Consider the following 57,399-nt stretch of genomic DNA (forward strand, 5'->3'; position numbering starts at 1 on the left):
CATGCTGGAGGCCAAGATCAAGTACATCGAGTCCCGGATGGGCCGGTTCAACGTCATTGACCCCAAGACCCTGGGCGGTTCGCGAGTGGCCTTTGGGGCCACGGTGGAACTGGAGGATCTGGATACCGAGGAGATCAAGAAGTACACCCTCCTCGGTCCGGACGAGGCCGATCCCAATGAAGGAAGCATCTCCATCGCCTCCCCCGTGGGCCGGGCCCTGCTGGGCAAGGAAGAGGGCGACGAAGTGGTGGTGGACGCGCCTCGCGGCAAAATCCGCTATGAAATTATTTCATTGAACTACGATCTTTGATCCGAGCTGCATGAGGGCGGGAGACGGCACATGGCTGTTCACGACGGACAAGAACTGACCTTGGATGTGGTCAAGCCCGTGCTGGGCGGGGACGGGTTGGCCCGGCACGAAGGGATGGCCGTATTCATGCCCGGCGCTCTGCCGGGACAGCGGGTGCTTGCCCGGATTGTTTCGGTCAAACCCCGGCACGCCAGGGCGGAATTGGTCCAGGTTCAGGAGCAGTCCCCGGAATACACACCGCCGCTCTGCCCGCATTTCGGTTTTTGCGGCGGATGCGACTGGCTGCACATGGAGTACGGTCGACAGCTGCACTGGAAACGGGAACTGGTCCGGGAAACGCTGCGCCATCTCGCCGCCGAGGACGTCCAGGTGATGCCGACCATTGCCTCGTCGCTGCTCCACGGCTACCGCAACAAGATGGAGTTCGCAGCGGCTTCCAGGATCGTGACCGGCCCAAGCGACACGCCCTACACGACCGGCCCGAGCGACACGACCGCCGGCTTGGCCGCGGTCAAGGCCGGCGTGGCCGTGGGGTTGCGTCCACGAGGGCTGGCCAACGCGGTGGTTCCCATTCGATCCTGTGCACTTTGTCCTCAGACTATGGTCGACGCGGCAAATCTGGTCGGCAAATGGGCCGGGGAAGCCGGACTGTCGGCGTACGATCCGGACACGGGGCGAGGTTTCTTGCGGCATGTGGTTGCGCGTCATGGAGCCGATCCCGGCCATTTGATGCTTTCCGTGATCACCGGCAGCGACCCTCAAGGCAGGGAGGTCGGGCCGCGTCTCGAGGAATACCTGTCGCACAATCTGGCGCATCATTCCTTGACGGCTCTCTCCGTGGTTCACGAGACGCGCATGGACCGCGCCCTGGTGGCCCAGGGCGAACGGACCGTGTCCGTCACCGGACCGAAAGAATTGATCCATGAATTGGGTGGTCTGAAGCTGGCTATTTCCAGCCGGGCCTTTTTTCAGGTCAACTCCGGGGCTGCGGAAAAGCTTCGGGACATTGTCGCGGATTTCGCGGAACTGAAGGGGCGGGAGACCGTATGGGACCTGTATTCCGGAGTGGGTGCCATGGCGCTGAGCTTGGCCGCAAAGGCGGCCCGGGTGGTCGGCTTTGAAACCGAACCGCAAGCTGTGCGGGACGCCCAGGCCAATGCCCGACGGAACGGGATAACCAATTGCCGCTTTGAGGCCGGAGACGTAAGCCGGACCATTCCCCAGGTTCTCGGTGGTGCTTCCTCGGAGCGTCCGGACGTGATCGTCGCCGATCCGCCCCGGGCCGGAATGCGGGCCGACGTCGTTGACCGGCTGCTGGAAATCGGCGCGCCAAAACTGATCCTGGTCTCCTGCGACCCGGCCACCCTGGCCCGGGACGTCAAGCGGCTGGCCTTAGGCTATCATCTGTGCCGCGTCCAACCGGTTGACATGTTCCCCCACACCTCGCATATCGAGTGCGTCGCGGAGCTGCGCCCGCGTTGAAATTCGGTTTATCCTGAGGCGGGGCGGTCAACAGCATGAACCATCCGCTTCGCGCAAGGCTCCAGGGACGCCAAGCAAGAATTTTCGCACCCCCCCCATCCATGACAACCCCCCGCACCTTTCGTTGGATCTCGGCATTCTGGGCGCTCTTTTTCGTCGGCTCCCTGCTGGTCGCGTTCCATCACCAGGTTTCGACCAGAGGCTTTGCGGATGCGCCCTTCGCGATACACTTCGAGTCTGAAGCCGCACCCGTGACCGAAGAACCGATTTACCAGGTCCGCTTCATTTCAGACGGCCTGACCCGGTTGGTGCATGCGGCTACAGCCGTGCAGCGCCCGGACGGCGCGATCCAGGCGTTCTGGTTCGGGGGCAGCCGGGAGGGGCATGCAGACGTGCGGATTTTCACGGCGGCCTTTGATCCCGATCTCCAGCAATGGACCGAGGAGACTCCGCTGCTTACCAGGCAGGAAACCGCCGGAGCGGAGCGCCGCCATGTCCGCAAGCTCGGCAATCCCGTGGCGACCGTGGACCCGCAAGGCCGCATCCTGCTCTTCTACGTCAGCGTGTCCTTCGGCGGCTGGAGCGGCAGTTCCATCAATCTGGTCGTTTCCGAAGACAACGGCCAAACCTGGAGCAAGCCGCGCCAACTGATCACCTCTCCGTTTCTGAACGTGAGCACCCTGGTCAAGGGGCCGGTGGTGCACCACGCCGACGGAACCATGGGCCTGCCCGTTTACCATGAATTTCTGGGCAAATTCTCCGAGTATCTTCGCCTGGACGATCAGGGCCGGGTGCTGGGCAAAAGCCGGATCACCCACGGACGGTTCGCGATCCAGCCCGTGATTTTTCCTCTCGATGCGCACAGGGCCGTGGCTCTGATGCGCAACACCGATTCGGACAAGCCGCGACGGGCCTGGGCCAGCCGGACCAAGGACGGCGGGCGGACGTGGTCAGCGCCGGAGCGCACCAAGATTATGAATCGCAATTCCGCCCTGGGAGGCACCTTGGGCGACGTCACTATTCTGCTGACCGCGGCCAACGTCACGGAGTACAATCGGTCCTCGCTTGCTCTTCTGCGGTCCACGGATCAGGGGCGGGGCTGGGCCGTTGTTCATGACGTGGAACCGCATCAGCCGCCGCTTTCGCCCGAAGAATTTCCCGAGGCCGTGACTCGGGACACGCCCGTCTTGGAAGAGGACATGCCGCTCAGCCCTGAAACGGTGTCCGCGGCGGCCACGGAAATCCAGTGCGAGCCCGGGCGTCCCATCTGCGACTTCCGGTTCGACTACCCGTGGCTGCTCAGAGACGCCAAGGGGCGCTATCATCTTTTTTACACCTGGAACCGGGCCTTCATTCGCCATGTAACCTTCAGTTCAGCCTGGCTGAAATCCCGGCCTGACCTGCCCCTGGAAGACCGGGCGTACCAGAAGGGCGGGTCATGAACGCGTTCGCTCCGGAAATCGGCCTTGCGACCAGCGCCGTGGTCGCGGCCTGCTGCGTGACCCTGGTCGCCTCCGGCCCCGCACTTCCTTCCCGTTTTTCATGGGGAGTGCATTGGTCGCCGATCAAGCTTGGGTTGCTGTTTCTTGCGACTCTGGCCGCGTTGTTCCTTCCTCTTGGCGAAGCTCCGCCGGTTTATAGGCTGCGAGGGCTGCTGGGCGAATTCAGCGTGACCACTCTGGTTCTGGCCTGCGCGGCCCTGACAGGACGGTTTCGTGGTCGGGCCGTGATTGATCCGTCTCAGAGTCTGATTTTGCTGGCGGGCATCGGCGCGGTCGGCCTGGTGCTCTATCCCACGGCCCTGGGGCTGACCCGCTTCGATCTCTACGCCTGGGGCTACTTTTCCACGCCCATGCTCGCGGGGATCAGCCTGCTCGGGTTCGTCGCCCTGGCCTTGCGTCTGCACTGGATCGTTTTTATCCTGGGCGCGGCGCTTCTGACGGCCGGCCTGGAACTGCTGTCCTCCAGCAATCTGTGGGACCATCTGACGGATTTGCCCCTGACCCTTTTCGCCTTCGGAGCCCTCTGTGTTCTCGCCGTTCGACGGGTGACCGGACGTGGTCAAGGATAGGACCGAACCTCTTTCAATACCGCCTCGCGCTTCCACCATAGAAGATCGCCGTTTTTGAACCTTATACCCAGAACTGTTTTCGAGTCGGACCATGCTCCACCGCATTCCACCCTTGATCCGTTTTTATCTGGCCGTCATACTGTTTTATCTGGCGGTCTTCAGCGCTGCTCGGCTGGCTTTCTGGCTGGTCTTCGACAATCCCCACGACCCCCTCGGAGTAGGCGAACTCTTTCCGGCCCTGTACGTCGGCCTGAAGTTCGATCTGCGGCTGACCCTGCTCATGCTCGCGCCGATGTTTCTGCTGGGCTGGGTCAAGTGGATCCACCCCCTGTTTACTCGGGCCGGGCGGAGGTTCTGGGGGGGGTATCTGGGGGTGGTCACCCTGGGGGCGGCCGGATTCTACGTCACGGATTTCGGCCACTACGCCTACCTGCTCACCCGCCTGGACTCCACGGCCCTGCGGTTTCTCTCCAACCCGCTGATCTCCGCGCAAATGGTCTGGCAGAGCTATCCGGTCCTGCTCTGGCTGGTGGGGCTGCTGGTTTTGTTCGCTTTGCTGGGCCTGCTTTACGCCTGGCTGGCCAGGCGTTGCGCCGGGGCCGAGTACGCTCCTCCGCGCCTTTGGCAGCGGGTCCTGATCATCGTGGCCTGCCTGGGGCTGTTCGCCGGCGGAATCTACGGCAAGCTCTCCTGGTATCCGCTGCGCTGGAGCGACGCCTTTTTCTCCACCCATGTCTTCGCCCCTGCCGTGGCGTCCAACCCGGTTCTCTACTTTTTCGACACCTTCAAGACCGGGGCCCTGGAGTACGACGAGGACGCCGTGCGCGCCGCCTATCCACTGATAGCCGGGTATTTGGGCGTGGACCATCCCGATCCGGACCATATGGACTTTGTCCGCCGCGTCGAGCCCATGTTTCAGCCGGACCGTCCGCTGAACGTGGTCATCGTCCTGCTGGAGTCCTTTACCACGTACAAGACCGGCTGGTCCGGCAATCCGCTGGACCCGACGCCGAATTTCGACCGATTGGCCTCGGAAAGCCTGTTGTTTCCGAACTTCTTCACCCCCACCGCCGGAACGGCCCGGTCCGTGTTCACCGCGACCACCGGCCTGCCCGACGTCCAGCTGCGCAGCACCGCCTCCCGCAATCCCACGATCATCAACCAACATATGATCAGCAACGCTCTGGAAGGTTACGAGAAATTCTTTTTTCTGGGCGGCAGCGCCAGTTGGGGGAATATTCGGGGGCTGCTGCAGGGCAACATTCAGGGCCTGCAAATTTATGAAGAAGGCGACTACGCCTCTCCCCGCGGTGATGTCTGGGGCATCTCGGACCTGGACTTGTTTCGGGAGGCCCACGGTGTTCTCCAGGAGCAGACCAGCCCCTTCCTGGCCATCCTCCTGACCTCGGGCAATCATCGGCCCTATACCATTCCGGAGAATAACGACGGTTTTGAGATTCGCGACGACGTGTCCCAGGAAATGCTGGTCAGCCATGGCTTCCATTCCCTGGCCGAATTGAATTCCTTCCGTTTCATGGACCATGCCGTGGGCCGGTTCATGGACATGGCCAGGTCCGCGGACTATTACCAGGACACGGTGTTCTTCTTTTTCGGGGATCACGGCCATCTCACCGAAGCGGCGGTGCATTCTTACCCTTCGGAGATTCAACTGGGCTTGGCCCAATTCCGCGTCCCCCTGGTAATCCACGCCCCGGCTCTGTTTCCCGAGGGTCGGGTCCTGGACGCCGTGGCCAGCGAGATGGACGTGATGACGACAATGGCCAGCCTGACCGGGCATGCTCACGTGAACACCACCCTGGGCCGGGATCTGTTCAATCCGCGCTTTGACCAGGATCGCCACGCCTTTGTGATGACCCACGGCGCGGTCCCGAACATCGGCCTGATCAACGACCGGTTCTACTTCCGGATGCATCTGGACGGGGCAGGACAGTCCCTGCACCTGATCCATGCCGAGGATTCCCGGCCCAACCTGATGGACCAGCACCCGGAAACCACCGCCGGGATGCGGGATTTGACCCGCGGCCTGTACGAGACCACGCGCTATATGATGAACCACAACCCCCATCGCGATCACGGCTCGGGTTCTGTCGACAAGTAAGTCGACCCCGTTCTCCCCCGCTTTCCGGACGCACCTTCCAGTCGCACCATGCAGCACCACGTCGCCTCCCTGACCCATGCCCTGGATTCCTTGCGCCGGATTCTTGCCTCGGACCGGGCCAGGATGCTCTGGGCCGGAATATTCTGTCTGTTCCTGTGCTCCCTGTTCGTCACGGACAAGGTCCGGCTGCACCGCAATATCTACTACGTCCTGGTCCTGGCGCCCTTCCTGATCCAGGTTGGACGGAGGTACTGGGCCGATCTGCCCGGTTCGCCGGTCTTCCTCGCGGCCCTGGCGTTTCTCGGCTACCTCTGGATCACTCTGTTCTGGTCCTCGGCGTCCGGGGGATACGTCTTCTACAACGAGGCCCGGACCCTGGTCATCCTGTTCAGCTTTCTGGCCATCACCGCTTTTTACGCCCTGAACGTGGACGACTTCCCGCGCCTGCTGGCCAAATGGCTGGCCTGCGTGGCCGGGGTCGCGGCCCTGGTGTCCGTGTACGTGTTCTACTCCGGCAAACACATCTCCATGCTGGGCGGCCTGGAGAGTCGGGCCGTGGACATCGGCCTGGCCGGGCATCCCATTGATTCCGCCGGGCTGTATGGTTTTGTGGCCGTTTTTTTGGTTTTCGGATTGATTGCCCGAGGGGGGACAAAAGCCAGGAGTCAGGAGTCAGGAGTCAGGAGTCAGGAGTCAGGAGGCGGAACCAACGCTCTCTGGAGTTGGATCGGTGGGGCGGCTTTGGTGGCTGTTTTGGTTTTCGTGGTTCTGACGCAGACACGGGGGGCCTTGGTGGGCATTGCCCTGGTGGTGGGGTTGGGGTTGCTGGTCCAGGGCGATCGGAGGCTTCTGCTTGTGCTGGCCGTGCTGATTGCGGCCATTCTGACCGTGATTCTGTTCTCCCTGCACCATCCCGAGGGGATGATCGGGGTGGAACGGAGGCTGGGCGTGCGCGGCGAGATTTGGTCCCTGGCTCTGGAACGGGCCTGGGAGCGGCCCTGGTTCGGGTTCGGGTTGAACGAGCACCAGAATTTGATTTCCGCCAGCGGAGAGCTGCACGGCGTGGCCCACAACCTGTACCTGGAAAATCTGCATTTCGGAGGCCTGGTCGGGACCTTCCTGCTCCTGGCCCTGGCCGCTCTGGCCCTGCGCGGGGCGTGGCGGGAATATCGCCGCACCGGCGGCTTCCTGCTTCCGGCCATCGTGCTCTACCCTCTGGTCTTCGGCATCTCCGCCGGGTACCTGACCCTGTCCAAGATATCCCCCATGTGGATCCAGTTCTGGCTGCCCGTGGGACTGGTCATTGCCGCGGAAATCCGCGCCCGGCGGGACGCTGATCATGCTGGAAAAATCTGAACCGCGCCAATCATCTTCCCAGCCGCCTTCGGCAAATCGGGACCAGCCCGAGCCGTGCCGGGTTTGCGAGGAACGAACCGTGCCGATCTTCCAGGCCCGCATCCTGGACAAGCACGACGCGACCTATTTCCGCTGTTCCGGGTGCGGCCTGATCCAGACCGAACCGCCATATTGGCTGGACGAGGCCTACGATCAGGCCATCGCCGTCCAGGACGTGGGCCTGGTGCGGCGCAACCTGGAACTCGCGGCCAAACTGCGGAACATCCTGCCGGCCCATTTCGATCCGGCCGGACGATTTCTGGACTACGCCGGAGGATACGGGCTGATGGTCCGGCTGATGCGGGACGAGGGATTTGATTTTCATCGCCATGACCCGCTGTGCGCGAACATCTTCGCCCAGGGCTTCGATCTCACAGACCTGCCATATACCCCGGACATCCCATGCCTCCCATACCTGGCGGGCCACCGTTTCGAGGCCATCACGGCCTTCGAGCTGCTGGAGCATCTGGAAAAGCCGGCGGCAACGGTGCGCCGTCTGCTGGAGCATACCGATGCCCTGCTTTTTTCCACCCGCCTGCAACCCGATCCCCCGCCCCGCGACGTGGACGATTGGTGGTACTTTTGCCCTCAGACCGGGCAGCACGTCACCTTCTACACCCTGCCCGCCCTGCGCGTGCTGGCCGAGAAAACAGGCACGACCCTCTATTCCGACGGCACGGCCCTGCATCTGCTGACCAGGCGAACGTTTTCCGCTGATCCCCTGGCCCGGCCCAGGGGCGTCCTCGCCTCCCTGGAACGGCTCCTGGAACGCTGGCGACGGTCCCTGAACAAGCGAATGTTCCCGGTCAAGCCTCCGCGAAGCCTGCTTCCCGAGGACGCCCGGCGCACGGCCTGCCCACGTCCCGACAGGCCGGAGGCATTTGAAACGGATCGGCCCAAATGACCCCGATTCCCGCGTTCTGCATGCCCTGGCATACCGCCGTGAGCAATGCCTTCCAGGAAATCCTGACAGCGCCGTTGCGCGGCATGCTGGACATCGCCTTGACCCCCTGGGACCAGAAACCCCAAGCCCCCCTGGACGTCTTGGACCGTGATCCCGGACGGCCCCTGATCTTTTGCCAACTGCCCCCGCCTCCGGAACTGCTACGCCGGGACACGGCCCGGATCGTCTGGCTACCCATGTGGGACAACGTGGCCCGGTGGCCCGAGTCCTTCTGGGCCGGGCTGGCCCGGTCGCCGGCCTGCCCGCGCATCGTGGCCTTTTCCCGGCCCGTGGAGCAGCTTGCGCGGCGCTTCGGTCTGCCCACGCTGCGAGTGCGATTCTATTTCGCACCAGAACGGTTTGAGCCTGTCCGGCGAGATTCCGAGCGGACCATGATCTACTGGAACCGGGTCGGCCTGTACAGCGAAGCGGCCATCCGCCGCATTTGCGCCGATCTGGCCGTGGAGAAATTGATCCACGTCCATCGCCCTGACCCGGGATACGACCATCCTGGCCTGGCTCTGCCGGAGAGCCTGGGAAAAACCCAAGTCCGGACCATCCGCGACTTTCTCCCGGACGCCGAGCATCAACGGCTCCTGGGGCAAAGCTCCCTCTGCCTGGCCCCCCGGGCCCGCGAAGGCGTGGGCCTGACCGTGCTCCAATCCATGGCCCGCGGCGCCTGCGTTTTGGCCTACGACGGTCCGGCAACCAACGAATACGTGGTCCACGGCCACAGCGGCCATCTGTTCCGCTCCTACTCTCGCGCCGTGCATAAATGGCGCAAGTCCCTGGGCAAGCGCTGGCACCGCCTTACGGTGAAGCCACAGCCATACCTCTACCACATGGTCGGCGTCGGTCAGGTCGGGTCGGCGCTGCGCCGGATCGACCCGGACCACCTCGGCGCGACGGCCCGGCGGGAGCATGAGCAAGGGTATGTCAACTGGAAAAGCGGGTTGGAAGGGTACGCTGAATTCCTGAGTGGATGGGGGGAGTAAGGCAAGGGGTATCTACTCAGCACTTCTTACGCCCGCTCTTACTCCGGCAATCGGGGTCGGGGTCGCTATCGGTATCGGCATCGGAACGGAAAATAATTGAACGAACCCCACCCTTTTCGATCCCGATTCCGATTCCGATTCCGACCCCGACAACAGCATTACTTTGTGCTGAATAGTTACGTAAATTGTTGAATTTGGCTGGATGGTAGAGGGAGCCGACAGGACTACAAATCGATCCACGCCAAAGGGTCGGGGAGCAGTGTTCCGTTTTTTTCGCGCAGGGTTCGGACGTCCAGGCGCAGGGGCACAAAGAGATTCAGGGCCGCCGCACCGAAGGGCAGCTTGCGCGCCAGACGGCGAAATATCTGGGCCGCCCGAATTTCGCGGGGGGAAAAATACTTTCGGGTGACCTCTTCCCGCTCCCGACGGTGGGCCGCCTCGGATGCCGGGTCGTTGGACACGCCGCCGATGCGGAACACGGCCACCGGGCGTTTCAGGTAGATACCCCGGATACCGTGCTTGAGAAACGCCCGGAGCAGCCATTCGTGATCCGCGGTGATGCGCAGCCGGGTGTCGAACGTCCCGCACCGGTCAAAGACGTCCCGAAGATAGAAGATGGCCTGCTGGGTGATGGTCCGCTCCACCAGGGTCAGCCGATTCATCTGACGGTGGCGGCGATAACTCTGGACCTGCTTATGCCCTTCGTCCAGCAGAACCACGTCCCCGAAAACGATGTCCGCGTCCGTAAGCTTCAGACACCGACTCATGGAGGTCAGCACATCCGGCCCGAAGAGCATGTCGTCGTCGTTGAGAAAATGCAGGACTTCGCCCGTGGTCAGGGCGAGGCCCTTGTTCATGGCTTGATAGATGCCTCCGTCCGCTTCCCGGAGGTGGCGCACCGGGTAGGGAGCCGTGCGGGCGTATTCGGCAACCAGCTCCGCGGTGCCGTCCGTGGACAGGTTATCCACCACGACGTGCTCCCAGGGCGGGGTCCGCTGGTTGGCGACGCTTTCCAGGGATGAACGCAGCCGTTCGGCCCGGTTCCACGTGGGGGTGATGATGGAGATTTTCATGGCCTCGCGGCTTGCCACCAGGCTGTTGAACGGTTTTCCCAGGTGAACTCCTCCCGGCGGGCCCGGCAATTGGCCGTCAGGGTTCGGACAAGGTCCGCGTCGCGCACGATCCGGGCAAGGGCATCGGCCACTCCAGCGGCGTCCTCCGGGGCGAACAGCACCGCCTCCCGCCCCGGTCGCAACACCTCCGCGATGCTGGGCAGGTTCGCGGCCAGAATCGGGCGATTCAATCCCGGATAGTCATAGGCCTTGGTGATGGCCACGTAAGGCATGCGACCCCGGTTCAGGGCCGGGATGATCAGGGCGTCCACGTCCTGCAAGAACCGGGGCAGTTTCCCAGGAGCCACCGGCCCGTGGACCTGGACCGTCTCCTCGCGCCCGACGGTCTGTCCGCGCAAGGCTTCCACCTCCCGAGGACTCCCTCCGGCGATCTTCAGCCGCAAGGGCGCATGGACCCGCTCCATGATCTCGCTCCAAGCCCCCATGAGCCACTGGACGCCCTGCTCCGGGTAGAGGGAGCCGATATAGGCCAGGGTGAAGGGGCGGGAAGCGTCCGGCTCGGGTGGAGGGACGGTTTCAGGGTCAAAGCCGCAGGCCAGCCCCAGGCTGGTCACTGGCTTGCCGGGAACAAGCTTCTGAAGCTGGTCGCGAAGAACCTCAGTGGTGGTCAGCAGAACGTCCGCATCGGAAAACACGGCCTGTTCGACTCTGGCCGCCTTGGATTCCGGACCCTGCTCCAGATGCGTCAACTGATGCACTTCATAAACCCGTCGCACGTTCCGCTCCAGCTCCGGCCGACGGAAGAGGAATCTCGTCAATCCGGCAAAACTGGCGCTGGCCAGCGTGTCTCCCGGGCGCATCCGGCGGCGCAGGAACAGAAGACACGCCCAGTAATAGACCGCGTTGACCGTCACGCCGCGACGGCCTCTGGCCCGACGCAGGGCGGGCAGGGGATGCAAGCGCAGATTGGGCGGAGAGGAAAGCCCCATGCGGTTGAGGTCGTCGGAAACGGTTTGGTCGCGGGGGGATGCGCGGAGCGGCACTCCCAGCAACGCACCGGGATAGACCAGTCGCACGGTATTTTCCGGGGCCGCGTCGGCCAGGGCCCGGCAGTTGCGCAGGCAGTAGAGACCGTGAGCCGAGCCGTCGAAGGGGTCCTGGTTGACGACGAAAAAGAGCGTGCTCATGTCCGGCCTTCGTCCCGGAGCAGCTCGTCGCAGGCCTGGAGCACCATGTTGACGCTGATCCGCTCCGCAGGCGACCCAGGGGGCGATTCTTCGTCCGCTGGTTCGGGTTGGATCACCACGTGCCGGGTTTGCCAGGGGGCCCATTCAATGGGGCTCGAGCCCATGAACAGGGCCGCGGTGGGGCAGGAGCAGGCCGCGGCGAGGTGCATGGCCGCGGTGTCCACGCCCACGAACAAGACGGCCCTGTGCAGCAGGCCGGCCAACTGGGCCCAGGAGGTTTGACCGGACGTGCTGATGATCCGTCCGGGGGCCGATCTGCTCAGGGCGGTGCACAACCGGACCTCTTCCGGGTCCGGTCCGCAACTGAGCACGATGGCCGGGATGCGTTCCAGCAGCCTGGCGCAAAGTTCCCGCCAGCGCTGTTCCGGCCAGCGCTTGATGGACCAGCGCGTTCCGGGATGAAGTACGGCGAAGCGCGTCAGATTGCCCGCCGGAGACCAGGGCCGGGTTCGCTCCCTGGCAAAGGACAAGGGCGGAATGGACAGGGGGAGCGGCTCGGGCAGACAGTCGCTGACCGTGTAAAAATCTTTTTCCACCTGATGGCTTTTGTACCACCAGAAGTCGGAAAAGTCCGTGAAGGTTCGTTTCCACCACCAGTGCAGCGGTCGGCCCGCGGCATTGGCGCAACGGTGGCGCGCCCCGCTGATCAGGGTCAGCCAGCGGCCCCGGTCGCCGTCGCCCAGTTCAAAGGCGTAGTCGAAGCGTTCCCGGCGAACGGCGGCGGCCAAGCCGAAGTCCGAGGCCCAGTTCCAGGGTCGGCGTTTGTTTTTCTCCGGTGCGGCGGCGGTGAGCACCCGGTCGATGTCCGGGCACCCGGCCAGAATGCCTTCGCACCCCCGGCGCACCACCACCCATATCTCGGCCTGGGGATCGGCCGCCCGGACGGAGCGGATCATCGGCGTCAGCAGCAGGCTGTCCCCGATGTGCTTGAGTTTGATGAACAGAAACTTCATGCCCGCCTACCGCTCCCCCACCAGCCAGCGCCAGTACCAGGACTTTTGCCACAGCGGATTGCGTCTGCGCTGGATGCGTACGTCACGGGACCGCTCCAGAACCACTTCCCAGCGAAAGCGCAGAAACATCCGGCTGTGTCCGGCGTCTTTGCCGTACTGCTTCATTTCGTATTCCTTGCGGGCATCGATGGGCGTGTTGTGGGACAGGTCGCGCTCCAGTCCGTGATAGGCCTCGTCCCGGTCCACGTCGATCCGGGGGATGCAGCGATACTTCTTGGGGAGATAGCGCTGTCTGGAACCATGATATTTCTGGAACTTGACGAAGCGGTAGTCCTCGGCCCCGTAATGGCCGCAGAATTCCTCGTCATAGCCGTAGAGCCGCAGAAATCTGGCCCGGGAGAGCAGGAAGGTGTTGGAGTGTCCGTGGCGCAGTTTTCCGGTTACCGGGTCGGTCCGGTAGATCTTGAAAAAATCCCGGCCGCACTCCCGCATCCAGGCCATCCTGGCCAGGGTGGCTTCGGGAAATTCATGGTCGATGTCCGTGAGCAGCACCTTGTCCGAAGCGGCATAAGTCACGCCCAGGTTTCGCGCTCCGCCCTGGTTCCAGGGGATGTCGTCGGTGATGCGCAGCCAGGTCAGGTTCAGGTCCAGGTCAGGCACCTCAAACCGCAGCGGCGAGCAGTCGTCCACCACCACGAATTGGATCATGTCCAGCAACTCCGGCGCGTACCGCTGATACCGGGCCAGAAGGTCCAGGACCGTGTCCGGGCGTTTCTGATCCAGATAGTAGTGGGTGACGTAGCTCAGCTTGATGTGGGATTTGTCCGGAATCCGGTGCAAGCTGGACGGCTCGGGGGTATTCATTTTCGTGCCTGCTTTTGACTCTTCTGACTCGTTTCGTCCATGAGCCGAAGCTGTAATGCTTCGATTCGGCGGCCCATGCCGGAAAGTGTGAATTCGGCTTGGACCATGTTCAGGGCGTTGTCCGTCATTGATCTCGCCAGGTCCGGCTGATGGAGCACTCGGGTGATCGCGGCGGCCAGGGCCCCTGGGTCGCTGGGGGGGACGAGCAGGCCGGTGCGCTGATGATCCACGATTTCCGGGATTCCGCCGACAGCCGTGCCCACGAAGGGACACCGCGCGAACATGGCCTGCAGCCCGGCCTGGGGGATGCCTTCGTTTTTCGTGCTGGCCAGCACGGCCACGTCCAGACCGCGAAAAAACGGCCAGACGTCTTCCTGATGGCCGGGCAGCAGGATGCGTGAGGCAAACGGGCTTTCCCGGCTACGTTTGGAATAGTCGCCCATGACCGGCCCTCCGCCCACCAGGAGCAGGCGGGCATCGGGCAGCTTGGCGGCCAGACGTTCAAACGCGTCGATGAGCACGTACTGTCCTTTCCAACTGCGCAAGACCGAAACCTGACCGATGAGCTGGGCGTTGTCCGGAAGGTTGAAACGTTTCAGCAATTCGCCCCGGGCCCGGTTCCGCGTAGGCATGTCCGGCGCGGCGATGCCCGTGGGAATGGAGCTGACCTTGTCCGGCGGCAGGCCCAGGGTGCGGCGCAGTTCGTCCCGTATCATCCCGGCCGTGGTCACCACGTGGTCGCACAACCCGCGGTACTGCCACCGATTCATGAAATTATTCCCCACCGGCGTACTCACGTGGCGATAGCGGATCGCCGCCGGGACCTTGCACGCCCTGGCAGCCGTCAATCCCACCCAACTGTCCACGCTGCTGTGGGTGCAGACCACGTCCGGCCGGATGGCCGTGAACCGCCGCATCAGGCGCACAAAGTCCGTTGGCTTGGTCCGCTTGGCAAAGGAAATCGCTTCACAGTCCAGCCCCGCCTCCCGGGCGCGCCGGAACAGCTCGCCGTGGGCCGGAGTGAACAGGTGCACGCGATGCCCCCGGTCCCGAAGCCAAAGCGCCTCGGTGAAGACCCGAATGTCCTGCCCGCCCCAGGCGTCCGAGGCTTCGGTGTGGATGATGGTCAAGGGCTTGGGTCGGAAGGGCATGCGTGACGGGGGGCTGGGAGAAAACGTCTCAGGCCGCCTGAGAGGCGGCCTGAGGGCTTAGGTTCGTCGTGAACAGGTTTTCATGCAACGTGTTCACGATGATTGAAAGGCGAGTAGTGCTTCAGGGTGCAACGCCACGCACTAATTGCATTGACCGATGGACCCGAAGGCGCAGACCCGTCCATCGGGCCAGATGGCCTTGCTGAAATTGGCGCCGGTCAGCGTTGCCCCGTCCAGCTTGGCCCCGTCGAGGTATGTGTCGATGAAGTTGGCATTGGTGAGGTTGGCGTTTCGGAGGTCGGCATTCTTGAGATAGGCTCCCTGGAGGTTGATTCCGGAGAGATTGGCGCCATTGAGGTTCACCCCTGGGCATCTCGTATAGGGTAGCAGGGTGCAGTTATCGATGACCTGTTGCGCGAACGCCGGAGACGCTGCGACGAGGAGACAAACAAAGAATAAAGCTGATCTGAGCATGGTTTCATCCTCCGCTGTGATGGCGTTTCGGTATAGGGGAAAAGGACCGAGGCTCCTACTGAACCTTCCAGGAGCCGTCCGGCATGCGGCATGCGGTTCCGTAGGCCTGTTCCGTCTTGCCGCCGACTTCGACCTGGGTCACGAATTCGCGGCAGTATTGCCCGTCGGGACGCTGATAGGTGTTCACGGGGGTAACGTTGAAGCGATTGCCGGTATCCGGATTTTTCCACTGCGATGTCTGTCCGGTGGGTTGCGTTTCCAGGGTGCGGCTGACCTGCTGCTGATCCATGCGGTCCATATAACCGCCCACGTAGCTGCCCAGGACCGCGCCCAGGATGGTCCCGCCGATGATCGCCGCGACCCTCCCGCTGCCCGCGCCGATTTGCGCGCCGGCAATGCCGCCGCCGATCCCGCCGAGCAGGCCACCACCGATCTGGTTGATGGGTGCGCTGCCGCCCTGGGTGCTGCCGCAACCAGCGGCCAGCAAGGCCAATACAGCCAAAATCGCCAATGTTTTTCGTGTTGAGTGCATTTTCATACTCTCCTCCCTGGGGGGTTACGGATCGTGAGATTACTGTTCGCTTTTCAGTTCCCGCCGCATTAATTCCTGCACGGCCTGTCGCGGGTCCTTGCCCTCGTAAAGAACCTGATACACCTGTTCGGTGATGGGCAGGTCGACCTTGTGCCGCTGACCCAGGGCGTGCACCGATTCCGTGGTCTTGACGCCTTCGGCGACCATTTTCATCTGCCCGAGGATATCCAAAAGTTTGTTGCCCTGGGCCAGTTTCAGGCCGACCTGGCGATTGCGGGACAGGTCCCCGGTGCAGGTCAATACCAGGTCCCCCATGCCGGCCAAGCCCATGAAGGTCTGGGCCTGGGCGCCCATGGCCACGCCCAGCCGGGACATTTCGGCCAGGCCGCGGGTGATCAGGGCGGCCCGGGCGTTGGTGCCGAAGCCGAGGCCGTCGGAGATCCCGGCGGCGATGGCGATGATGTTCTTCAAGGCTCCGCCCAGTTCCACGCCGCGAACGTCCTTGTTGGTGTAGACCCGGAAGGCGTCCGTGGAGAGCAAATCCTGGATGGACTTGGCCGCGGCCTTGTCCTTGCAGCCCAGGGTGACCGCCGTGGGCATGCCCTGGCTGACTTCCTTGGCGAAAGAGGGGCCGGAGAGCATGGCGAAAACGGGCTTGAGGCCGATAAGGGCTTCCTCCGTCACCTCGGACATGGTCCGCAAGGTGTCCAGGGCGATCCCCTTGCTGGCGGAGATGACCACCGGCTTTTTAGGGAGGAACTCGCGCACGGTCTTGAGCACCCCGCCGTAAAATTGACTGGGCACGACGAAAAGAAAGAAGTCCGCGCCTTCCGTGACCTGGGCCAGGTCGTCGCTGGCGGTGAGGCCGGGGGCCAGTTCCAGGTCTGGCAGGTACCACGGGTTGCGGCGCTTGGCGCGGATCAGGGAGGCCAGTTCCTTTTCCCGGACCCATAGCCTGGCCGAGCCGTGCTTGTGCGCCAAGAGATTGGCCAGGGTCGTGCCCCAACTGCCGCCGCCGAATACCGCTGTTTGCATGATCAGAAGTCCGTTGGAATATGGTTTGTGGTCGCCGGGTCGGGAACCGGTCGCGTCAATACGCCGTGGCGGTTCTCACACATGGGGCCTGCGGAGGAAATAAGGTTCTGTCTACTCCAAGCCATTGCCTCAATCAAGTGCGGCCTCCTGGCGCCCATGCCTTCAAAGCACCTTGCGCTCCTGGGTCGATGTCTCCTTCGGATCGCAGGGGCCCAGGGCGTACAGGCGGATTTTCGTGCTGCGGGGGAATTCCTTGCGCAGCAGGTTTTGCAGGAGTTTGCGCATTTTCTCCGGGGCGACGTTCTCAAAAAGATCTTTGGCAAAACCATCCTGAAGGACGTTCCAGGCATTCTCCTCTGCCCGGTGAAAGAGCACCCGGCGATTGCGCTTGTAGGTCCGGATCTCCAGGCAGTGGCCCAGGGGCAGTTTGTCCAGGCGCTCCAGAATGGTGGAAAGGGCCGAGCTTTTGTCGAGCATGGTGATCGCGGGACGAAACAGCCCGTTACCGTCCGATGAGGCAAATGGAAATTTTGTCCAGGGCGTCTTGGCGAATCCAGTCCCATTTTTCCCTGAACAGGCGGTCGCTGCGAAACAGCTTGTTCTCCTGGGCGCGGGTCAGAAATCGATCCAGCTGTCCCGGTCCTCCGTTGTACATGGCGTAGAGCATTCCGGCCTGCAAGTCTGCTGTCCAGTTTGCTTCGGGTTCTTTGCGCATCCTGGGATGGGCGTATTTGGCGAAGTACAGGTCCAGGATCTCCACCCCGGCCTGGGCGTTGTAGGCGATGTCCCAGCGTAGGCGGGTCTGGTCGTAGAGGCCGCGCCAGACCCGTTCATTGATCTGCATGATGCCTACGGAAGTGTTGTTGTAGGATCGGATGTACAGGATCCCGTCCCCGGATGTCGTGAACTGACGGAAACAGCTTTCCTGCCAGGCCGTGGCCAGGGCCAGGTCGTGGAAAAAATCGTGATGGTCGGCAGGCTTTTCGGCTTTGTCCAGAACCTCGTCGGTTCGATCCCGGAGCACTCCGGTCACCCGGTCCATGTACGCTTTCAGGTCTCGCCCCTGGAAAATCCAATGGGCAAGATCGGCTTCCAGTTCCGCCGGGGGGGACTCGGCCTGGGCGGTTCCAATGAAAAACACCGCGAGGTGGCCTTGGAGGAATTTTAGGCTCCGGGACCACCGAGAACCCGGCTGCATTGGTTCTCGACCGACATCCTCGTTGTCCAGCCCATTGTCCGGCCCGTTGCCCAGCCCCCAGCCCAGCCCTAAGGCGCGGCGCAACTCCGGAAGCAGTTCCGGGCCGTACTCCAAAAGCGTCTCCTGCTCGTCCAGCAACCTGGCCAGACGGATCAGGCCGTCCCGGCTGATCTCCAGCCCCAGTGTCGGTCCCAGTTTATCCAAGGCCAAGAGGGCGTCGGAAGCGGTAAAAAAAGCCAGGTAGCCCAGCAAGGAGTTATTGTCGGCCTCCAGGAGATGGCCGCGAAACAACGGTCCGAGCCTGGCCCAGGTTTCCATGAACTGGACGCGGACCAAGTCGGCGTGACCAACCGGATCTTCGAGGTGATACGCGAACTCATGGCGCATGCGCAGCAAAACGTCCAGCAGGAGCAACTGTTCGTCGTCCGTAAGATGTCTGGCTGTCAGGGTCGTGATCAGATGCACCAAAAAAGCGTCCCAGACTTCCCAGGCGGCAATGAACTGCTCCAGTTCCTCGTCGGACAGGTACGGCTCCAGCCATTCCGGCTCGGGCTGATACAGTTCGTCGAAAACCGTCATGACGTTTTCCAGGCGCAACCCTTGAGCCTGGACCTGCACTTCCCCGGGACGCAGGCCTCGCAGCATTTCAAGCACACCCGGCCGGTCCTCGGCGGCCAGCATCAACGGCAGGAACTCTTGCAGCTCCTGCTTGGGCGGGCCCAGGTTCACCGAAACGTCGGCCAGGGAACCCAGAACGTAGTCCTCCACCAAACGCCACGCCAGGGAGGCCAGGCGGGCCGGTTGGCCGTCCGGGGTGCGCATTTCGGATTTGAGCGGCGTGAAGCGGAGGGTCCAGTCCTCGGGAGAGACCGAGGGATGTTGATACATGACCAGCACCCCGTCGAAACTCAGCGGAAGGACGCAATACCTGCCCATGCTCCGGCCGTAACGCAGATGGACCTGCGTTTCCATGAGCAGTTCGCCGCCTTCTTCCCGGAAGCGCGGAGCGGAAACAACGACGCCCTGACAACCGTCCTGCTCGTAATACAAGGTTTTGCGGCTCTTCTCCGTATCCACCCCCGCGACGATACCTCCTTCCAGAAACGTGTTTCGGACCATGGCGTTGAGCAGCGCGTAGTCGATGGTCATGGGCAGGATGACCTGTTTGGGCTCGCCCAAGGTGTCGGCGGCCGGAGAGGCGGTGGCGATCAACGTCGTCCAGACCAGCAGGCAACCGCACAGGACGGAATATCCGACTCCATGGCGAATTTTCAGCGTCATAGGCTTTTCTCCCCGGCCACGATCCGGAGTAGTTCCTCGGTCATGGTCAGGATTTGTCGTTCACTTTTCCAAGAAAAATCGTCGTTTTGCAAGATCAAGTGGGCTTGGCTGTAAAGCGGACGCAGCATCGGCGGGCCTTGCGACCAAAACGTCTCGTCCCTGGCCTGGCGCAGTTTGCGGTGAAAGCCGAACAGGAAGCGGATAAAGGTTTCGGCCAGGTCAGGGAAGGCGCGGGTCAGGTCGGTCCAGGCCGCCAGGGGCTTGTCCCGTTCCCACAGACCGAAGGAACTGCCCCAGAACATCGACCAGAATTCGTCCAGCATGTTCCGCGACGACCGCGTGGCGTTTTCCGGGAGCAGGCGGTTGAGGCGGTACAAGCCTTGGGGCGTTTTGGCGGACAAGAACAGGTTGCCGTCCGCCGTTCTCGGCCTGGCTTCGCCCCGTCCGTCAGGATCGGCCAGGGCATGGACCAGTTGGGCTACGCGGCGGGGCAGGAAATGGTCGTGGCACCTATGGGTTGCGTGGCGGGCTTCATGGTGCGCCCCCGGATGCTTGGGGTGGGTGCAGCCCCAGCAGCCCGCGCAGCTGATCCGGGCTTGAAGTACAGAGTGGCCGGGCTGGTAGGGGCCGGTTTCCCATGGATTGACCGGGCCCAGGGACAGGTTGAGGACCCGCAGGCCGGTCCAGGCGGCCAGATGCATGGGGCCGGTGTCCGGCGTGACCAGCAGTTCCAGGCTCTGGCCGAGGTCGACGAACTGGGCCAGGGTCAGCCGGTCGACCAGGTTGAGAACATTATGACCGATCTTTTTTTGGACCTTGGCGGCCATGTCCCGTTCAGCGGGTCCGCCCAGAAGGATCGGTCGCAAATCCCGGTGCAGCAGTTCCCCGGCCAGGTCGGCCCAGAAGCGCGGGGTCGGCCGCTTGGCCGGTTCGCTGGCTCCCAGGAACAGGCCGATACGGCGGCGGTCTCCCAGGCGGGTCCGGGGCGCGGGCCAGCGGGTGGTGGCGATCCGGGACAGGGGAACGCAGTCCAGGGCGTTCAGGTCGGCCCAATGGAATCGGTTGTGGCGGTTGGCGTGGACCAGGCCGGCCCGGTAGAGTTGCCATGGGCCATGAATGCGGCGCACGCCGTCGGCGGACTGCACGGGGCCGACGCGGTGTTCGGCCCGGACCTCTCCGGCCAGGCCCGCCGCGGCCCGTTCGTGGCTGAGGTTGACGCATAAGGCGAAGGAGGTCCGGCGCACTTGTTCGGTCGCGGTCCAGGGAAAGTAGGTGACCGCCGGGCTGACGGGCAACAAGGCCTCGTAGAAGCGGGGCTCGCCCACCACCCAGAGCGGATGGCCCGGATGTTCCCGCTGCAACCACAGGAAAAGGGGAAAGGAGAGAATCAGGTCCCCCATGCGCTGCATTTGGAGGATGAGGATCGGCTTTGCGGACATTATCCGTAAACCGCGAGCATGGTTTTGAGCAGGGAGGTCATCCGCAGGTCGTAGGTATGCTCCCGGAGCACTCGTTTCCGTGCGGCCCGGGCGATTTTTTCGCGGGCCTGGGGACGGCGCAGATAGAAATCGATCAAGTCCGGGATTTCCTCGGGGTTTGCATAGGCCACGACCTCCCGTCCGGGCTCAAACAACTCGTCCATCTGGCGGCGTTGATCCGTGATCAGGAATTGACCGCAGGCCGGAATGTCGAAGACCCGCTGGTTCACCGCGCCTTTCATCTGCATGCTGGTGCAGTTAAAGTTGATCTCGGAGCAGGGATAGAATCGGGGCAGATCCGTGTAGTAGCTCAGTTCCGGGTGCCAACGCCACGCTTCCGGTCGGCCTCGCAGGGCGATCTTCCAGTACTTGTCCCCGGCGATGAGCGGTTGGAAGGGCAGGATGCTCCGGACGCAGCGGTTGCGGTACAGGCGGGTGGCTTCCCAGGTGATCGCGGTTTCGAAAGCCAGCCGTTCCTCCACCGATGACAGAGCCTCGAAGCATTGGAAAACCTCTGGGAAGGCGATCCGCAGGTGCTCCCGGACACTATCGTCTGTTGAATCCCCGAAGGACCGGGCCACATCGCGATAGGCCAGGAGCATGGGCCGGGGAAAGTGTCCGGCCTTGAGCCGGGCCGCCACCTTGGCCAGCATGGAGTTGCCCACGAAGGAGACCCGGGCCCGCCAAAAATCGGGACAGGCGCCGGGACGGCTCGCGGGGTCGGCGGGCGGGTGAAAGCGGTGGATGTCCGTGCCCAGGGGCAGGTAATGGACGTGCTCGAAGCCCATGGCCCGCAACGAATCCACGTTGTCCGCGTCCCAGGTGAAGATCGTGGTCCAGGGGCTGACCAGCCTGGTGTAGACGTAGAGCACCAGGTGCGGGTTGTCCACGAACCAGGAGGCCAGGGGCAGGCGGCACTTTTCCAGCAGCTCCATGAGCACGCCTTCCCGATCCACCCCCAGGTGGTTGATGGTCAGGACCAGATCCGGCTTGAACTCCAGGATCGCGGTGAGCAGATCCTGGACGAATTCGGTTCGTCCGGTTTCCCGGGGCGTGAATTCCAGCAGTCGGTGAGGGACGTCCATGCGCTGGAAGGCCCCGATCACCTCGCCCAAAAGAAAATACTGGCTGGTCAGCAGCAGTACCCGGGGCGGCCAGGCGCGGCATTTGGGGTAGTTGGCCCGGGCCCAGATGTCGAAACGCGAGCTGGCCTCCAGGTGGGCCAGGATGACCTTGTAGTGGTCCGGATCCAGGCGGGCGTAGAGCGGGATGAGCACCGGGCGAAGCGGCAATCCGGCATGCTCCATCTGCCAGCGGGTCAAAGCGTCCAGAGCTTCTTCCGGAGTTGAGGAGTCCACCCAGAGAACCCGTGGATCGTCGACCAAGTCACGTGAGCCGGTCACGGCCTGGATCGTCGTCTCCTTATCCACCACGGCCACCGGCCCGGAGGTGGTTCGCAACAGTTCGCGCAGCGCGACGCCCAGTCCGCAACCCAGCAACACGGGCAGCCCGCGGGATGAGCCATCCAGCGCCGTCCTGACCAGATCCTCCTCTCGCCGCTTGCCGTCGCGTCCCCAGAGCCGCCATTTTCGGCCAGAGTCAAAAACAATCAGGACGTCTTCCGGAGGGGTAGCGGAGGAGGTTTCGGAGCCGCCGGGGACGGCCTCGGCTCGGTAGGCGATAGGGCGGGCGGGAGTGTCGAGTCCGGAAGCGGGCGTCGGGATCGAGGGTGGGGATTGATGGGCGTCGGTCATGGGCGGGTCACCAGGATTGAGCGTCCGGGGAGTGGTAATAGAACTCGACCCGTCGATTTCTTCGTCGGTTGTCTTCTGAATTGTTGGGCACCAGAGGCCGACTGTCCGCGTAGCCCACGGCCCGCATTCTGGTGGGGGAAAAGCCGCCGTGTTCCATAATATAGCGCAGGGCCGCGGTGGCCCGGGCCGAGGAGAGTTCCCAGTTTGAGGGAAACTGCGCTGTTCTGACGGGCGTATTGTCGGTGTGACCGCGGATGACCAGGTTCATGTTGTAATCGCGCAGAATCTTGATGGCCGCCTCCAGGGCCGGGACGGCCTCGGGTTTGAGCACGGCGGAGCCGACGTCGAACATGGATTCACTGTCCACCCGTAATACCAGCCCCTCGTCGTCCGCTTCCACGCCGATGCTTTTTTGCAGAGCCTCGTCGTCCTGCATGATGGTCCGCAATTGAACGACCATGCTCAGGACTTCCTCGTTTTGTTGGCTGAGTTCCAGATCCTTGCGCTCGAACTCCGAAGGGGAAAAGGCCACGTAGTCCGCCTCCCGGCGTTGGACCTGGACTCCGAAGGCGGTCTGGATGGAGCCGAGCATCTCCCGAAAACGGACGATGTCCATGTTCGCGAAGGAGAGCACCAGAATGAAGAAGGTCAGCAACAACGACATCAAGTCGGCGAAGGTGACCATCCACAAGGGGGCGCCTTCTTCTTCCTGGGGCGGTGTGTTGTTTCTGGGCATGGCGTCGGCGTCTTGAAAACGTGAAACGTCGCGAATACTTCCCTATTCTTGGCGCAGGGCCGGGGGCACGAAGGACTCCAGCTTTTCCAGGATCAGGCGCGGGTTTTCCCCGCGCAGAATGGACATCACCCCTTCCATGGTCATTTCCATGATCGTGACTTCCTCCAGGGAGCGTTCTTCCAGCTTTTTGGAAATGGGGATGAAGGCCAGATTGGCCATCAGGGCGCCGTAAAGAGTGGTCAGCAGGGCCAGGGCCATGCCCGGCCCGATGGCCGTGGGGTCGTCCAGAACCTGGAGCATGTTCACCAGGCCGATCAGGGTGCCGATCATCCCGAAGGCCGGAGCCATGGCCCCCATGCCCTTGAACACGCCTTGCCCCTGGCGGTGGCGCTGCTGGGTGAAGCTGAGTTCGGTCTCCAGGATGGTCCGGACCAGCCGCTCCTCGGTGCCGTCGGCGATCAGCATCACGCCTTTTTTCAAAAACTTGTCCGAAATCGTGGCTCGTTCCAGGGCGATCAGGCTTTCCTTGCGGGCCAGGTTGGCCAGGGCGACCACCTCGTCGATGACGAGCTTGGGGTTGGGGCTTCTGGAGAAAAAGGCTTTCAGCGCCACCTTGAACGATCCCAGCACCACGCCCATGGGGAACATGATGAAGGTTACGGAAACGGTGCCGCCTAATACGATCAGCGCCGACGGGGCGTTGACGAAGCCCATGAAGTCGCCGCCGAGCATGATGGCGATGAAGACGAAGATGACGCCGCTGATCAAGCCGAGCAGGGTTCCGATATCCATAGTTCTAGGAGGTCTTCTCTTTTTTTGGTTCCGCGGGGAACGTCACTTCGATTTGTCCGTCGCGCAGCGTCAGATTGACGTTGGAAACAGTGTCGGAGATGGACAAAAAGGCTTGGCCGATGCTGAGCTCAACTCCCGGCCTGATTTGTCCGGGCACGATCACCGCGCATGAAGCCAGATCCGAAACGGAGATCCGTTCGGAATAGGCGAAGCGCTGCTTGTCCAGAATCGACAGTTTATGGTCCAGTTCCCCAATCAGCTTCGCTTCGGCCTGGCTTTGCTTGTTCCGTGCGCCCAGGGATTCCCGACGAGCTTTCAGTGTCCGGATCGTGCTTTCCATGTCGCTGATTTTTTGCATTAAAAACGGATCATAGCCCAGGGAGATGGTGGTCGTGGTGCTCACCCCGCCGCCCAGTTGGGCGCCGACCCGGACCAATCGCCCGCAGACCACTTCACCCCCGATAAGCCTGTCGCCAACGGCCAGGGCGTTGCCCGCCAGCACCTTGCAATGCAGGCAGACGCTTTCCACCAGAACGTTTTTGCCGGCACTGATCAGGGCGTTTTCGCAAAACCTGACCTTGATGCTGTTTTTGGCCTTCAATTCGGCCTGCTTGTCCCCTTTGATGCCAGCTTCCACCCGGATGGATTGGGAGGCATCAAGGGACGCGGCCTCTACCGTCCCTTTGACCAGGATGTTCCGACCCTTGACCTTGAATCCGGAGCGAACCGAACCATGCACCACAACATCTCCGACAAAGGAAATGTTACCCGTGGCATAATCCACGTCCCGGCGGACATTGAGCAGGGTTTTGACGGAGATCCGCCCGTCCGGGTCGTAATAGACGTATCCGTTGGCCGTGGCCAGCAGGAAGTTGACGTTCCGAGGGTCGACCTCGGTGTTCGCGCCGACGGGAAAAACAGGTTGGTTCAGAATGAATCGGGAATCATGCCGGCCTGCTTCGTCGTCGGCTATCTGGACCAGTTCGGCCAGGATCTGTCCGACCACCACGTTGTGGACGTAGTCGCGGTTCAGGTGGTCCACCCGTTCGTTGCCCCGTGCCTTGGGCTTGATGTTCAGGTGGTTGAAATCCGGATCAAAGTGATGCTTCAAAACAAAAATCATGGCATCTCCACTCGCGATAAAACGTCCCGTCTACATCGGGAGGCGCGTGATCAGTTCGGATTCGTTCTCGATGAGCTCGAAGAAGGCCAGGAGTTGGACCAATTCCAGGGTTTTCACGACCACCTCATTGGGTTGGTACAGATAAAAACAGCCGTCCCGCTGACGAACCTTGTTGTTTAGAAAGACCAGAAACCCGATTCCGGAGCTGTCCAGAAACGTGACGCGACCGAGATCGCAGACCAGGATGGGCCGTTCGCCCATTTCCGTCAGGATGGTTTCGGCCTGGATCTTCATCGCCTGGGTCACCTCGTAGGTGATTTTTCCGGACAGGGACACCTTGGTCCAGTTGGTCATTGGTTCATGGTGCAAGTCGGCCATGATTTCTCCTGTTAATGAATGCCTGAACGCGCGGGCGCTATGAGGCCGCGGGGTGGTTCGTCATCGTGATCCCGGGCCGCGCAGCCCCACCCGCAGGGCGCTGACGTCGTCGCCGAGCCGAGGGGTTTGGGAACAACCTAAACCGAAAAACAGGTCCCCGAGAACGCAGTCCGGGCGACCGACGAACTCGGCGGCCCGTTTCATGAATCGTTCCAGACCGAAGAGCTCCCCGTGCCTGATCTCCCATTCATAGCAGCCGTCGGTAAAGAAAAAAAGCACGGTCTCGCCTTCCAGCTCGACGGTCTTCGGGGGCGCGGCGCAAGGAAAAACGCCCAGGGCGGGCATGCTTGCCGGCAACTGTTCCGGAACCGCTCCGCGACGCAGCACCATGCCCGGGACATGTCCGGCGTTGATGTAGTCCAGGGCGGACAGGTCGGCCCGGACATCCGCCACGAGCAGGGTGATGAAATCCCCGTCTTCCCCGGCGAATCTGCGCAACTGCTCGTTGATCAGTTCTACCAGTTCAGTCAGGCTTTGGGACGGAGCGCCGGAAAAGCGGACCATGGCCCGGACCATGGACATGATGAACGCGGCCTTGGCCCCGTGCCCGCTGACGTCGGCCATAACCACCCGCAGTCCACCGTCGGGCAGGGAGAAGTAATCGAAGTAATCTCCGCTGGCTTGGGACGAAGGCAGATAAAGGCTCTGGACCGTGATTCCGGGGTGACAAGGGGATGCGGTGGGCAGGAGGCGACGTTGCAGCCGCGCGATTTCCTCGATCTCCCGGTGCATGATCTCGTAGGCTTGGCGCAGACCGCGGGTCAGGCGGACCTGACGTTCGGCGACGCGAATCCTGGCCAGCAACTCCAGGGTGTCGAAGGGCTTGACCAGATAATCGTTGGCGCCCAGGTGCAGGGCCTCTGACTTTTGTTCCAGGGAGTCCTCGGAGGTCAGGACCAGGATGAACAGATCCTGATCCCGGAATTCCCGGCGAATATTGCGGATCACTTCCAGGCCGCCCATTCGGGGCATGTTCATGTCCAGGACGCAGATTTCCGGGCGGTCTTCCCGGTATGCTTCCAGGGCTTCGACGCCGTCGCGACAGGAGCGGATCCGGTATTCGTCCTGGAGGATCTGCTCCAGGTAGTGCCGCACCGTCATGGAGTCGTCCACGATCATAACGCTGATCAGGGCATCCACGCCCGGATGGACGCCCGGATGGACGTTCGGATGGACGTTCGGATGGACGTTTTGTCGAGTGTCCTGGTGCGGTGTTATCATGGAGTCCACGGAAGCAAACGGCTAACTGTATTGATAAAATCCTTTACCGGCAGTCCGTTCAAAAACCCCAAGTGCAAGGAGCAAAAGAAGTGCAAGGTCGAAGCGTATTTCTTGATACGTGAGAGTTTGAACTTTTTGCGGCGACGTCGCAATGGGGAGTTTTCAACGGACTGCTAAACATCCAGGGAGTCCCAGACCAGGGTCAGAGGCCCCCAGTTGCGCAGCGCCACGTCCATTTCCCTGCCGAAGCGTCCGGTGACGATCCGGTTGGGCAGCAGGGACTCCAGTTCGGCAACGAAGGCCGTGAACAAGGCTTCGGCCCGGCGGGGATCCGCGGCAGGGTGGAGTGAAGGACGGCGGCCCTTGCGGCAGTCGGCGTGCAAGGTGAACTGGGATACGGCCAGGATTCGACCTCCCACATCCGCCACGTCCCGGTCAAGTCTTCCGATCTCATTGGGGAAGATCCGGACCTGGACCAGCTTGCGGGCCATCCGGGCCAGCATGGGCGAGGGCGTCGGCTCGGCCTCGTCTTCGCGTCCCAGCCCGACCAGGACCAGCAGGCCCAGGTCAATGGCCGCCACCGGTTCGCCTTCCACCCTCACCGAGGCGGACGTGACCCGTTGCACCACCAGCCGCATGTCATTCCTCCGAATACGTGGCGATGGAGGTGGGACCCTCGGCCACGGAAACGGCGTGCATGGTTGCTCCGGGTCCGGGCAGCAGGGCCGCGAGACGGTGATAAATATACCGGGCCAGGTGCTCCGAGGAGGGGTTGATTTCGGTGAACTCGGGCAGCTCGTTCAGGTTGCGGTGGTCCAGTTCGGCCAGGACCTGTTTGAGCAGGGACTTGAGTTCCTGAAAATCCATCACAATGCCCAGCTTTGGGTCCAAGTCGCGGCCTTGGACCTGGACCTGGACAGCGAAATTGTGGCCGTGCAGGGATTCGCATTTGCCCTGATAATGGCGCAACTGGTGCGCGGAACTAAAGTGGTCGGTGACGGTCAGTCGCCAGATTTTTTGGGGCATGGTCAATCACCTGCTCAGGTCGGCGGTCGCGGAGGCGGGCGACCCGGCGTCGTGCCAGGCGGTCACGTCCTTCCAGAACTGCGGGCCCGGCGACACTTGATGCTGGGGCCCGAGCTGCAGAATGCATCGGCCCTCGGGAAGGTCCAGGACCACTCGGACCGGTGTCTGGCCCGCGTGCTTTTCGAAGAGCCGTTGCAGTTCCACGAGGTCGTCCTTGGCCAGGTCGGCGCGCTCGATGCGCAGATGCACCGGTTCGTCGTTGCGGGCGCAGGCCTCGCCGAGGGGACTGACCCGTAACACCTCCAGCTTGAGCTGTTGGGAAGCGTTCTCCGAGCCTGCGTCCCCTCGGCCCTCGTAATCGCTGATCCGAGCTTCCAGGAGCAGCGGGCGGTCGCTTTGAAAGTGACTCTTGGCCGGCAAGTAGACATCCCCGAAGACCGTAGCCTCGGCCATGCCGGTGAGGTCCTCGATCTGACAAAAGGCCATCTTGTCGCCCCTGCGGGTCTGGAATTCCTTGATCCCGGTGACCAAGACACCCAAACGAACCTCGGTCTTCTTGGACAGCTCCTGACATTCCTGGATCGTGCGCACTCCCAGTCGGCGGGCTTCTTCACGAAATGGACGCAACGGGTTGCTGGTCAGGAAAAATCCCAGGGCTTCCTTTTCAAAACGAGATTTTTCTTCGTCGCTCCACTCCGGTTCCGGTCCGTCGCCTACCGGATCCAGGCCGCAGACAAGTTCCAGGGCCATGTTCTCTCCGCCGGGCAGACAGGAGAACAGCGACATTTGCGAGCGCTTCTTTTCCTTGGCCCGTTTTTGGGCCGTGGCCATGGCCGTATCCACTCCGGCCAGCACCCTGGCCCGTCCGGGATGGATGGAGTCAAAAGCGCCGCTCTTGATCAGGTATTCCAGGACGCGCTTGGTCACCTTGCGGGTATTCACCCGCTGGCACAAATCGGTCAGCCCACGATAGAGCCCTTCACCCCGGCCTTGGATGATTTCCCGGATGGCCTCCTCGCCTACGTTCTTGACTCCGGACAAACCGAAGCGAATTTTGTCCTCCTCGACGCTGAACCGGGCCTGGCTGTGGTTCACGTCCGGAGGCAGGATCGAGATGTCCATCTCCCCGCAGTCGTTGAGATAACGCAGAATTTTGTCCGCGTTGTCCACTTCCGAGCTGATCAACGCGGCCATGAATTCCACCGGATAATGGGCCTTGAGATAGGCGGTCTGGTAGGAGATCAGGGCATAGGCCGCGCTGTGGGACTTGTTGAAGCCGTACCCGGCGAACTTTTCCATCAGGTCGAAAATCTGGGCGGCCTTGACCTCGGGCAGGCCGTTCTCGCGCACGCCCTGCATGAACCGGGAGCGCTGCTGGGCCATGACCTGGGGGTCCTTCTTGCCCATGGCCCGGCGCAGGATGTCCGCCTCGCCCAGGGAGTAGGCCGCCAGGTCCGAGGCGATCTTCATGACCTGTTCCTGGTAGAGGATCACCCCGTAGGTGTCCTTGAGAATCGGCTCCAGCTGGGGCAGCAGGTATTCCACCGGGAGCTGGCCGTGCTTGCAACGGATGAAGGTGGTCACCATGCCGCTTTCCAGCGGACCCGGACGGTACAGGGCCAACAGGGCGATGACGTCCTCGAAGCAGGAGGGCCGCAAATCCATGAGCACCCGGCGCATCCCTGAACTTTCCAACTGGAAGATGCCCTCGGTCCGGCCTTCGCAGAGCAGCTTGAAGGTCTCGGAGTCGTCCAGGGGCAGGTGGGCCATGTCCGGCGGGGTCTTGCCGCCCTCGCGGATCAGGTCCACGGCGTCCTGGATCACGGTGAGGGTCTTCAAGCCCAGAAAGTCGAACTTGATCAGCCCCACGCTCTCCACGCACTTCATGTCCCACTGGGTGACGGTTTCCTTCTTCTTGCCTACGCACAGCGGAACGTGTTCCACCATGGCCCGGTCCGAGAGGACCACGCCCGCGGCGTGGGTGGAGGCGTGCCGGGCCAATCCTTCCAAACGCAGGGAAATATCGATCAACCGGCCCACCGTGGGGTCGGTTTCAGCCAGCTTCTTCAGATCCGGCTCCTGCTCCAGGGCCTTGGCAATGGTCATGCCCAGGGAGCCGGGAACCAGCTTGGCGATTTTGTCCGTTTCCGAGGGCTTGAGCCCCAGGGCCCGGCCCACGTCGCGGACAGCGGCCCGGGCTTTCATCCGGCCGAAGGTGATGATCTGGGCCACGTTGTTCTGGCCGTACTTTTCCGAAACGTATTTGAGCACTTCCTCGCGCCGGGTAAAGCAGAAATCCACGTCGATATCCGGCAGGCTGACCCGCTCGGCGTTCAGGAAGCGTTCGAAGAGCAGATTATAGGGGATGGGGTCCAGGTCCGTGATCCGCAGGGCGTAGGCCACCAGGCTGCCGGCGGCGGACCCCCGGCCCGGGCCCACGGGGATGTTCCGGGACTTGGCCCAGTTGATGAAGTCCTGGACGATGAGAAAATATCCGGCAAAGCCCTTGGAGCAAATCACGTCCAGTTCGGTGGCCAGCCGCTGGTTGTAGACCTCGCGGTCCGCGCCGGGTCGGATTTTGGCCAGCCGCTCATCCAGCCCCTGGCGGGCGGCCCGGCGCAGCTCCTCTTCCAGGGTCATGCCCTCGGGCAGGCTGTAGGCCGGGAAATGAGGCTTGTTGAACGTCAGTTCCAGATTGCAGGCTTCGGCGATTTCCGCGGTGGCCGCCAGGGCCTGGGGGCAATGGGCGAATGCGGCCTCCATTTCCTCGGGCTTGCGATAGTACAGCTCCTTGGTGTCGAAGCGCATCCGCTTCTCGCTCGTCTCGCAGGCGTTGGTCTGGATGCAGAGCAGGATGTCGTGGGCCTGGACGTCCTCGGCGGTCAGGTAGTGGCAGTCGTTGGTGGCCACCAAGGGCAGCCTGGTCGCCTCGGCCAGTTCCTGCAGCCGCTGATTCAGGACGATCTGGTCGGCCAGGCCGTTGGCCTGCATTTCCAGGTAGAACCGCCCCGGAAACAGGTCGGCGTAAAATCTGGCCGTCTCCAGGCCGACGTCGAAGCCCTCATGGGTCAGCTTGTAGGGCACCTCGCCCTTGAGGCAGGCGGACAGGGCGATCAGCCCTTCGGAGCACTGGGCCAGGATTTCCTTGTCCACCCGCGGCTTGTAGTGAAAGCCTTCCATGTGGCCCTGGGAAACGAGGCGGATCAGGTTGCGGTAGCCGGTCTCGTTCTGGGCCAGGAGCACCAGATGGTATCCGGCCTGGGACGCGGAGCGGGCGTCCCGGTCGTGCCGGCTGTTCCGGGCCACGTAGACCTCGCAGCCGATGATCGGCTTCAGGCCGAAGGACTTGGCCGTCTTGTAGAACGTTATCGCGCCGTAAAGATTGCCGTGGTCCGTGATGGCCACGGAACTCATGCCGAAATCCTTGGCCTTGGCGCAAAGATCCTTGATCCGAATGGCGCCGTCCAGCAGGCTGTATTCGGTGTGGCAGTGCAGGTGAACGAAGTCGGGCATGGGGGAGGTGTAAAGTCAGAAGTCAGAATTCGGGAGCCAGAGGGTGGAAGGGCGTGAAAGTCGGGGCTTGGCATCCGGACGAATATCACTGTTCGGATTTCCTAAAGCCGCGCCAATCATTTTTCGGCCTTCTCCCTTTCCACCCCCTGGGCACGAGTGGATTTTCGAGAGCGGGGACTCAGCCCAATGACTTGGCCACTTTGGCGGTCAGGCGCATCAGTTGGTTGCAGAATCCGGCCTCGTTGTCGTACCAGACGATGATCTTGGCCATGTTGTCCCGCATCACGCTGGTGCAGGGGCCGTCCACCACGCCGCCGAAGGTGCTGCCGTAGTAGTCCACGGAAACCAGAGGTTCCTCGGTGTAGCCGAGGATGTTTTTCAGCGGACCTTCGGCTGCCTGGCGGAAGGCGGCGTTGAGGGCGTCCTTGTCCGTGGGCTTGGTGGTGTGGGCCACGAGGTCGACCATGGAGACGTTGGGCGTGGGCACGCGGATGGCCATCCCGTCCAGTCGGCCCTTGGTTTCGGGCAGGACTTCGGCCACGGCCCGGGCCGCGCCGGTGGTGGTGGGCAGCATGGACATGCAGGCGGCCCGGCCCCGTCGCGGGTCCTTGTGCGAGCCGTCCAGGATGCGCTGGCTCATGGTGTAGGAGTGGACCGTGGTCATCAGGCCGTACTCGAAGCCGAAAGCGTCGCTGATCACCTTGATCGTCGGGGCCAGACAGTTGGTGGTGCAGGAGGCGTTGGACACGATATGGTGGGTGAAGGGGTCGTAGACGTTGTCGTTGACTCCCATGACCACGGTCAGGTCCGGGTCTTTGGCCGGTGCGCTGATCAGCACCTTTTTCGCCCCGCATTGCAGGTGTTTTTGACAGCTTTCCCGGTCGGTGAACTTGCCGGTGGTCTCCAGGACGATGTCCACGCCCAGGTCCTTCCAGGCCCATTCCCCCGGGCCGTTGCGCGTGACTTTGATCTGCTTTCCGTTCATCAGGAACCCGTCGTTGTTGGCTTCCAGGTCTCCGTTGAATCGTCCGTGGACGGAGTCGTACTTCAACAGGTGCGTCAAGGCCTTGTTGTCCGCTCGGGCATTGACCGCCGCCAGTTGCAGATCCTTGTTTTCAGCCAACAGCCGCACCACGTACCGTCCGATGCGTCCAAAACCGTTGATTCCTATGCGTACGGACATCGTATATTCCTCCTTCTGGAACAATACCAACATGTTGATGAAAATAGATCGCGGCAGCCATTGCCAGAAGCCGACACCGAAGATATATACCAAGCTTTGAGGATAAGCAAAAAGAAATCATATTGCCCCCCTGAAAGGGGCTTTGCCGCGGCGAATCGGCTTCTTGAGGATGATGATTCATGCAGGTAACGGAAAATCAGTTTTACATGCTCAAGGATATCCACGTGCTGACCAAGGTCGGATCCAAGGGGGGATGTCTGCCGCTCAAGGACGCCTTGATTTACGATCCAAAGGAATTGCGGGGCCTGCAAGACAACGACTACGTCAAGGCCGTGACCTTGATGATGCCCTGTGGCGGAGAAGTGCGCGGGTTCAAGTTGACGCGCAAGGGCGAATGGACCTTGCGTAAGCTGGAGGCCAAGTACCGATTGGACTCCTTGGACGCCGCGATCCAGCTCCACGCGGAACGCCACTGCCTGACCCCGGATCAGGTGGATATACTGCGAGACATCTATCATTTCTGCCGATTGAGCAAGTCAGGGGGCATCTTTCCGCGCAAGGAGGCCGAGGCGGGCTGTCGGGCGGATGACCTGGAATTTCTCTATCTGCATGGCTATATTCTGAAAATCCAATCCGGCGACTCCTCCGGCAAGAAAGAGAAAGGTTTTATTCTCTCCAATAAGGGCGAAGACGTCGTGTGCGATGTGGAGGCCCCCCGGGAGCGGGGATATTGCTCCCCGTGAACTCCACGTCGTTTCCAACCCGAGCCGACGACGCGACGCGCCACGCGGCCTTGGTCGCCGCGGCGCAATGTCTGCGGATCAATGTCGCGAAGCGATCCTGGGCCGTTTATCGTCCCGGGGATCTGGAAGCGCTTTGGCAACAGATGGGCGAGGCGGATTTCGGACCGGATGAGCGGATTCCTTACTGGGTGGAGTTGTGGCCGGCCAGTTTGTTGTTGGTGGAATGGCTGGACCGGTGTCGAGACCGGATTCAGGGGAAGTCCTGCCTGGATGTGGGCTGCGGTCTGGGGCTGAGCGCCTGCCTGGCCGCGGACGCCGGAGCACGGGTGGTGGGACTGGACTACATTCAGGACGCCCTGCGCTATGCCCGGGCGAACACCAGGGAGAACCGGGTGGCTTTTTCTCCGCTCTGGGTCCAGATGGACTGGCGGTGGCCCGGCCTTAAACCGCGTTGTTTCGACCTGATCTGGGGGGCGGACATCTTTTATGAACAACGGTTCGCCCAGCCCTTGATGCGTCTTTTTGAACATGTCTTGGCTCCCGGCGGTCGCGTGTGGCTGGCCGAGCCGGAGCGCAGCGTTTCCACCGGAGCCTGGGAACTGTTGCGGGAAGCAGGCTGGGAGGTGCGCCGGGCCACGCGCAAGGCGGTGCCGACCGAAGGGTACACGGTGAACATCAATATTTGGGAAGCACAAAAAAACGAGGTGGAGCATGGGTAAGACGATTCGATTCGGAGTTTCACTGGATTCCGATCTTCTGGAAAAATTTGACGCGCTGTGCGATGAGCGATCCTACCAGACCCGGTCCGAGGCCATCCGCGACCTGATCCGCAATATGCTGGTTCAAAAGGAGTGGGAGGACCTGGACGGGGAAACCGCGGGCACGCTGACCATGGTCTATGATCACCACCAAAGCGATTTGGCTCAGAAGTTGACCGAATTACAGCACGACTACCTGGACATCATCGTGACTTCCCAGCATGTCCACCTGGATCACCACAATTGCATGGAAATTCTTGTGCTGCGCGGCACTGGCGAGCGCTTGCGCGACTTGGGCGCGAAGCTGACCGCCACCAAGGGAGTCAAACACGGCACCTTGAACTTGACCACCACCGGCAAGAACCTGGAGTAGTGCCGGGCCACATGCTCGACGACGTTCAGAACACCCCGGCCTCGGTCCCCGTGGACATCGACCGGGTCGGCATCCGGCACGTAAACTTTCCGCTCGCGGTTTTGGACCGGGCCCAGGGGCGGCAGCACACCGTGGCCCAGGTGGAAATGGGCGTGGATTTGCCGGCCCGCTTCAAGGGCACCCACATGAGCCGGTTCGTGGAGGCCCTGCAGGCGTGGTCCGGTGTTTTGGATTATCCGAACCTGAAGCACCTGCTGGGCGACATCCAGAACCGGTTGGACGCCCGGAAGGCCTGGATCAGCTTTTGTTTTCCCTTTTTCCTGGAACGGTCCGCGCCGGCCAGCGGCAGCCGGTCCCGGATGGACTATCACTGCCGGGTGGTCGGGGAACACCAGGACGGTCGGCTGCTGTTCGGCCTGGAAGTGGAGGTCCCGGTGATGACCGTATGCCCCTGCTCCTTGGCCATTTGCGACCGGGGCGCTCACAGCCAGCGGGCCATGGTCCGGATTCGGACCCGGAACAAGGGGTTGATCTGGCTGGAAGACCTGATCGAACTGGCCCAGGAATCCGCTTCCTCTCCAGTTTACGCGCTGCTCAAGCGCGAGGACGAGAAACGGATCATCGACAACGCTTTTGAACAACCTTGCTTCGTGGAAGACGTGGTCCGCAACGTTTCCCGCGGCCTGGAACGCCTGGACCAGCTTTTGTGGTACCGCGTTGAAGTAGAGAGCCAGGAATCCATCCACAACCACAGCGCCTACGCCCGGATCGAGCGTTCCCTCGCCCAAGCAAAGGGGTAGCTGGCTCAACAATCGAAATCGAAATCGAAATCGAAGTCTGAATAGCCTCGACCAAACCAAGCTCAAGGCATGGGAGCAACAGGCTTTTTCGCGTTATTGATTTCGATCACGATTTCGATACCGATCCGATAGCGCGTGAGAATCGAGAACAAAATTGCCTTGGCTGTCCTCGAGTGGATTTGAAAAGCAAGGTCGACTCGGGTAGACTCAAAACCTGCAGTATGCGTCGAGCGGCACCGCCCTGAACCGCCGAACCTCGGGACAAGGAGCCGAACATGAACATATCCCCCAATATCCAGGCCATGCAGGCCATCGGCTTGTCCCGGCAGATCGGGGCGAACAACGTGGCCAACATGAACACCCCGGAATTCAAGGCATCGCGGTTGTCCTTGGAAACCGGACCTGACGGCTACGGCGTCAGGCCGCAAAGCATCGACCAGGACACCTCTCCCGGCCCGCTTATGCCCGCGCTGGAAGGAAAGGTGGACGAGGACGGGATGCTGAACACGGTCTGGGGGCTGACCGAGGGCAGCAACACCGAACTGGTCACGGAAATGGTCAATTCCATCCGGGACGAGCGGACTTTTGAAGCCAACGTGGCCATGGTTCGCGCCTGGGACGACATGACCGGAACCGTCTTGGATCTGCGTGCGTGAATGACTTCACCGCCCAGGACGAGCCCCGCTCACTCTGGGACAATTTGACTTCGCACCAGGCGGATCGGTACGCTTTGGTCCTGGCCGCGGCGGGAATTCCCTACCGTTTCCGTCGTTCCGGCTGGGGGTGGACTCTGGAAGTCCTGGAGCGGGACGTTTCCCGGGCCGTGACGGAAATCGAACAGTTCAATCTCGAAAATCCCCTTCTGGAAGATCACCGGCAACGTCCTGCCCCATTCCTCCCCCCACCGCCGCAAACTCTGACCGGAGCAGCGGCGGCTCTGTTGCTTCTGGTTTTCCATCTGGTCACTTCCCGCAACGGGGCCCATGAAGCCATGATCATGGAGGCCGGAGCCCACGCGGCCCGGATTCTCGAAGGCGAATACTGGCGCACGGTGACCGCTTTGACGCTGCACGCCGACGCACGGCATTTGGCTGGAAACATGCTGGGCATCGCGGTCTTCGGCACACTTCTGTGCCGGAGAGTGGGCGTGGGCGCGGCCTGGCTGCTGATCGTTCTGGCCGGAGCCGGCGGGAATCTGCTCAATGCCTGGCTGCACCAAACCGGCTTTCTCTCCATCGGGGCTTCCACCGCGGTTTTCGCGGCTGTGGGTCTGCTGGGAGGGGTCCGCGTTTTTCCCATGGAGGGTGCGGAATATTCCGGCCCCAGGTCGTGGCTGCTCCCCGTCGGCGCGGCCTTCGGGCTGCTGGCCATGCTGGGCAGCGACGTGCAGACCGACATTGGGGCGCACCTGATGGGCTGCGTGGTGGGGTTCGTTCTGGGAATCGCCTATACCCTGATGGGGCCGCGCCACGTCAGCGAAACCCGCCAGAATCACCTGCTTTTGGTCGCCCTGGCTGTGATAGCCGGATCCTGGTGGTTGGTCCTGGAAGGGAGCTGAACTTTAGCCTGATCCACAACAACCGTGTTTTTTGGTTTCGATCCACAAAGGAGAAACGCAATGCACTGCAAGACTGTCGCCACCCTCGGTCCGGCTTCGCTGAACTACGACGTAATGAAGGCCATGGTTCAGCATGGGGTCCGCATTTTTCGGCTGAATTTCTCCCATGCCGACGCCCAGTTTTTTGTCCCAGCCATGGAGATGATCCGCCGCCTGGAGGGAGAACTGGAATTACCCTTGACCGCCATGGCTGATCTTTGCGGCCCCAAGGTGCGCATCGGCGACGTGGATGGCTCGCCGCTGCAAGTGAACAAGGGAGGCCACGTTCTTTTGGGGCCTCTGGAGCTAAAGCGCCCTGGGTCCGCTCCCTATATCAGCCTGGAGATTCCGGCCCTGTTGCAAGGCCTCCAGGTGGGCATGCCGGTGAACCTCAGCGACGGCATGCTCCAGTTTCGCGTCTCCCGAGTAATTCAGGAGAACGAACTTTTTGAGCTGGAGGCTCAGAACGGGGGCTATCTGACCTCGCATAAGGGCATTTCCTTTCCCGGGAAAAATCTTTCGATCAAGGCGCTGACGGACAAAGATCGTAAGGACGTACGCGAAGCCTTGGAGATCGGCATTGATGCCGTGGCCCTGTCCTTCGTACAGGAAGCCTCGGATGTGGCCGACCTGCAGCAAGTGATCCGAGAGCAGGGCGCTTGGATTCCGGTGATCGCCAAGCTGGAGCGTCAGAACGCCGTGGACAATCTGGAATCCATCCTGGCTCTGGCCGACGGGGTGATGGTCGCCCGGGGCGATCTTGGCCTGGAGTGTCCGCTTTCGGCCTTGCCGATCATCCAGAAAAGAATCCTCCGGGCTTGTCGCCATGCCCAGAAACCGGCCATCGTGGCCACCCAGATGCTCTTGTCCATGGTCACGAATCCCATTCCCACACGGGCTGAATGCACGGACGTTGCCAACGCCATTCTGGACGGCGCGGACTGCGTGATGCTGTCCGAGGAGACCGCGGTGGGCAACAATCCGGTGGAGGCGGTGCGCTATATGCACGATATCGCCAGGGACGCGGAGGCCTATTATCTGGAGCGGCTGGGCGAGCCGTACTTCCCCAGGAAGGAAAAAAATCCCGCCAAGTATCTGGCCTATGCCGCCTGCCTGCTGGCTGACAACGCCGAAAGCAAGGCCCTGGTCTGCCACTCCTCCACGGGCACCACCGCCCGGTTGATTTCCAGCCGCCGACCGGCCCGGCCCATCTACGCCCTGACCACCGACGACCGGGTCCTGCGGGCCCTGAATTTCGTCTGGGGGGTCCATCCCCGCCTCGTGAAGCCGCAATTGGACAGCCACATGAGCCGGGCCACCAATTTCGTGCAGGAGTTTCCCGTATTCCAGTCCGGGGACAACGTGATCATCACCTCGGGGCAGAAAACGCCGGGACAAAAGGAAATGTCCACCAACCAGATCAAGATCTACACCAAATAGCGCACACCCTCCCACCGTGCTTTCAGCCCGCGCTTGGCCCTTCCCGCCGAGCGCGGGATTGTTTTTGGCATCACCGGCTTTTCCTCCATTTCGCCGATCGTGACATGTATTTGAAAAATCGTTCAGGGCTTGACTTTGTGTCAGAACGTTGACACGTATCCTGTCTTTGGATGAAGGACTGTTTTATCAGCATTTTTCCAGTAGAGTACTCAGGAGTATTCCGTCATGGGCGTTGATCGGACCGGAATCATCGGGGAGAGCCCCAGTCTGCGGCAGGTGTTCGGCGTGCTGGCCAAGGTATCGCCCACGGACAGCACCGTTCTGGTCACCGGAGAATCCGGGACTGGAAAGGAACTGCTGGTGCGCGCCCTGCACGCCAACAGCAAGCGCAAGGGTAAGCCATTCGTGCCCATCAACTGCGGCGCCATCCCCAGGGACCTGCTCGAATCCGAGTTGTTCGGCCATGAGAAAGGCGCGTTCACGCATGCCATTCGATCCCGGATGGGCCGCTTCGAAATGGCCGACGGCGGAACGATTTTTCTGGATGAAATCGGGGAACTGGACCTGACCCTGCAGGTGAAGATCCTGCGGGTGATCCAGGAAAAGGAATTCGAACGGGTCGGCGGGACCGTGACCACCAAGGTGGACGTGCGTATCGTCGCGGCCACCAATCGGGACCTGGAGCAGGAGGTGGCCCAGGGGCGGTTCCGGGAGGACCTGTTCTATCGTCTGAACGTGATTCCGATCCACCTTCCCCCGCTGCGCGAACGCGACGACGACATCATCTTGCTGGGGAAGCACTTTCTGAACGTGTTCTGCGAGCAAAAACATCGGGAGTTGTTGCGCTTGTCGCCCAAGGCCCAGGACTTTCTGATAGCCTACCCTTGGCCCGGAAATGTCCGGGAATTGGAAAATTTCATGGAGCGCATTTCCATTCTGTGCGAGAACAATGAAGTCGCTCCGGAGGATTTGCCCGAAAAAATCCTGAAGTTCGTGGGCCATGAGGTTCCGAAGCGGAAGCCGAAACTCGCCCTGGAAGGCTTTGCCTGGCCGACCCTGGTGGATTTGCGCGGTCAGAGCGGAGGGTTGAAGGAGTTCATGGACGAGATCGAAGACCGCCTGCTTCAGGAAGCCCTGGAGGAATGCGGGGGCGTCAAAAATCAGGCGGCGGAACTGCTGGGAATCAAGCGCACCACGCTGATCGAAAAGCTCAAGAAGCGCAACGCCGCCAACGGCTGACCGCAGGCATGACGACGCCTCGGTCTTGCCTGACTGAGCAGTGAGATTATTTCTCTTCTTCATGGTTCAGCATGCTTTTTGCTAGGTAGTTTCCATCCGGAAACTCTTTTGTTTCCGATGCTGAAACTGTCGGTTTTCAAGACATCATGCCCGTATATCCCAGCCAGCCCCATGTAGCCGCTTCACGACGACGTCCGCGAACCCGGCGGCCCTGCTGTTTCGCACCGGCGGCATCAGCCTGGAGCGCGATGATTGCGTTCTGGATCGTGTGCGGGATTGCGGCGGCACTCGTTCTTGCTTTCGGGGTCGGACCCGTCTTGGCTTTGGAGATGAGCCTGCGACAGTATCCACAGCGGGAGCAGGTGACATTACAGTTGCCGGTGGACACCACGACGACTCCGACCGCTCCTCTGGTGCGTCGTGTCGACGGCCGGGTCGTCCGGCTGGAACTGTCCGGCGTGGGCCAAAGTGAGCTGGCTGAGCTGGTCCTGCCCTCTCCCGCAGGATCGCGGCTGTTGACGGCCTTTCTCCGGGACCCTGCCGGTCTCGTGGTGCGCACAAGCACCGAGGCTTTTGGTTTCGTCTCGCAATTCAATCCCTCCACCGGTCTGTTGCTGGTGGACTTTTTCCCGGACCCTTTGGGCAATCGCTGGCGGGACACCGCCCCGCGCCCAGCCCCCTCAGCGCCTCCAGCGCTTCCGGCTCGCCCCGAACCAGCCCCCGAACCAGCCCCGGGACCTGTTCCCGAACCTTCCGAGGTCCCGGCGGTAAGCCCTCCGGAACCACCCCCTGCCGCTCCTCCACCTCCTTCTTCCCAAGCTCGGGCGTCCATTGAACCGAGCGAGATGCCCGACCAGCGGATCGTCCCGAGGGCGGAGCCGCCTGCAGACAGCATGACGGGGGAGATTCGTCGGCCACTGCGGGAACGTCCGGAAGACGAAACCGACGACCCGGTCTCCATGGCCGATCCGATTTCCACGGCTACGGATGAAACACCTCAAGTCCGGGCACCGATCCGCGCCGCTGTTCCCGAACAGATTGAGCCGTCCGCTCCTCCCACGTCCGCGTCGGATACCGTTTCTCCGCGGATACAGACCCAGGACCAGCCCCAGGACCAGACCCAGGATCTGAGCGCGGTTCGCTCTCCGATTTCGCGTGTCGGCCCGGAACAAGCAGCCCCAGTGGCTCCGATCGCTGAACGAGCCGTTGAGCGACAAACCGAGCCCCCAGCGGAAGCACCAACCGACCCACCAACTGAACCAATGGTTGAACCGCTCCCGGTCGTGCCCGATGTCACGCGGCAAGCTGAACCTGCGATGCGCCGGGAGCCTATTCTCCGTCAGCCGGTGATGGAAGCCGAGACGGCGCGTGAGGAAGACGCCGAATCTGCTCCCGCGGTAGAGGCGGTTCCTGAGTCGCCCGCGGAGGTCGCGGAGGTCGCGGAGGAACCGGACGCCCTGCCGGACCAGCTCGAATCGCCTCCGGAGCCGGAGCCTTCTCCCGCTCCCTTCGCGCCGGAGCGGGCCGAGGACCCGGACGCGAAATATCAGCGGTTGCTGTCATCGGCCAGAGCAGCGATGATGAATTCGGAGTTCGATGTGGCCATCGAGGCCTTGCGTGCTCTTTCCAATCTGCCGGACCTGTCGGACGCGGTGCGGGAGGAGGTGCTTTACAACATCGGCGACGCCTTGTTCGGTCTGCACCAGGCTGATCTGGCCGATAATTTCGGACCCGTCGCCCACGCCTATGAACGGGCCATGAACTTCAACCCAAAATCCCAGAGGACCGCCCTGGCCTTACGCAACCTGGGAGTGCTTCATTTGCGGGTGAACAACCTGCCGGAGGCCAAGGCGTATTTCAACGTGCTCAAGCGCGACTATCCCCATGATCCTCTTGTGCCCACCGCGGAGTACTATCTCGGACAGTTTTTTCTGGAACGGGGGGACTACGATCAAGCCGCGGATCACTTCCAGATCGTGGTTCAGAATCATCCGGAGCACTCCATCGCCCAGCAATCCTCGGTGGGATTGGCCAAGGCCTTGAACGCCCTGGGCTATGACGAACAGGCATTCCAGATCATGGATTTTATGGAGAAGCGCTGGCCCAGATACTATATCGACGAACCCGAACTGCTGGAGTTGGCCGGAATCATCGCCTTGCGCGTCAACGCGCTGGACTCCGCGAAGCAGCGTTTGCTGACCTATTACAACCTGATGCCGGACACCCCGGAAGCTCATATGCTGTTGGCCCGGATCGGGGACATCTATCTGCTTTCCGGGCAGTCGGATCCGGCCAGACGAGTCTTTGAACGGGCCGCGGAGCTCTTTCCGGACCAGGAGGGCGGCTTGATCGCCAAGATGCGTCTGGTGGAGGGCGGGATCCATGATGAACCCAGTCTGGACGATATGTTTGCCACGCGCAGGGCCGCGGAGGTTTATTCTGAAATTATTTCCAAACACCCTGACAGCCCCCTGGCCGCGGTGGCCACGATCAAGCTGGCCATCTGGCAGATATGGAACAAGCGGCTCGAGGACAGCTTGATGGTCGTCAGTGAGTTCTTGGCGAATCAACCCAACCATTCTCTGGTTCCCAAGGCTTTGGAAGTAGGGACCGAAGCGTTCACGCAGTTGGTGGAGCGCAACGCGGCGGACGGACGATATCCCGAGATTTTGGAGCAGTGGGACGAGAATGTCTTTCTCCACGACTTGCTGGACGAGTTGTCTCCAAGCACCCAGCTCGGCTTGGCCATGGCTTACTGGAGGGCCGGCGATCTGGAGCAGGCCATTGCCTTGGCCAGGCCCTACCTTCGGGAGGACACGCCCAAGGAGCTGCAAATCGCGGCTTTGGAGTTGATTCTGGGAATTTTTCTGGAACAGCAGGAGTGGACGCGCATCGTGGACCTGGCTCCACTACGGGACGACCTGCCCGGGCCGCAGCGGCGGGAGCTGACCTATTCCGTGGCCCTGGCCATGGAAAACCTGGGCCGCTCCGAGGAGGCCCGGCCGCTTTGGCGCGGGCTGGCCGAAGACTTCGACCTGACCGACGCCCAGCGCGGCTATGCCCTGTACTTTCTGGCCCGCACGGCCATGCAGGAGGAAAATTTCGAACGCGTTTACCTCTACGCCCAGGAAGCTCTGAGCCTGTTGCTGCTGGACCGGGAGGACCCCGGCAAGATCAGGGATGCCGTAACCTGGCTGACCCAGGTCACGGAACGCACCGGTCGGCTCCAGGAAGCCCTGGCCTGGGCCTTGGAACTGGACCAACTCATCGACCGTTCCGACCCGGACTGGAGCATGAGCCGCTATCGTCTGGCTCAACTCTATCAGCGCGCCCAGAACCACGCCGAATGGAAAGCCGTTCTGGAAGACTTGAAAGCCGAAGACCCCCAAGGCCTCTACGGGCGCCTGGCCGCCTCCGCCCTCCAGGGACGTACCCTGGAAGACAGCGCGGGTCGTTTTTATTAGGGCCTGTTTCTCAAAATAGTTCGTAACTACTCAGCACAAAGCAATGCTGCTGTCGGGGTCGGAATCGGAATCGGGATCGAAAACGCTGGGATGCGTTCTTAATTTTTCCTGTTTCGATTCCGATACCGATACCGACCCCGATTGCCGGAACAAGAGCGGAGGTGAAATGTGCTGAGTAGATACAATAGTTCCAGATATTTCGGCTTCTATGATCTGTTCCGGAACAGGACGTAGTAGGCCACGGGGATCAGTACCAGGGTAAAGACCGTGGAGGCGATCAGGCCGAAGATCAGGGCCCAGGCCAGGCCGGAGAAGACCGGGTCCAGGGTGATGGGCCAGACGCCCAGGGCCGTGGTCAGGGCGGTGAGTACGATGGGCTGGAGGCGGATGGCCCCGCTTTGGAGTACGGCATCCCTGAAGTCCTGGCCCCGCTCCACGGCGGCCCGGATGAAGTCGATGAGCACCAGGGAGTTGCGGATCACGATCCCGCCCAGGGCGATCATCCCGATCATGGCCGTGGCCGTGAAAAAGACCGGGTCCGCGAAACCGTCCACCTCCCGGCCGGTGAGCAGGTTCAGCAGCCAGAATCCGGGCATGATGCCCATCAGGGTCAGCGGGATGGCGGTCATGATCAACAGGGGCAGGGCCAGGGACGCTGTCTGGACCACCAGCAGCAGATAGATCCCGACCATGGCCGCGCCAAAGGCCAGCCCCAGATCCCGGAAGACATCCACGGTGATCTTCCATTCCCCCTCCCCGGTCCAGACCACGTCGATGCCTTGGGGCGGCGGAGAGGCGCGCAGCTTGGCTTGCAGGTCCAGCACGGCCTCGGCCGGAGGCAGACCCGCGGTTTCCGCGGTGACGTAGACCACCCGGCGCAGATTCTTGTGCAGGATGGGCTGTTCTTCCATTTCCCGGACAAATTGGCCCAGCTCGCCCAGAGGGAGCATGCTTCCATCCGCTCCGCGCACGTGCAGAGCCTCCAGATCCGCCGGGGAGACGCGCAGCTCCCGGGGCAGGATCACTCGTACGGGCAGGGTCTGGCGTTCGTGGGGGCTTTGGATCGTCGCCGGGGTGGTTCCGGCCGCGGCCATGCGTAGGGCGTGGAGCAGGTCCCGGGCGCTCAGGCCGTGCAGCCCGGCTTTTTCCCTGTCCGGGACGAAGGTCAGCCTGGGGCGGGCAGCGACGCGGCTGTCGTCCACATCCACCACGAACTCCTTGGCCTCCATCATGTCCCGGACATGCTCCGCGCCTTGGAACAGACGCCCGTAGGGCTGTTCCGGGCCGCCGTAGATTTCCGCTACCAGGGTGGCCATGACCGGCGGGCCGGGAGGGATTTCCACGATCTGGATGGTGGCCGACCACTGCCTGGCGATGTGTTCCAGGTCGTTGCGCACGGAGAGGACGATCTCGTGGCTTTGGCGGCGGCGTTCGCCTTTGGGCGTCAGATTGATCCGGATGTCGCCCAGGTGGCCGCCCTCCCGGGCATAGTAGCGGCGGACCATCCCGTTGAAGTCCATGGGCGAGGCCATGCCGGCGAAGCTGAGCACGCTCACGGCTTCGGGCAGTCCGGCCAGGTAGGCGGCCATGTCCCGGAGCACCGCGTCCGTGGTTTCCAGGGGCGTGCCCTCGGGCATGTCCACCACCACCTGGAACTCGTCGCGGTTGTCAAAGGGCAGCATTTTCAGGGGCACCAGGCGCAGCGCGGCAAGGGACGCGGCCAGGACCAGCAGGGCCAGGACCACGCCGACCAGGGCCACGCGCAGGACGCGATGGTCCAGAAACGGGCCGACCACGGTGCGGTAGGCGCGCAGGACCCAGTCCGGCACCCCGGTAGCGTTTGTAGCGTTGGCATCGGCGGCCGGGGCGGGAGGAGGATTGGCGGCGGGTCGCATTTTACGGCGCAGCAGCAGGTGGCAGAGCCAGGGGACGATGGTCAGGGCGCAGATCGTGGAGAAGATCACGGTCAGGGGCACGTTGGCGGCCATGGGGGCCATGTACGGGCCCATCATCCCGGTGATGAAGAACAGCGGCAGGAAGCAGGCGATGATGGCCAGGGTGGACATGATCACCGGCACGAAGACCTCGGCCACGGCACTGAGCGTGGCCCAGGCCGGGCCGGGGTGGTTCAGGCGCATGTGCCGGCGGATGTTGTCCACGTTGGTGATCGGGTCGTCCACCACCAGACCCAGGGAAAGGATCAGGGCGAAGAGGGTCACCCGGTTGATGGTGTAGCCCAGCAGATGGCTGCTGAACAGGGCCAGTGAAAAACTGACCGGAATGGCCACGGCCACCACCAGGGCGGCCCGCCAGCCCATGGTCAGGGCCAGCACGATCACCACCGTGGACACGGCGAAGACCAGGGACCAGAGCAGATCATTGACCTTGTTCTGGGCGGTTTGACCGTAGTCCCGGGTGACTTCCAGATGCACGTCCTCGGGCAGCACAAGGGGGCGCAGGGTCTGGGCCGCATCCAGGATGCCCCGGGTCACGGCCACGGCGTTGGCCCCGCGCTGTTTGGCCAGGGCCAGGGTCACGGCGGGCATTTCCAGGGAATGTCCGCCGTGACCCTGGCCCCGTCCGCCCCGTCCACCCTCGGGCAGGTTCCGGGCTTGCGTATCGCCGAAGCGGATGCGGGTATAGCCGGTCGGCTCGCAGGGGCCGTCCAGAACCCGGGCCACGTCCCGGAGGTGCACCGGTCGGGCCTGATTGCGGTCCTGGTACACGCCCACCACCACCCCGGCCACGTCCGCCGCGGAGGTGAACCGTCCGTCCCCCAACACGTTCAGTTCCCGGTTGCCCCGGAGCAGGGATCCGGCGCTGAGCGCCGTGTCCGCCGCGATCAGCACGCGCTCCAGGTCGGCGAACGTCACCCCGTGCCCGGCCATGCGCGACGGGTCCGGCTCCACCCGGATTTCCCGGTGTCGGCCCCCGACGATGACGGCCCGGGACACGTCCGGAACCTCGGACAAGCGGGACAGCAATTCCTCCCCGATCCGGCGCAGCTCGAAATCGGACCGGGTCGGGGAGTACAGGGTCAGGGTGAGCACGGGCACGTCGTCGATTTCCACGGGCCGGATCAGCCAGTCGGTCACCAGCGGCGGGACCTGATCCTCGTGCATGGCGATCTTGTTGTGCAGCTTGACCAGGGAGCGCTCCCGGTCCTCGCCCACGAAAAAACGGACCGTGACCACGGCTTGGTCCCTCCGGGACACGGAATAAACGTACTCCACCCCGTCAATCTGCCAGAGCAGCTTTTCCAGCGGCGTGGCCACCAGTTTTTCCACCTCTTCCGGTCCTGCCCCCGGAGCCTGGACGATGACGTCGGCCATGGGCACCACGATCTGGGGCTCTTCCTCCCGGGGCGTGACCAGCAGGGCCGCGACCCCCAGGGCCAGGGCCAGAACCAGAAACACCCCGGCCAGATGCGAGGAGAGAAACGGGGCCACCAGGGCCGGGACGAGCCCAGGAGGGCGGGTGGGCTGGTGGGAAGGAGAGGCGGAAGGCGTCATGATCCGGGAGCGGGATGCAGCCAGAGCCGTTCGCCACCGTCCAGGCCGGAGAGAACCTCGACCTGGTCGTCATGGACGCGGCCCAGGCGCAGGTGGCGCAAGGTGTAGGTGGAATCGTCATGGACCACGGCGGCCAGCTCCAGTTGCCCGATGCGGAGCACGGCCCGGGAATCCACGAGGACCATTGGTTGCGCGGGCATGGGGATATGCAGCCGGACGAACATGCCGGGCCGCGGATTCGTGTCCGGGATGTCGGTGGTCCTGGGGAGGGCCGCATCGGCAGGTGGCGGGGAAGCGGGGACCAGCTTGACCAGAAAGGTCCGCGAGTCCGTCGCCGCCAGAGGTTCGACCTCGTCCACCACCACGGGGAACTCCCGGTCCAGGGCGTCCACCCGGGCCGTGAACCCCGTTCCCACGGTCATCATCTGGTGAAACCGTTCCGGCACCTGGACCTCCAGGCGCGAATCCGGACTGTGCAGCAAGAGCAGGGTCCGCCCCGGCTGGACCACATCGCCCGGCTCAACGGAGCGCCGGGCGATGATCCCCTCCTCGGAAGCCGTGATGCTGGTATGGCCCAGGGCCACGGTGAGTTCCTGAATCCGCTGCTCCAGACGCGACTGCTGGGCTTCCAGTTCCTGGATGCTTTGCCCGGCCTGGCCGCTCTCGGCTCTGGCGGCCAGAAACGCGGCCCGTGCGTGGTCCAGTTCCTGGGCGGCGGACGCGCCCTGGGCGTGCAGGGCTTCGATCCGGGCAAAGTCGGATTGGGCCAGGTCGAATCCGGCCTGGGCCTTTTCCTGGCCCTGATGTGCCCGCTTCAGCGCGGAGCCCAGGGCTTCCAGGTCATGGCGGCCCTGGGCCAGGCGGGACTGGAGTTCCCGGTCGTCCAATTCCAACAGGGTTTCCCCCCGCCGGATCCGTTGCCCCGGACGGACCAGGACACGCCGGACCTCGGCCTGAACCTGGGCGCTGACCGCGATCTCGACCCTGGGCCGAATCTCGCCCACGGCCTCAATCCAGGCCGGTACGGCGGCTCGTAGCGCAACGGTAGTTTCCGTGCCTGGGGGCAGAACGCCGCCCTGGAGACTGTTCCGAAAGTCGCTCTGGGCGCCACTCCGGACGCCGGGCGAGGATGGTTCGGGCGGGGCGTCCTTAAGCAACAACCATGCTCCGCTCAGCAGCAGGATCAGCACGATGAGGGGAAGGAAAAGCAGCGGGCGGGGGAAGATGCGCGGCATAGGGGAAAGGGCGTTGTTTTTTCGGAAGCGGGATGCATTACCGAAGGTTGTCTTATCGACGTATGGTCCGCATCTTGTCAAATACGTCCGGAGCGGTCGGGTTCATTGAAAGGCGGGGGCGGAAGGTTTAGAAAAGCATCTTGATCGACGTCACCGCAAAACGAGGAGGCCTTTGGTGCTCACGGCAATCCAAACCTTACAGGAACAGGTGCAGTACAACTGTTCCATTTCCGACGCCAATTTCAGCGGCGCGTTTTCCCTGTGCGGGCTGTTGCTGCGGATGCGGGAGCTCTACAAGTGGGAAACCGGGCTGGCCCCCTGGGAGGAGCCGGAACACGGGCTGATTCTGGACTGGGTGGAGCAGCGGGAAGAGTTGTGGCAGAAGCTGGAAGGGCAAAGCAGTGAGTCATTAAACCTGGACGGCGAGGAGTTGGACCCGTTCGAGGTGGAACGGGTCAACGAGCGGCTGGCGTCCCGGAACCTGCTCTACGGCGCGGGCTATGTGCTGGGGATGAAGCCCAGCTTTTTGCTGGCCGAGCCGGTGGAATCGCAATTGGTCGAAGGGCTGCGGGTGTACACGGTGGACCACGAGTTGTGCCGGGACATTTTTGCGTCCCCGGTGATGCGCCAGGGCGAGCGGATCATCGCCCGCCGCCACGCCATGGCCTGCCTGCTCTGGGATGTGATCCAGGAACAGCGGCCCTCGGTTCGCCCGGCCCTGGACTACGCCCTGGCCGGGTACGGCCTGAATACGCGGGATCTGCTGCATGGTCCGGGTAACTACGGGACGGTCTACCAGCGGATGGTGGCCGAGGAACTGCAACTCTGGGTGCATCACGAGATCGGCGAGGCCCTGGAGGATGCTTTCCCCGGCGACGTCTGGCACCAGATGGTGGCCAACACCTGCCAGACCCTGGCCGAGGTGTTCATCCGGGCGGTCAAGGACCTCCTGGCCGACACCCACCCCCAGGGCCTGCTGGCCCGGATGATCCAGGAAGACCGCAAACCGTCCCTGGGGCTGTACCTGGCCATGATGCGGCCTCTTTCCAAGATGCTCTTTCCGGACATCTTCACCGTGTTTCCAGACTTCATCCGTTCCGGAAACTGGAGCGAGGTGGACCGGGCACGACGCAAGGCCCATGCCGCGAGCCGAGGCCTGGCCGCCAGACTGGTGGACATCCACGCTGCCGCCGACCCGTTTGATCACGCCCGAACCGTGGACCGGATCATCGAGGACGTGATCCGGCCTCTGGGGATTGTCGAGGGGATGGATGTGGAGGCGGAAGGGGAAAGCAACGGTATGGACGTGGCCGAGGCGAGTGCAAAGAGTTCTTGCGGGGGAGGTTAAATCGCGAGGTCGGGCTTTTGCATTGAATGGTCCACGTTCGTCTGGAGGGCGGATCATTCGAAGCGCCGGGCGGAAACGATATACACCTCGTCCTTGGGCAGTTCCGGGAAGTCCTCCGTGGCCTTGACCACCTTCCAGTTGATCTTCTTGACCACGTCCGAGCCTTCCACAACCTGGGCGAAGACCGCGTAGCCGTAGCCTTCGTCGGAATCGTCCTGATAGTCCAGGTCCGGACCGTTGTCCGCGGCATTGATGAAGAATTCATCCGTGGCGGAATCCTTTTCCGGTGCCCGGGCCATGGCCACGCTGTCCTTGACGTTGGACAGCCCGCCCTTGGCCTCGTTGGGGATGGGGGCCAGCGTGGGTTTCTTGTTCAGTCCGCGGTCGTACCCGCCGCCTTGGATGACGAATCCGCGGACCACCCGGTGAAAAATGGTCCCGTCGTAATGCTTGGCGTCGACGTATTGCAGAAAATTGGCCACGGTACGCGGGGCCTTGTCCGGATACAGTTCAATGAGCAGGTCGCCCAAATTGGTTTCGATGAGGACGAACGGATTGTCCATGAGCGGTTCTCCATGTCGTGCGGGATGATATGGTCGGATGAATATGCGGAAAGACTTCCCGGAAAGCTCTTTGAACCTTGCTTTTCCTTGTGCGGACGGTCATACTGAAGATGTCCGTAAAAGACAAAGGGTGCAGAGCCGCATGCTCATTTTCGGCGGTTCAACTAATCGGTGTCACACGAATCGGCTCCGCGTTCGCTTGGATCAGCGCGGAGGTATCGCATCCGCGTCGAGTTGGATGCAAAATCCAGAGGAGGTGTCCCATGTCGAACATTAAGAAGATTCTGTGCGCGGTGGATTTCTCATCCGTCAGCGAAAAGGTGGCGGACTACGCGAAATCTCTGGCCAAGCCACTGGACGCGGAAGTCGTCTGCATCCATGTGGTTCCGTCCGGAACCATCTACGCCGACTTCGGCATCCCGATGAACTCCATGGAAACGTTTTGCACGACCATGGTTTCGGAAGGAGAAAAGACTCTGGCCGAATTCATGGAGCGCCATTTCAGCGACATGAATTGTCGGGCCAAGGTGACCTGCGGCGACTTTTCCGAGGAAATCCTGAATTGCGCCAAGGAAGAGCAGGCTGACATGATCGTGATGGGCACCCACGGGCGTAAGGGCATGGATCGTCTGCTGTTCGGCTCGGTGGCCGAAAAGGTGCTCCGCCAAGCTCCTTGCCCGGTGGTGGCGGTGCGTCCGAGTTAGCCTCGGTTCAAGCGTAAACGTAAACGGGCCGGGTCGTCTTGCTGACGATCCGGCCCGTTTGTTTTATTTCTCCCTCTGGCCTAGACCTAGGCTTGGTCCTGGTTCTGGGCATGGGGTGCGGCTCGGAGGAACAGCCTGCCAGATATGCGGATTTTCTGGCCAAGGTGATCAGACAGATATTACGGGAAGAAGCCGATCCAGACAGGCAGCGGGAAATCTGCAAGACGATCCTGGCCCACTTGGGAGTGCTGCCGAGCCTTTGCACGTGCCTACGCAACTGATCCCGGGCAAGAAAAACGTACTGCTGGAGATCAACGCAACACAGCCAGACCGGCCAGAACCTGAACAATCATAAGGAGAACGGGTATACCGTGCTTTTCTTTGTGCGGGAGAAAGCAAACATGACTTTTGTTGAGCAGTTACAAAAATAGCTGCTCCAAGGCTTCTTGGGCAGTCAGGATACGCAGTCCCGGCAGAGGTTTGACGGCCAAAAGGTCGTGGTCGCCGGTAATCAGCCATTCGGCCTGCGCGGCAAGGGCGGCATGGATGAACATGTCGTCGGACGCATCCCGGCAAAAGGATTGCGATGCGATGCCTTCGGGAACACGTATCCATTGCCCGGCGGCGCGGAGGTCGTGCAATATGGAGTGGCGCAATTCCATGCTGATGTAGCGGTCAAACTTGGGCAGCCAGAGTCTTGTTTGCAATTCGGCAAAGGTGGCCTCGGAAAAAACAGGTTGGCCAAGGCCCAGAACGGCTCGCGCCAGTTGGGCCGGGCAGCCTTCGCGGGACAGGGCCGCGCTGATCCAGATATTGGTGTCGAGTACGACCAACGGCCGTTGCCGTTCAGCTTTCATCGGCAAGGAGTTTTTCGAGGGTATCGCTGGTCAGTCCGGCAGCGGCCGCTTCTCTGGCGGACTGGTCCAGGGTTTGGCGGAGACGGTCGGCGTAAAATGCGCGCATGGCTTCATAGTCCTGGGGATTGACCATCACCCCGACCATCCTGTTGTGCCGCATGACGCCGACCGGTTCGCGCTGAGCGCGATCAAGAAATTCGCCAAAATGGGTTTTTGCCTCGTTTGCGGTGTAGGTATGCATCTTGCCTCCCTGGTTGTATAATTTTTTGATCATTTTGACCGAATCGTTCGATTCGGTCAAGGGTTCTTGCCCCCTTTTTCTTCATCCGTGCAGTCCGTGTAATCTGCGGATGAGAGTTGTTTTCATCTTCATAAAACATCCAGTCCGGCAAGTTCACCCTGCTCATGGTGGACGACTTTTCGGCCGATCCGTCCCCGCGTCCTGAAATTGAAACGGTATACTCGTTCAGGATTACCCGGTCGCGCAGGGCAACGGCTTATAGAGAAGGGGATTTTATGCGCTTGCTGACCGTGGCCTCTGATCATGACAGTTCATGCGGGAAGCTATGAGATGCATCCGGAGGGGGACAATGTTGGAATTTGAGGGAGGTGTCACGTCCAAGCACACGTAGCACGGTCTTCCAGGAAAGGACCAGCGTCGCGTTGATAATGGGCGAAGGGTTGGATTGACGGTCGCCGGGGCAACTGCTCCAGACGGTGGGCAGGCAATCCGCGCGGTGGCGGACACCCAGGTCCGCCCCTACCGCGGCTTGCCCACCGGGATCAGGTACAACGGGGCTTCGCCGGATGACAGGTTCAGCAGGGCGGCCACGTCCCGGTCGTCGAATGCGCCGATGACCACGCTGCCCAGGCCCAGGGCCACGGCCTGCAGGGACAGGTTCTGGGCGGCATGGCCGGCTTCCATGTCCACGTAGCGGATCGCGCGGCGGCCGTAGCGGGTTTCGGTCCGGGCGTGGACCGCGGTGACGGCGAAGGTGACCGGAGCCTGGAGCAGGGCGGACTGGTTCAGGGCGGCCCGGGCCAGGGACTGCCGCTGGTCCTCCTGGAGTACCGGGATGAGATCATGACGTCCTGGCGCGTAGCGGTACGCGCCAGGGGCGAGGCCTTCGGCCCGCCCGACGATGACGATGATCTCCAGGGGATAGGTCGCCCCGGCCGAGGGCGCCGTGCGCAGCCCCCGCCGGGGCTCGGTGACGCCCTGGGCGGCCCAGAGCAGTTGGCCGATCTCGGCCGGGGTTACGGGGTGGTCGCTGAAGCCGCGCACGGAGCGGCGCAGGGCCAGGGCTTCCTCCAGGGAGACGGGGCCGGACAGGGCCGGTTCGGGGAGTTGGATGGCTTGCGGTGTGGGCATGGCCTCACCTCCGGATTGCTGATCAGCATTGCAGGCAACACCCCAGAACACCAGGCAGAGAAGTGCGGCGGCCACCTTCAGGCCGCTCCAGGGCATGTCCCGGGACATGGGCCAGGCCCTCATGCCAGCTCGACGCCGCTGGTCGCCGATCCGCCGCCGGGCCGCCATTCCAGTTCCACTTCCAGGCTCATTTTCTCCCCGTCTCGCTTGGTTTCCCGCTCCAGCTTGGTTTCCAGGACCAGGTTTTGGGGAATCCGGACCTGTTGTTCCTGGTCTCCCTGCCGCAAAATCACTTCCCCCGCCTCGACCTTGTCCGCCAATTGCCGCAGAAACGCCGCTACATCGCCCCGGCTTTTGGGTTCTTCGCTTTTGAACAGCACTTCTTCCATTATGGTGGGCCTCCTTTTTTGGGGTTCAACGGTTCAACGGTTCAACGGTTTAGTGACTCAGCTCTCATCAAATACAGTATCTATTCAGCACATTTTGTGTCCGCTCTTGCTCCGGCAATCGGGGGCGGCGCTTCGCTATCGGAATCGGAACAGCAAAAATTTTGAACGCTTCCCAGCGTTTTCGATTCCAATCCCGATTCCCGCCCTCGACCTCCGCCTTCACCCTTCACCCTTCACCCTTCACCCGCATTCCCTCACCTCGGTTCATACAACAAATATTTCCGCCGCAACTCCTTGAACCGGTCCCGTCTTGGAGCGATGGCCCGTTCGATGGCTTCGGCGTCCGCGCCCTGGGAGACCATGAGCCGGATTTGGTCCGTGCCCAGGGCCCGGTCGAACAGGCTTTCCCGGATGCCCGGATTGTCGAAGAGTTTGCGTTCCGGGTAGAGAGTCTGGAGGATGGTCATCAGGGTGATCTGGGCGGTCATGGGGCGCAGGGCCAGGGGATCGGTGACCACCAGGTGCGCGCCGTGCACGGTTTGTCCGGCATGGCCGCCGTAGCCCGGAACGTAGGAGATGGGGCGGGCGCGGAGCCCGGGGATGTTCCGGGCATTGATGGCCGCCACCAGCTTGTGGCGGTCCATCCAGGGCGCGGCCAGACACTCGAAGGGCAGGGTGTAGCCCACTCCGATGTTCAGGCCGCCCCGCGTTTCGCCCAGCACGCCGGTCAGGCTGTAATGCACCGCCGAAATGGGCCAGGGGATGTGCGTGGATGTGGGCACCCAGGGCAGGCCGGTATCCGGGTAGCGCATGGTCCGCCGGTAGTTGGCCATGGGGATGATGGACAGCTGGCAGGGTTTGGCCAGGAACTCGCTGTTCAGCATCCAGGCCAGTTCGCCGGGGGTCATCCCGTACAGGGAGGCGATATCGTACTGCCCGATGCCGCTGCGGAACCGGCTGGTGTCCAGCACCGGGCCGTCCACGAAATCCGCGCCGATGGGGTTGGGCCGGTCCAGGACGATGAACGGAACCCCGGCCTCGGCGCAGGCGGCCATCATGTCGGCCATGGCGTAGATGTACGTGTAGGAGCTGGCCCCGATGTCCTGGATGTCGTAGAGCACCGCGTCCAGTCCGGCCAGCATGGCCGGGGTGGGTTTGCGGCGGTAGATGCTGTACACCGGCACCCCGGTCAGGGGCTCCACGTCGTCGGTCACGGCCTCCCCGGCGTAGATGTCCCCGCGAATGCCGTGCTCCGGGGCGAACAGCGCCCCCAGGCGGACGTCGGGATGCTCGTGCAGCAGGTCGATGGTCGAGCGCAGTTTGGCGTCCACCCCGGTGGGGTTGGTCAGCAGGCCCACGGTGCGTCCCTTGAGCAGCAAATCGAAAAACGAGATCATCACCTGCCCGCCGTCCGCTCCGCGCACCGTGGTCCGCCAGTCCCGGTCCAGCAGGACGTCCACGCCGAGGATCACGCGAGACTCAGTGGTCCGGGTGAAACTCCCGTCTCCGGCCGGAGACGCGAAAGAGGAATGCGCGGTGGATGGATCGGTAGAGGGCACGGAAGACGGCACGGGAGCGGGGGACGTCCGGGACGTGATGGCGGAGCAGCCGCTGATTCCCGTCAGCAGGAAAAAAAACACCAATACGGAAAACAAATGCGTCATGAAGTGACCTTGCCTGGTATCGACGACAGGTTTATCAGTGATGCGGGCAACGTCTTCACGGTTCGACGTCGGGGGCGCCCACGGCCCTTTCACGATGTGAACGGGTCACCCAATGGAATCTGCTATGGGAAAACGAAAAATCATTCAAGCGCGAAAGCCCCCAAACCTGCTCTACGGGGTTAACGATCGGCCCTCGGTCTGGACCCTGGCGATTCTCGGCGTGGAGCACGGCGCGCTGCTGATTTCCAGCCTGATGGCCGCCGTGTTTTTCGCCCAGGCTCTGGGCGCGGACGCGGCCCAAACCCGGTCCCTGGTCAGCGTCGGCCTGATCGCCGGAGGGCTGGCCAGCATTCTCCAGGCCACCAGGAAGTGGGGAATCGGCTCGGGCTATTTTTGCCTGCACACCAGTTCCTTCATCTATTTTCAGGCCTCCATCAGCGCGGCCCAGGCCGGCGGTCTGGCCCTGGTCTGCGGCATGACCGCCGCGGCCGGGGTCATGCAGATCCTGCTGGCCCGTGTCGTCGGCAAGCTGCGCACCCTGTTCCCTCCCGAAGTGGCCGGGCTGGTGGTGGCCATGGTCGGTCTGGCCCTGGCCCCGTACGCCGTCAAGTCCCTGTTCGGGCTGGGCCGCGAGGACACGCTGATCGAAGTGAGCGAAGTCCTGGTGGGCGTGGGCACCCTGGCAACCATTGTCGGGTTCACGGTCTGGGGCAAACGGGGCTTCAAGCTTTACTCGATCCTCTTGGGCATCGTCTTCGGCTACGGCTCGGCCTACGTTCTGGGGGTGCTGCCCGTGGGGATCCACGACCGCCTGGGAGAACTGCCCCTGGTGGCTCTGCCCCAGATCGTCCATCCGGGGCTGGCCTTTGATCCCGCGTTCATCCTGCCTTTTCTCATCGCCATGATCTGTTCGTCCCTGAAGCTGACCGGCGACGTGATCACCTGCCAAAAAATCAACGACCTGGACTGGAAGCGGGTGGACATGCAGTCCGTGCAACGCGGAATCAACGCCGAGGGGCTGGGCACCGCGGCGGCCGGCCTGTTGGGCGGAACCGGGCTGGCCGCGTCCTCCTCCAACATCGGCATGTCCTACGCCTCCGGGGCCACAAGCCGCTACATCGGCCACGCCACGGGGATTTTTTTCATCGCCTTGGCGTTTATGCCCCAACCGGCCTACGTCCTGAGCAATATGCCCGTTCCGGTGATCGGCGCGATCATCATCTACGCCGCCTGCTTCATGATCGTCACCGGCTGGTCCATCGTCATGACCCGAATGATCGACTCCAGAAAGACCTTCGTTGTCGGTATTTCCCTGATCATGGGCATGAGCGTGCTGGTGGCCCCGGAGATCTACGCGCCTCTGCCCGACCAGTTCAAGCCCATCTTCGGCTCGTCCATTGCCCTGACTGCGGTGACCGGGGTGCTTTTGAACCTGCTTTTTCGCATCGGCATCGGCGACCGGGCCGAATTGCTCCTGAGCGCCGCCAATGGTTCAGGGCAAAAAATCAACGATTTTTTTGTGGACCTGGGCGGCAAGTGGGGAGCCCGGCCCGAGGTGATCCGCAAAGCTGCGGCCGCGGCCGCGGAACTGCACGAGTCGCTGGTCGGACAGGGGTTGTCCCAGGGCGAAGAAGTTCTCTTGGCGGCGTACTTTGACGAGTTTCAGGTTCAAGTGGACATGACCTACCAGGGAGAGCCGGTCATTCTGAGCCACCATCGGCCCAGTCCCGAGCAGCTTTTGAAGGACGACCAGGCCTTCGCCAGGCTCTCCGGCTATCTGATCAGCCAGTACGCGGACACGGTGCGCCTGGAAAGCACCGGGCACAAGCACCGGGTGCGGATGGTTTTCGAACACTGAGGCGCGTATGGCAGGGAGGGAAGGTATGAAGGTGGGGAGGTGGCAAAGGAGGCGAGCGGAGTGAGTGAGTTGTACGAGACCGGCTTGGTGACGGCGGGGGACATTCAGATCACTTACCGGGAGTTCGGGCCGTTCGAGGCCGGAGGGGAAGCCTCTGAGCCCCTGGTGCTGATCATGGGCTACGGCGGGTTGATGGAGATGTGGCCTCCGGTTCTGATTCACCATTTGGCACGAGACCGCCGGGTGATCGTGTTCGACAACCGGGGCATGGGGTTCAGCGGCTCCTCGGACGCGCCGTACTCCATCGAATTGTTCGCCGACGATACACTGGCCTTGTTGGACGGGTTGGATATCGAAAAGGCCTCTGTCCTGGGTTGGTCCATGGGCGCGTTCATCGCCCAGGAACTGGCCCTAGGCCATCCGCGCCGGGTGAACAGGCTGATCCTTTTGACCGCCTCGTGCGGCGGCGAGGCCGCGATCTGGCCGGACGACGCGATCTGGAATTCCCTGACCGACCTTTCCGGAACCCTGGAAGAACGCATCCAGCGCATGCTGACAAACCTCTTTCCTCAAGCCTGGCTGCGTCAAAACCCCGACCCCTCCGCATACCTTCCCCCTATCACCGCCCCGATCATCGACGCCCACATCCAGCGCCAGGCCCGAACCCTGCGTACCTGGCCCGGCGCCTGCGACCGACTTTCAACCATCCCCATCCTCACCCTGATCATCACCGGAACCGAAGACCGGGTCATCCCCCCGGGAAACGCCCATATCCTGACCCACGCCCTGCCCCGCGTCCGGGCCGTCGAAATTCAGGGTGGCGGGCACGGGGTGATGTACCAGGAGCCGGAACGGCTGGCCGGGTTGGTCGACGTTTTTTTGGCTTTGGAGTGAAGTGCCGCCGGGGTGGTTATCCAAGATGGCGGAGGGGAAGGGATCGGGCATGGAAAAGCCCTGGAGGGTGGAAAGAAACAAAAGAAACGCCCTCTCCGGACAGTCCGGAGAGGGCGTGAAGCCATGATCAAATTGTTGAGTTGATCGCTACGGCCCTACCCCTACCGTTGCTCCGGCCAGCTGGGCAAAAGAAAACAGGGTG

52 protein-coding genes (2 of these 52 only partly in view) are annotated in these 57,399 nt (G+C 62.4%); 22 read left to right on the forward strand and 30 right to left on the reverse strand.

The annotated features are described in order from the left end of the window. From greA to DESLA_RS0116500, 8 genes are all read left to right on the forward strand, one after another. Positions 1-310, forward strand: partial view of a transcription elongation factor GreA gene (gene greA, locus DESLA_RS0116465; protein ID WP_028573324.1) — the 3' portion only. Its footprint begins 164 nt before the window's first position; 310 of the gene's 474 nt are visible here — the last part of the coding sequence; the start codon falls outside the window, past its left edge; its stop codon occupies positions 308-310. 30 nt (positions 311-340) lie between these two features. Continuing rightward, complete coding sequence (rlmD, locus tag DESLA_RS0116470) at positions 341-1,792, forward strand: 23S rRNA (uracil(1939)-C(5))-methyltransferase RlmD (protein ID WP_028573325.1); 1,452 nt, start codon at positions 341-343, stop codon at positions 1,790-1,792. A gap of 101 nt (positions 1,793-1,893) precedes the next feature. Next, a complete protein-coding gene (locus tag DESLA_RS21055; protein WP_051434773.1) occupies positions 1,894-3,234 on the forward strand; it encodes a sialidase family protein in 1,341 nt (446 codons plus the stop codon). Then, positions 3,231-3,863: a hypothetical protein gene (locus DESLA_RS21990; protein WP_051434774.1), complete on the forward strand. Its 633-nt coding sequence runs from the start codon at positions 3,231-3,233 to the stop codon at positions 3,861-3,863. Before DESLA_RS21055 ends, DESLA_RS21990 begins: the two co-directional genes overlap by 4 nt. Positions 3,864-3,954: 91 nt before the next feature. Next, positions 3,955-5,982 carry an LTA synthase family protein gene (locus DESLA_RS21065; protein ID WP_051434775.1) on the forward strand — a complete coding sequence of 676 codons (2,028 nt, stop codon included), beginning with the start codon at positions 3,955-3,957 and terminating at the stop codon, positions 5,980-5,982. Positions 5,983-6,030: 48 nt separating this feature from the next. Then, positions 6,031-7,338, forward strand: coding sequence for an O-antigen ligase family protein (locus DESLA_RS0116490; RefSeq protein WP_028573326.1), 1,308 nt, complete (start codon positions 6,031-6,033; stop codon positions 7,336-7,338). Next, complete coding sequence (locus tag DESLA_RS21995; protein WP_051434776.1) at positions 7,322-8,281, forward strand: class I SAM-dependent methyltransferase; 960 nt, start codon at positions 7,322-7,324, stop codon at positions 8,279-8,281. Before DESLA_RS0116490 ends, DESLA_RS21995 begins: the two co-directional genes overlap by 17 nt. Beyond that, entirely contained in the window at positions 8,278-9,315 is a 1,038-nt protein-coding gene (locus DESLA_RS0116500) for a glycosyltransferase (protein ID WP_028573327.1), read from the forward strand. The genes DESLA_RS21995 and DESLA_RS0116500 overlap by 4 nt, the downstream gene beginning before the upstream one ends. A gap of 224 nt (positions 9,316-9,539) precedes the next feature. Here the strand turns inward: DESLA_RS0116500 and DESLA_RS0116505 are convergent, their stop codons facing one another. The 21 genes from DESLA_RS0116505 to gap all read right to left on the reverse strand — a co-directional run bounded on the left by DESLA_RS0116505 (position 9,540) and on the right by gap (position 32,387). Next, a complete protein-coding gene (locus tag DESLA_RS0116505; protein ID WP_156933001.1) occupies positions 9,540-10,388 on the reverse strand; it encodes a glycosyltransferase family 2 protein in 849 nt (282 codons plus the stop codon). Further along, positions 10,385-11,575, reverse strand: a complete 1,191-nt coding sequence (locus tag DESLA_RS0116510; RefSeq protein ID WP_028573329.1) for a glycosyltransferase family 4 protein — start codon at positions 11,573-11,575, stop codon at positions 10,385-10,387. The genes DESLA_RS0116505 and DESLA_RS0116510 overlap by 4 nt, the downstream gene beginning before the upstream one ends. Beyond that, on the reverse strand, positions 11,572-12,588 hold the full coding sequence (locus tag DESLA_RS0116515) for a glycosyltransferase family 9 protein (RefSeq protein ID WP_028573330.1): 1,017 nt from the start codon (positions 12,586-12,588) through the stop codon (positions 11,572-11,574). Before DESLA_RS0116515 ends, DESLA_RS0116510 begins: the two co-directional genes overlap by 4 nt. A gap of 6 nt (positions 12,589-12,594) precedes the next feature. Beyond that, positions 12,595-13,452, reverse strand: coding sequence for a glycosyltransferase (locus tag DESLA_RS0116520; protein WP_035261968.1), 858 nt, complete (start codon positions 13,450-13,452; stop codon positions 12,595-12,597). After that, the gene (locus DESLA_RS21075) at positions 13,449-14,582 is read right to left on the reverse strand and encodes a glycosyltransferase family 4 protein (RefSeq protein WP_169732639.1); all 1,134 of its coding nucleotides are present in this window, start codon (positions 14,580-14,582) and stop codon (positions 13,449-13,451) included. The genes DESLA_RS0116520 and DESLA_RS21075 overlap by 4 nt, the downstream gene beginning before the upstream one ends. Positions 14,583-14,744: 162 nt before the next feature. Beyond that, a complete protein-coding gene (locus DESLA_RS21080; RefSeq protein ID WP_051434778.1) occupies positions 14,745-14,966 on the reverse strand; it encodes a pentapeptide repeat-containing protein in 222 nt (73 codons plus the stop codon). Between the two features lie 166 nt (positions 14,967-15,132). After that, a complete protein-coding gene (locus DESLA_RS0116535; RefSeq protein WP_028573332.1) occupies positions 15,133-15,609 on the reverse strand; it encodes an RT0821/Lpp0805 family surface protein in 477 nt (158 codons plus the stop codon). A gap of 39 nt (positions 15,610-15,648) precedes the next feature. Next, positions 15,649-16,644: an NAD(P)H-dependent glycerol-3-phosphate dehydrogenase gene (locus tag DESLA_RS0116540; protein ID WP_028573333.1), complete on the reverse strand. Its 996-nt coding sequence runs from the start codon at positions 16,642-16,644 to the stop codon at positions 15,649-15,651. Between the two features lie 162 nt (positions 16,645-16,806). Next, complete coding sequence (locus DESLA_RS0116545) at positions 16,807-17,121, reverse strand: hypothetical protein (RefSeq protein WP_035261970.1); 315 nt, start codon at positions 17,119-17,121, stop codon at positions 16,807-16,809. Between the two features lie 25 nt (positions 17,122-17,146). Then, the gene (locus DESLA_RS0116550; RefSeq protein ID WP_028573335.1) at positions 17,147-19,123 is read right to left on the reverse strand and encodes a lytic transglycosylase domain-containing protein; all 1,977 of its coding nucleotides are present in this window, start codon (positions 19,121-19,123) and stop codon (positions 17,147-17,149) included. Next, complete coding sequence (locus DESLA_RS0116555; RefSeq protein WP_028573336.1) at positions 19,120-20,562, reverse strand: glycosyltransferase family 9 protein; 1,443 nt, start codon at positions 20,560-20,562, stop codon at positions 19,120-19,122. Before DESLA_RS0116555 ends, DESLA_RS0116550 begins: the two co-directional genes overlap by 4 nt. Next, positions 20,562-22,355: a CgeB family protein gene (locus DESLA_RS0116560; RefSeq protein WP_084032143.1), complete on the reverse strand. Its 1,794-nt coding sequence runs from the start codon at positions 22,353-22,355 to the stop codon at positions 20,562-20,564. Before DESLA_RS0116560 ends, DESLA_RS0116555 begins: the two co-directional genes overlap by 1 nt. A gap of 7 nt (positions 22,356-22,362) precedes the next feature. After that, positions 22,363-23,091, reverse strand: a complete 729-nt coding sequence (locus DESLA_RS0116565) for an OmpA/MotB family protein (protein WP_028573338.1) — start codon at positions 23,089-23,091, stop codon at positions 22,363-22,365. A gap of 42 nt (positions 23,092-23,133) precedes the next feature. Then, positions 23,134-23,883 carry a motility protein A gene (locus DESLA_RS0116570; protein WP_028573339.1) on the reverse strand — a complete coding sequence of 250 codons (750 nt, stop codon included), beginning with the start codon at positions 23,881-23,883 and terminating at the stop codon, positions 23,134-23,136. A 4-nt stretch (positions 23,884-23,887) separates the two neighbouring features. Then, positions 23,888-25,006, reverse strand: coding sequence for a flagellar assembly protein A (locus DESLA_RS0116575; protein ID WP_028573340.1), 1,119 nt, complete (start codon positions 25,004-25,006; stop codon positions 23,888-23,890). Between the two features lie 30 nt (positions 25,007-25,036). Further along, entirely contained in the window at positions 25,037-25,384 is a 348-nt protein-coding gene (locus tag DESLA_RS0116580; protein ID WP_035261973.1) for an STAS domain-containing protein, read from the reverse strand. A 60-nt stretch (positions 25,385-25,444) separates the two neighbouring features. Next, positions 25,445-26,665 (reverse strand): PP2C family protein-serine/threonine phosphatase, encoded by a 1,221-nt coding sequence (locus DESLA_RS21085; RefSeq protein ID WP_156933002.1) that lies wholly within the window; start codon positions 26,663-26,665, stop codon positions 25,445-25,447. A 173-nt stretch (positions 26,666-26,838) separates the two neighbouring features. After that, entirely contained in the window at positions 26,839-27,303 is a 465-nt protein-coding gene (dtd, locus tag DESLA_RS0116590; RefSeq protein WP_028573342.1) for a D-aminoacyl-tRNA deacylase, read from the reverse strand. Position 27,304: 1 nt separating this feature from the next. Next, entirely contained in the window at positions 27,305-27,691 is a 387-nt protein-coding gene (queD, locus tag DESLA_RS0116595; RefSeq protein WP_028573343.1) for a 6-carboxytetrahydropterin synthase QueD, read from the reverse strand. 6 nt (positions 27,692-27,697) lie between these two features. Further along, positions 27,698-31,204, reverse strand: coding sequence for a DNA polymerase III subunit alpha (gene dnaE, locus DESLA_RS0116600; protein ID WP_028573344.1), 3,507 nt, complete (start codon positions 31,202-31,204; stop codon positions 27,698-27,700). A 178-nt stretch (positions 31,205-31,382) separates the two neighbouring features. Further along, positions 31,383-32,387 (reverse strand): type I glyceraldehyde-3-phosphate dehydrogenase, encoded by a 1,005-nt coding sequence (gap, locus tag DESLA_RS0116605; protein WP_028573345.1) that lies wholly within the window; start codon positions 32,385-32,387, stop codon positions 31,383-31,385. A 179-nt stretch (positions 32,388-32,566) separates the two neighbouring features. Here gap and DESLA_RS0116610 point away from each other — a divergent pair, with 179 nt between their 5' ends. The 9 genes from DESLA_RS0116610 (at position 32,567) to DESLA_RS22000 (ending at position 42,801) form a co-directional block, all read left to right on the forward strand. Further along, entirely contained in the window at positions 32,567-33,130 is a 564-nt protein-coding gene (locus tag DESLA_RS0116610; RefSeq protein ID WP_028573346.1) for a hypothetical protein, read from the forward strand. Continuing rightward, the gene (locus tag DESLA_RS0116615; protein WP_245590085.1) at positions 33,127-33,849 is read left to right on the forward strand and encodes a class I SAM-dependent methyltransferase; all 723 of its coding nucleotides are present in this window, start codon (positions 33,127-33,129) and stop codon (positions 33,847-33,849) included. The genes DESLA_RS0116610 and DESLA_RS0116615 overlap by 4 nt, the downstream gene beginning before the upstream one ends. Beyond that, entirely contained in the window at positions 33,842-34,261 is a 420-nt protein-coding gene (gene nikR / locus DESLA_RS0116620) for a nickel-responsive transcriptional regulator NikR (RefSeq protein WP_028573348.1), read from the forward strand. Before DESLA_RS0116615 ends, nikR begins: the two co-directional genes overlap by 8 nt. 11 nt (positions 34,262-34,272) lie before the next feature. After that, positions 34,273-35,061: a GTP cyclohydrolase FolE2 gene (gene folE2, locus DESLA_RS0116625; RefSeq protein ID WP_035261977.1), complete on the forward strand. Its 789-nt coding sequence runs from the start codon at positions 34,273-34,275 to the stop codon at positions 35,059-35,061. A 275-nt stretch (positions 35,062-35,336) separates the two neighbouring features. Further along, complete coding sequence (locus DESLA_RS0116630) at positions 35,337-35,717, forward strand: flagellar basal body rod C-terminal domain-containing protein (protein WP_028573350.1); 381 nt, start codon at positions 35,337-35,339, stop codon at positions 35,715-35,717. Then, on the forward strand, positions 35,714-36,619 hold the full coding sequence (locus DESLA_RS21090; RefSeq protein ID WP_051434780.1) for a rhomboid family intramembrane serine protease: 906 nt from the start codon (positions 35,714-35,716) through the stop codon (positions 36,617-36,619). The genes DESLA_RS0116630 and DESLA_RS21090 overlap by 4 nt, the downstream gene beginning before the upstream one ends. 60 nt (positions 36,620-36,679) lie before the next feature. Beyond that, on the forward strand, positions 36,680-38,098 hold the full coding sequence (pyk, locus tag DESLA_RS0116640) for a pyruvate kinase (protein WP_028573351.1): 1,419 nt from the start codon (positions 36,680-36,682) through the stop codon (positions 38,096-38,098). Positions 38,099-38,323: 225 nt separating this feature from the next. Then, positions 38,324-39,337, forward strand: a complete 1,014-nt coding sequence (locus DESLA_RS0116645; RefSeq protein ID WP_028573352.1) for a sigma-54 interaction domain-containing protein — start codon at positions 38,324-38,326, stop codon at positions 39,335-39,337. 329 nt (positions 39,338-39,666) lie between these two features. After that, entirely contained in the window at positions 39,667-42,801 is a 3,135-nt protein-coding gene (locus DESLA_RS22000; protein WP_156933003.1) for a tetratricopeptide repeat protein, read from the forward strand. 206 nt (positions 42,802-43,007) lie between these two features. On the opposite strand, the gene DESLA_RS21100 is transcribed toward DESLA_RS22000, so the two are convergent. Further along, positions 43,008-46,313, reverse strand: coding sequence for an efflux RND transporter permease subunit (locus tag DESLA_RS21100; protein ID WP_035261981.1), 3,306 nt, complete (start codon positions 46,311-46,313; stop codon positions 43,008-43,010). Beyond that, positions 46,310-47,548 carry an efflux RND transporter periplasmic adaptor subunit gene (locus DESLA_RS0116660; protein WP_028573353.1) on the reverse strand — a complete coding sequence of 413 codons (1,239 nt, stop codon included), beginning with the start codon at positions 47,546-47,548 and terminating at the stop codon, positions 46,310-46,312. Before DESLA_RS0116660 ends, DESLA_RS21100 begins: the two co-directional genes overlap by 4 nt. A gap of 175 nt (positions 47,549-47,723) precedes the next feature. Here DESLA_RS0116660 and DESLA_RS0116665 point away from each other — a divergent pair, with 175 nt between their 5' ends. Beyond that, a complete protein-coding gene (locus DESLA_RS0116665) occupies positions 47,724-48,896 on the forward strand; it encodes an Sfum_1244 family protein (RefSeq protein WP_156933004.1) in 1,173 nt (390 codons plus the stop codon). A gap of 53 nt (positions 48,897-48,949) precedes the next feature. Here DESLA_RS0116665 and DESLA_RS0116670 read toward each other — a convergent pair whose 3' ends face one another. Then, on the reverse strand, positions 48,950-49,459 hold the full coding sequence (locus DESLA_RS0116670) for a peptidylprolyl isomerase (protein ID WP_028573355.1): 510 nt from the start codon (positions 49,457-49,459) through the stop codon (positions 48,950-48,952). A 263-nt stretch (positions 49,460-49,722) separates the two neighbouring features. On the opposite strand from DESLA_RS0116670, the gene DESLA_RS0116675 reads away from it, so the two are divergent. Next, on the forward strand, positions 49,723-50,163 hold the full coding sequence (locus tag DESLA_RS0116675) for a universal stress protein (RefSeq protein ID WP_028573356.1): 441 nt from the start codon (positions 49,723-49,725) through the stop codon (positions 50,161-50,163). Between the two features lie 92 nt (positions 50,164-50,255). Then, entirely contained in the window at positions 50,256-50,444 is a 189-nt protein-coding gene (locus tag DESLA_RS0116680; RefSeq protein WP_028573357.1) for a hypothetical protein, read from the forward strand. 138 nt (positions 50,445-50,582) lie between these two features. On the opposite strand, the gene DESLA_RS0116685 is transcribed toward DESLA_RS0116680, so the two are convergent. The 5 genes from DESLA_RS0116685 to DESLA_RS21105 all read right to left on the reverse strand — a co-directional run bounded on the left by DESLA_RS0116685 (position 50,583) and on the right by DESLA_RS21105 (position 54,445). Continuing rightward, entirely contained in the window at positions 50,583-51,020 is a 438-nt protein-coding gene (locus tag DESLA_RS0116685; RefSeq protein WP_028573358.1) for a putative toxin-antitoxin system toxin component, PIN family, read from the reverse strand. Continuing rightward, complete coding sequence (locus DESLA_RS0116690) at positions 51,010-51,294, reverse strand: type II toxin-antitoxin system Phd/YefM family antitoxin (RefSeq protein ID WP_211239070.1); 285 nt, start codon at positions 51,292-51,294, stop codon at positions 51,010-51,012. Before DESLA_RS0116690 ends, DESLA_RS0116685 begins: the two co-directional genes overlap by 11 nt. 486 nt (positions 51,295-51,780) lie before the next feature. Beyond that, a complete protein-coding gene (locus tag DESLA_RS0116695) occupies positions 51,781-52,515 on the reverse strand; it encodes a SagB/ThcOx family dehydrogenase (RefSeq protein WP_211239071.1) in 735 nt (244 codons plus the stop codon). Next, positions 52,512-52,781: an amphi-Trp domain-containing protein gene (locus DESLA_RS0116700; protein ID WP_035261984.1), complete on the reverse strand. Its 270-nt coding sequence runs from the start codon at positions 52,779-52,781 to the stop codon at positions 52,512-52,514. Before DESLA_RS0116700 ends, DESLA_RS0116695 begins: the two co-directional genes overlap by 4 nt. Positions 52,782-53,035: 254 nt before the next feature. Then, positions 53,036-54,445, reverse strand: a complete 1,410-nt coding sequence (locus DESLA_RS21105) for an exo-beta-N-acetylmuramidase NamZ family protein (RefSeq protein WP_084032144.1) — start codon at positions 54,443-54,445, stop codon at positions 53,036-53,038. 124 nt (positions 54,446-54,569) lie between these two features. Here DESLA_RS21105 and DESLA_RS0116715 point away from each other — a divergent pair, with 124 nt between their 5' ends. After that, entirely contained in the window at positions 54,570-56,303 is a 1,734-nt protein-coding gene (locus DESLA_RS0116715) for a uracil-xanthine permease family protein (RefSeq protein ID WP_028573363.1), read from the forward strand. A 60-nt stretch (positions 56,304-56,363) separates the two neighbouring features. Continuing rightward, positions 56,364-57,197, forward strand: a complete 834-nt coding sequence (locus DESLA_RS21110) for an alpha/beta fold hydrolase (protein WP_051434783.1) — start codon at positions 56,364-56,366, stop codon at positions 57,195-57,197. A gap of 147 nt (positions 57,198-57,344) precedes the next feature. Here the strand turns inward: DESLA_RS21110 and DESLA_RS0116725 are convergent, their stop codons facing one another. Continuing rightward, positions 57,345-57,399, reverse strand: the 3' portion of a protein-coding gene (locus tag DESLA_RS0116725; RefSeq protein WP_028573364.1) for an NADH-quinone oxidoreductase subunit N. Its footprint extends 1,379 nt past the window's final position; only the last 55 of its 1,434 coding nucleotides appear in the window; its start codon lies off the right edge, out of view — the gene reads right to left on this strand; its stop codon occupies positions 57,345-57,347.

The sequence above is a fragment of the Desulfonatronum lacustre DSM 10312 genome, from assembly GCF_000519265.1.
GTDB classification, from domain to species: domain Bacteria; phylum Desulfobacterota; class Desulfovibrionia; order Desulfovibrionales; family Desulfonatronaceae; genus Desulfonatronum; species Desulfonatronum lacustre.

Excerpts from the sequence above, each read along its gene's own strand:
- DESLA_RS0116610 (WP_028573346.1), top strand. The coding sequence starts at position 32,567 with ATGCAGGTAACGGAAAATCAGTTTTACATGCTCAAGGATATCCACGTG.
- DESLA_RS0116645 (WP_028573352.1), top strand. The coding sequence starts at position 38,324 with ATGGGCGTTGATCGGACCGGAATCATCGGGGAGAGCCCCAGTCTGCGG.
- DESLA_RS21990 (WP_051434774.1), top strand. The coding sequence starts at position 3,231 with ATGAACGCGTTCGCTCCGGAAATCGGCCTTGCGACCAGCGCCGTGGTC.
- rlmD (WP_028573325.1), top strand. The coding sequence starts at position 341 with ATGGCTGTTCACGACGGACAAGAACTGACCTTGGATGTGGTCAAGCCC.
- dtd (WP_028573342.1), bottom strand. The coding sequence starts at position 27,303 with ATGCGGCTGGTGGTGCAACGGGTCACGTCCGCCTCGGTGAGGGTGGAA.
- DESLA_RS0116540 (WP_028573333.1), bottom strand. The coding sequence starts at position 16,644 with ATGCAAACAGCGGTATTCGGCGGCGGCAGTTGGGGCACGACCCTGGCC.
- DESLA_RS0116570 (WP_028573339.1), bottom strand. The coding sequence starts at position 23,883 with ATGGATATCGGAACCCTGCTCGGCTTGATCAGCGGCGTCATCTTCGTC.
- DESLA_RS0116690 (WP_211239070.1), bottom strand. The coding sequence starts at position 51,294 with ATGATCAAAAAATTATACAACCAGGGAGGCAAGATGCATACCTACACC.
- dnaE (WP_028573344.1), bottom strand. The coding sequence starts at position 31,204 with ATGCCCGACTTCGTTCACCTGCACTGCCACACCGAATACAGCCTGCTG.
- DESLA_RS21065 (WP_051434775.1), top strand. The coding sequence starts at position 3,955 with ATGCTCCACCGCATTCCACCCTTGATCCGTTTTTATCTGGCCGTCATA.
- DESLA_RS0116500 (WP_028573327.1), top strand. The coding sequence starts at position 8,278 with ATGACCCCGATTCCCGCGTTCTGCATGCCCTGGCATACCGCCGTGAGC.
- DESLA_RS21105 (WP_084032144.1), bottom strand. The coding sequence starts at position 54,445 with ATGACGCATTTGTTTTCCGTATTGGTGTTTTTTTTCCTGCTGACGGGA.
- DESLA_RS0116580 (WP_035261973.1), bottom strand. The coding sequence starts at position 25,384 with ATGGCCGACTTGCACCATGAACCAATGACCAACTGGACCAAGGTGTCC.
- DESLA_RS0116685 (WP_028573358.1), bottom strand. The coding sequence starts at position 51,020 with ATGAAAGCTGAACGGCAACGGCCGTTGGTCGTACTCGACACCAATATC.
- DESLA_RS0116660 (WP_028573353.1), bottom strand. The coding sequence starts at position 47,548 with ATGCCGCGCATCTTCCCCCGCCCGCTGCTTTTCCTTCCCCTCATCGTG.
- nikR (WP_028573348.1), top strand. The coding sequence starts at position 33,842 with ATGGGTAAGACGATTCGATTCGGAGTTTCACTGGATTCCGATCTTCTG.
- queD (WP_028573343.1), bottom strand. The coding sequence starts at position 27,691 with ATGCCCCAAAAAATCTGGCGACTGACCGTCACCGACCACTTTAGTTCC.
- DESLA_RS0116555 (WP_028573336.1), bottom strand. The coding sequence starts at position 20,562 with ATGTCCGCAAAGCCGATCCTCATCCTCCAAATGCAGCGCATGGGGGAC.
- DESLA_RS0116505 (WP_156933001.1), bottom strand. The coding sequence starts at position 10,388 with ATGAAAATCTCCATCATCACCCCCACGTGGAACCGGGCCGAACGGCTG.
- folE2 (WP_035261977.1), top strand. The coding sequence starts at position 34,273 with ATGCTCGACGACGTTCAGAACACCCCGGCCTCGGTCCCCGTGGACATC.
- DESLA_RS21100 (WP_035261981.1), bottom strand. The coding sequence starts at position 46,313 with ATGACGCCTTCCGCCTCTCCTTCCCACCAGCCCACCCGCCCTCCTGGG.
- DESLA_RS0116700 (WP_035261984.1), bottom strand. The coding sequence starts at position 52,781 with ATGGAAGAAGTGCTGTTCAAAAGCGAAGAACCCAAAAGCCGGGGCGAT.
- DESLA_RS0116715 (WP_028573363.1), top strand. The coding sequence starts at position 54,570 with ATGGGAAAACGAAAAATCATTCAAGCGCGAAAGCCCCCAAACCTGCTC.
- DESLA_RS0116490 (WP_028573326.1), top strand. The coding sequence starts at position 6,031 with ATGCAGCACCACGTCGCCTCCCTGACCCATGCCCTGGATTCCTTGCGC.
- DESLA_RS0116535 (WP_028573332.1), bottom strand. The coding sequence starts at position 15,609 with ATGCACTCAACACGAAAAACATTGGCGATTTTGGCTGTATTGGCCTTG.
- DESLA_RS0116630 (WP_028573350.1), top strand. The coding sequence starts at position 35,337 with ATGAACATATCCCCCAATATCCAGGCCATGCAGGCCATCGGCTTGTCC.
- DESLA_RS0116695 (WP_211239071.1), bottom strand. The coding sequence starts at position 52,515 with ATGAGGGCCTGGCCCATGTCCCGGGACATGCCCTGGAGCGGCCTGAAG.
- DESLA_RS21055 (WP_051434773.1), top strand. The coding sequence starts at position 1,894 with ATGACAACCCCCCGCACCTTTCGTTGGATCTCGGCATTCTGGGCGCTC.
- DESLA_RS0116515 (WP_028573330.1), bottom strand. The coding sequence starts at position 12,588 with ATGAAGTTTCTGTTCATCAAACTCAAGCACATCGGGGACAGCCTGCTG.
- DESLA_RS22000 (WP_156933003.1), top strand. The coding sequence starts at position 39,667 with ATGAGCCTGCGACAGTATCCACAGCGGGAGCAGGTGACATTACAGTTG.
- DESLA_RS0116560 (WP_084032143.1), bottom strand. The coding sequence starts at position 22,355 with ATGACCGACGCCCATCAATCCCCACCCTCGATCCCGACGCCCGCTTCC.
- DESLA_RS0116510 (WP_028573329.1), bottom strand. The coding sequence starts at position 11,575 with ATGAGCACGCTCTTTTTCGTCGTCAACCAGGACCCCTTCGACGGCTCG.
- DESLA_RS0116545 (WP_035261970.1), bottom strand. The coding sequence starts at position 17,121 with ATGCTCGACAAAAGCTCGGCCCTTTCCACCATTCTGGAGCGCCTGGAC.
- DESLA_RS21995 (WP_051434776.1), top strand. The coding sequence starts at position 7,322 with ATGCTGGAAAAATCTGAACCGCGCCAATCATCTTCCCAGCCGCCTTCG.
- DESLA_RS0116520 (WP_035261968.1), bottom strand. The coding sequence starts at position 13,452 with ATGAATACCCCCGAGCCGTCCAGCTTGCACCGGATTCCGGACAAATCC.
- DESLA_RS0116675 (WP_028573356.1), top strand. The coding sequence starts at position 49,723 with ATGTCGAACATTAAGAAGATTCTGTGCGCGGTGGATTTCTCATCCGTC.
- DESLA_RS0116565 (WP_028573338.1), bottom strand. The coding sequence starts at position 23,091 with ATGCCCAGAAACAACACACCGCCCCAGGAAGAAGAAGGCGCCCCCTTG.
- DESLA_RS0116575 (WP_028573340.1), bottom strand. The coding sequence starts at position 25,006 with ATGATTTTTGTTTTGAAGCATCACTTTGATCCGGATTTCAACCACCTG.
- DESLA_RS0116670 (WP_028573355.1), bottom strand. The coding sequence starts at position 49,459 with ATGGACAATCCGTTCGTCCTCATCGAAACCAATTTGGGCGACCTGCTC.
- DESLA_RS0116550 (WP_028573335.1), bottom strand. The coding sequence starts at position 19,123 with ATGACGCTGAAAATTCGCCATGGAGTCGGATATTCCGTCCTGTGCGGT.
- DESLA_RS21085 (WP_156933002.1), bottom strand. The coding sequence starts at position 26,665 with ATGATAACACCGCACCAGGACACTCGACAAAACGTCCATCCGAACGTC.
- gap (WP_028573345.1), bottom strand. The coding sequence starts at position 32,387 with ATGTCCGTACGCATAGGAATCAACGGTTTTGGACGCATCGGACGGTAC.
- pyk (WP_028573351.1), top strand. The coding sequence starts at position 36,680 with ATGCACTGCAAGACTGTCGCCACCCTCGGTCCGGCTTCGCTGAACTAC.